This window comes from Cernens ardua (assembly GCF_051251085.1).
Taxonomy (GTDB): domain Bacteria; phylum Pseudomonadota; class Gammaproteobacteria; order Pseudomonadales; family Halomonadaceae; genus Cernens; species Cernens ardua.
This window is the reverse complement of the sequence record NZ_JBPCZH010000001.1, coordinates 748,031-805,701: the sequence shown is the minus strand read 5'-3', so window position 1 is coordinate 805,701 and position 57,671 is coordinate 748,031. Positions and strand designations below refer to the sequence as shown.

The window sequence follows — 57,671 nt, the reverse complement described above, 5'->3', positions numbered from 1 at the left end:
GTGAATCGGATGTCTCGAATCTCATGGTGCATGCTACAGGTATCATTCGTTTACTGGATTACGACAGTGCGGCACGTTCAGACCGATTCGAGGATGTAGGGCTGTTTCTGTTTGAAGCCTTTGAACATGAAGACGGGGCGCGTGAAGGGTTTGAGCAATGGCTCGGTTATTTTGATGAAGGGGAATATCAGCGGTCATGGCTTTATGGTGTACTGGATAACCTGCGTTGGGGGCTGATTGCCTCACTCAGGTCGGCTTATTCGCCGCATTCATCTCTCGAATTTGCAAAGTATGCCGGTTGGCGTTTTTTTCGTGCTCAGCAGACTTTGCAGGCGCCATGGAAGCAGCGTTTGTCTTGCGTACGTTAAAGGATCAGGGATATATCAAGACTGGGGCTTGCGATGAAAAACGGTGTTAATGCGCTTCAAGCATTGAAAGAAAAACTTCCTCGCTGGGCGTGCTCTCAGGAGTGGTTAATCACTCCGGTAGTGGGTGGTTTGAGCAATCAGAACTGGAAACTTTTCAATGGTCAGAAGGCTTATTTCGTGAAGCAATTCGCCGTAGGCTCTGAAGCCTTTATTGACCGCGAAGCATCGGCTGAGGCACAACGTCGGGCTGAAATGTTGGACTTGGCACCACACCTTGTGCAGCAGGATCGCGAGACAGGTATCGAAATCAGCGTGTATCTGGAGGGGTATCGTCCTTCACGTTCTGTCGATTTTCTGCGGGATGATTTTCTCTCTGCCGCCGTAGAGTGGTACCGACGTTTTAATACGTCCCCCCCGTTACGCAATACCAAGCATATCTTTGCGATGACAGATGAACATTTGGTGCAAAGTAACGGCTTGAGGCCCATATTACCGGCCGCCTTTGATTTCCTCCTTTCTAAATATGAACAGGCCAAAGCCGCTTTCATGGCCTCTGGCCTTGATCTTGCTCCCTGTCATAATGATCCCATGCCGGGCAACTTCATGGTATATCTGAGCGATCAGGATCATCGCTTGCTTGATATGAAAATGGTGGATTACGAGTTTGCCTCCAACAACGAAAGGGCCTATGAACTGGGTGTGTTTTTGGGCGAAGTTTTTGTGGATGAAATGCATAGTCAGGCATTGATCGAAGCGTACTATGGCGTGTACCGGGACGCGTTGTTTGCACGTGTTCAGGTAGCGCGGGCAGTGGCTGATTTCAAATGGGGATGCTGGGCGGTCCAGCAACGCCAGCGTACCTCCTGGGATTTTGACTATCAGAAGTATGGTATTTGGAAATTTGCCCGTGCCCGCGCTCTTTTTGAAGATGACCGGTGGGAGGGGTGGTTGTCACGGCTATAGGGGATAAGGCCATGCTTACAGTGTCTGACGCCTTCCCGTATCGATATCTTCTGGACATATGTTGTCTTCTTCCCGAATCAATACTTGCTATCTGAATCAGGTCCTGTTCTGACTCAACGCCTGTTCCTAACCAGTGTAAACACAGAGAGCAAAACGTGGATAAAACAGTAAAAACGCATACGGACAGTCCGCACACTTGTGTGCTTGAGATGGCTGTGGAGAACTTCGTATGCGTCAGTTGAAATTGATTGGTATTGGGGCAGGTGATCCAAGGCAGCTCACGTTGGAAGCTGTGGATGCATTAAAACAATTGGATGTGGTGCTGATATTGGAAAAGCGCCCCGAAACACACGATTTAAGTGTGATTCGACAGCATTTATTGACGCAATACGGCAAGCAGGCGCTGATACGGCATTACGTGCAGGACCCTGAGCGTGCCAGTAAGGGTGATTATCTGGAAAACGTGAAACGATGGCACCGGGAGCGTGTTGATCGTCTTGAACACGCACTCCTGGAACATCTGCCTGACGATGGTGTCGCTGGGCTGTTGGTATGGGGGGATCCTTCCCTCTATGACAGCGCGCTGCGGATGGCCCACGAGCTTCAGGCGCGTAATACCTTGCCGTTAGCGGTATCTGTGATCCCCGGCGTGTCCTGTATTCAGTTGTTGTGTGCACGTTTTCAACGTCCCATGAACCGGCTGAATGCACCCGTCTTTATTACTACTGGGCGAAGGCTGCGTGATGAAGGCTTTCCAGCTGACCTGAACGAGATTTTCGTTATGTTGGATGGTGAGTGTAGTTTCGGACAGATAGAGGAAAAGGGAGTATGGATTCAATGGGGCGCATACCTTGGTTTGCCCGAAGAGGTATTGATAGAAGGACCTTTGACAGAAGTAGCGCCTACTATTCGTCAGAAACGTCAGGCATTGCGTGATGAACGAGGGTGGATAATGGATACCTATGCATTGCAACGTAAACGCTCCTGATGTGAGTAAGCGCGCCTGAAACTTACAACCATGCCATGCCTTGGATACTGGCGGTACAATCGGTTAAATGATGTCGTGCCGTCGTGCCGTCCGTATAGATATAGATGTTATGGATAAGTTGTTAAGGATAAGGTGTTATGGATATGAGTTTTATGGGTATGGATTTCATAAGTACAGAGAGGGAAAGTACGTACTAGCGCTTACTCTTGGGCAATCAGTTCTGCCTTGCGTTTTTCCTGTTCAGCCAGCGCCCATTGGACATGTTCTTTCACCATCTCACTGGGGTAGGACAGCCGTTCTTCCAACGCCGTAATCACCTCAGCCGAATACGGCTGATTGCCCAGACCTACCGCCAGATTGCGCAGCCAGCGTTCATGGCCGATACGACGGATGGCACTGCCTTCGGTATTGCGCAGGAAGGTCGCTTCGTCCCATAGGAAAAGATCAACGATGCGGGCTCGATCCAACGCATGCCGAGGCGCGAAATCTGCCTCTTTGCTGACGCGAGTGAAACGCGTGAAGGGGCAGACCAACTGGCAGTCATCACACCCGTACACTCTATTGCCCATTGCTCGGCGAAATTCGACTGGAATACTCCCTTTCAGCTCAATAGTCAGATAGGAAATACAGCGCCGTGCATCGACGACTTTATCGTCCACGATGGCGCCGGTCGGACAGGCCGTTTGGCAACGGTTACATTTTCCGCAGTGTTCGCTTTCAAATGGTTCATCTATCGGTAGCGGGATATCAGTGAAAATTTCACCCAGAAAGAAGAGTGAACCGGCCTTAGGATTGAGCAACATGGAATTCTTGCCGAACCAGCCCAGGCCACTGCGTTGGGCCAGCGCGCGTTCCAGTACCGGGGCGGAGTCGACGAAGGCGCGATAACCTGTTTCGCCGACTTCCTGTTCGATCCGCTTGGCGAGGGTTGTCAGCCGCTTTCGAATTAGCTTGTGGTAATCACGCCCTAGAGCATAACGCGAGATATAGGCGCGTTCAGGCTGGCCGAGCACTTTGGTTGTTTCGACCTCTGGAGGAAGATAATCCATGCGCGCGGTAATAACTCTTCGCGTTCCGGGCACCAGTTCTTCCGGTTTCCACCGTTTGCTGCCATGTTCCGCCATATACTGCATCTCACCCTGCATGCCTTTATCGAGCCATGACTGTAGATGCTCACGATGCTCTCCAAGATCAATATCGGCTACGGCCAATTGCTGAAAGCCCAATTCACGGCCCCATATCATGATCTTCTCCTTCAAGGCAGAGAGATCCGGTTGATCAGCATGTAAGGGTGTTTCTGTTGGTGTCATGGTCAGACAACGTATTGAGGTCAGTTGTATGTATGTAAATTATATGGATGTAAACTGTATGGATGTAGATGCAGCCTGTTGCCTTGGGCCAAATACTGACTTGTAAGCCATTACCTTCGTCGCTGAAGAGGGAATGATACCTATTGAACTGAATGAGTGAAATGGCAGTCCAATCGATGCATCTGAGATGGAAGTTCCGTATCGGTAATCATTAATTCAGGTCGAGTAAGTGATACGAGCCTTGGTGAATGAAATCAGCTCCTGCTCCAGCGTTTAGTATACCTTCTTCAGTCAGTTTGAGTGCAAGGTGAGCTTTTGATCGATATTGCAGCTCTTGCAATGTGTGATGTCATGGTGACAAGTGCTTATAAACTTTTTGCTTCTAAATCTTTATGTATTCAGGGATTCTGATTCTGTTCACTCCTATATAAAACAAGTTGTTCGAAATGACTCGGTGGCTTGTGTAGCTGTAGGATGAATGTTTCTATCATGTGTAATGAAGAAATTCAGCTTGTGTAAGAAATGCTCTGTACTCCCGCCAAAGCACAATGTTCAACAGGATTGAGTGCGACCAAACCGAGAACGCGATAGGTTTGCCCTTCGCATGAGAATCGGTTGTTTTTATTTGTCAGCAGTTTTTACCGATAAGGCCTGAATATGAGTTATCCGCGTCATAGCCGTTTTTCCAAGGGAGCGTTGAAAAACGGAGCATTGAACAATGGGATGTCTAAAAACGGCATATTGCAAACAGAGCCTGTGGCTCCCTCAGTGGCAGCAACTTACGTATCGTCCAAACAGCGAGTGCGTGAGGAAATTTCTGGATTGTCCGCTGAGGTGGATATTTCTCAGACTCCTTTAGCGATGCCATTATGGCTGTATACGGCTGAACAATCACGGGAGTTGGATCAGGCAGCGATTGCATCCGGCATGTCAGGTTTTTCCTTGATGCAGCGGGCAGGCGCATCGGCCTTTTCGCTCATTCAATCGCTTTGGCCGCATAGTCGGCATCTTTTGATTTTCTGTGGCGGTGGTAACAACGGTGGGGATGGTTATGTCGTCGCAGCGCTGGCTCGCATGGCTGGACTCGATGTCACGGCCGTGGCTATGAAAGCCCCTGAACATTTGAAGAATGAGGCCGCTGAAGCCTATCAGATGGCTCGTAAGGCAGGGGTTGAGGTATCGATCGGGTTTGAAACGCCGCCAGTTATCGAGACGGTTGATCTGATCGTCGATGCTTTATTGGGAACCGGCATTACAGGGGCACCCAGTGGCGAATATGGGGCTGCTGTTGAATGGATAAATACGCAGGATCTTCCTGTATTGGCGCTCGATATTCCCTCTGGCATAAATACCGATACCGGTGCGGTAGCGTTGGCGGTTGAAGCATCTGCCACACTCTCTTTTATCGGTCGGAAGGTGGGGCTTTATACGGGGCTTTCGGCAGATTATTGTGGGCAGCGCTATCTGGATAATCTCGGCGTACCCGAGGAGATAATGTGCGCCAAATCGGCAGTGGCCAAGCTTCTGTCACCCTGTATGTTGGAGACTGGCCTGCCGCCGAGATTGCCCACGTCGCATAAAGGACATACTGGTCACCTGTTAGTGGTTGGCGGCCGTCAGGGCTATGGTGGTTCCTGTATCATGCTGAGTGAAAGCGCTGTACGTGTCGGGGCTGGACTTGTAAGTCTGGCGACCGATCCGGTACACATAGCTCCTGCGCTAACACGTTGCCCTGAATTGATGGTGCGTGGTGTTCAGAGTGGTTTGGAACTGGCTGATTTAGTGGCGCAGGCTCGTGCAATCGCTATCGGCCCGGGGTTGGGGCAGGAGGCGTGGGGGCAAGGTTTGTTGAAAGCTGTGCTGGAGGCTGAAAAACCAACCGTTATGGATGCCGATGCGCTGCATTTGTTACACGCTCAATATCCTGAAATGAAACGTGACAACTGGGTGCTTACTCCCCATCCGGGTGAAGCTGCCATGTTGTTGGGAATTACGGCGGCTGAAGTTCAAGCCGATCGTTTGGCTGCAGGCCGCGCCTTGTGGCAGCGCTTCGGCGGGGTGATTGTGCTTAAAGGCAATGGCACGTTGATTGTCAACGGATTGGATGAATCCGCCACCTGTCTCTGTCCTTATGGTAATCCCGGTATGGCGTCGGGTGGGATGGGTGACGTTTTGGGTGGTATGATTGCAGGTTTATTGACCCAAGGGTTGCCCCCTGTGGAGGCGGCCCGTCTGGGTGTACTGGTTCACGCCCTTTCAGCGGATTTGGCTGCCCATCATGCAGGAGAACGTGGCCTTGCCGCCTCGGATCTGGCATCATTTGCACATTATCTGGTTAATTTGTCAGGCCGATGAGTCCTGGTCTGCACCCTACATTCTTCAGGAAAGGAAATCTCTAGACGAATCCTATGCGTGATACTGCCTCTGATACAGTGAGCGATGCCTTTGTCGAGCGAATATTAACCGCTCAAGCCCAACGTCATACGCTGAATTTCGAACTTGCTGATGAGGCTGCTCAAGTCGCTATGGGTGGGCAATTGGCAAAAGCGCTGGACTATAGAGGGTTGATGTTTCTTGTCGGTGATCTGGGGGCTGGAAAAACAACGCTTTCCCGCGGTGTTCTTCACTCAATGGGATATGAAGGGGCGGTAAAAAGCCCCACCTATACCTTGCTTGAGCCCTATGACCTGGAGCGGCACAAGGTGTTTCATTACGATCTGTACCGTTTGGGAGACCCGGAAGAGCTTGAATTTATCGGGGGACGTGATCTCTTTTCCGATCAGGCATTGCACCTGGTGGAATGGCCGTCGATGGGGGAGGGATGGTTACCCTTACCGGATCTGATCGTGCAGCTTGCTCACGCCGACACAGGGCGAACAGCTCGCGTAAACGCCTGTACGGACCGCGGTATACAGGCATTGAATTTCCTTGAACGTGAGGCAATGGAGCTTTAGTGAAAAAATCAGTTTTATCCTCGGCTCTTGCCTTTTGCGATGTGGGTATGAGTTATATGCGTGCGAGCCATGTGCGTATTCTGCTCTGTTTTGCTCTTTTTCTTTTGCAGGGGTGGCATGCCGCTTTCGCAGTTGAACTTCAGCATATACGTACCTGGAGTCAAAGTGGTACCACGAGGGTTGTATTTGATCTTGATCATGATGTGGATTATCAGGTCTTTACGCTTTCGAATCCGATGCGATTAGTAGTGGATTTCTCTTCTACCAGCGCGGAAGCCAATTTCAGAAAGTCCATGAACAATGAGCCGCTGATCAAGGATGTACGTTACGGTATACAGAAAGGCCACGACTTGCGTGTCGTGCTCGATCTGAATAGCCCTGTGGTTTATAGCCAGTTCCCCTTGGGGCCCGCGCCGGGGCATACCGGAAGTCGGTTAGTGGTAGATATGCAGCAGGGGAATGGACAACGCGTGAATGATGATGCCGTGGCGGCTGCTGCGTTGGCTCAGTCAAGCAATGCTCCTAAACATACTGACCCAATTGCATCCCTCATCGCGCGCCAGCAGGCAAATAACGCGCAGCGTCAGGCACAGACACCCCCGGCATCGCCGCAGGTAGCCCAAGCGGTTAGCCCCAGTGCCAATCAGGGGCGTGGGCGTAATATTGTGGTTGTGATTGACCCCGGGCATGGGGGCAAGGATCCGGGGACAACAGGGCCCGATGGTACGCATGAGAAAAATCTGACGTTACCCATTGCCCGTCGAGTTCAGGCGCTCTTTAACAAGACGCCGGGCTTTACAGCCAAATTGACGCGTGATGGTGACTATTTTATTCCTCTGCGTGGCCGTACCGAGATCGCACGCAAGGATCATGCTGACTTCTTTGTGTCCATTCACGTGGATGCTGCAAGCTCTCGAGAAGCACGGGGTGTTTCGGTTTATGCGTTGTCGGAACATGGCGCAACATCGGAAACAGCACGTTGGCTGGCTCAGTCGGAAAATAGTGCCGACCTGATGGGTGGGGATGATACGGAGCTGAATCTGACCGACAAGGATAAAATGCTGCGCGGCATGCTGTTGGACTTGAGCATGACTGCCACTATTAATGCCTCCCTGGCCGCAGGGCACCAGGTCATTCGTCAGGTAAGTAAAATCAGCCAACTTCATACAGGCCGTGTGGATCAGGCCGGGTTTGTGGTGCTCAAATCACCGGATATTCCCTCGCTATTGGTGGAAACAGGCTATATCACCAATCCGACAGAAGAGGCTATGCTGAAGACGGCGGCACACCAGGAGCGTTTGGCTCAAGCGATCGAAGGGGGAATTATTCATTATTTCCATCAGCATCCACCGCCCGGAACCTATCTGGCCCGGCAGGAAGGGGAACATCTGGCGACAAACCAGTACCGTGTAAAAGCGGGGGATTCGATGGAGAGCATCGCTCAGACGCAACATGTTGCATTAGCGAATTTGCGTAAGGTCAACCATATGACAGCGCAGAGCACACTCCATGTAAATGAAATCCTGACCATTCCCTGAGCCTGGTGTGGAGTGGCAAGGCGTGTATACCGGCTACAGCTCAGGATTTATAGGTTCAAGGTTTATAGATTCGTGATTTATAGTGCAAGGTTTGTAGCTCAAAGGCTGTTGCTCAACGTAAAAGCACACGAAAGTCATCACTGGCATTGTTATCGTTGCTTTGCCTCTTTGCCTCTTTGCCTGTGAACATGTAGTGAGCGAACCGCCGATTGTGATATATCCCGTATTGTATGGAACCGGTCCAATGCACAAAGATAACCGGATTGAGGAGGATCAGGCGTTATGACGAAAATGAATGATACCCACCTGAGCGACTCTTCAACCGAGCATCAGATTCATATTCTGCCTCCGCGCCTGGCCAACCAGATTGCTGCCGGCGAAGTGGTTGAGCGACCTTCCTCAGTATTGAAAGAGATTGTCGAAAATGCGATTGATGCGCATGCAACGCGCATCGATGTCGAAATTGAATCCGGTGGAGCGCGTTTGATTCAGGTGCGCGACAACGGCAAGGGAATTGGTGAAAACGATTTACCCCTGGCGCTATCGCGCCACGCCACCAGCAAGATTGGCTCTTTGGACGACCTTGAAGGTGTCGCGAGTCTGGGGTTTAGGGGCGAGGCACTCGCATCTATCAGCTCAGTCGCACGGCTTGAGCTTTTTTCCAATATTACGGATGATCCCACTCATGGATGGCGTGTGGTCGCTGAGGGGCGCGACATGAATTCGCGTGTATCGCCTGCTCCTCACCCACGTGGCACAACCGTGACAGTACGGGATCTCTTCTTCAATACGCCGGCACGGCGAAAGTTCCTGCGTACCGAAAAGACAGAATTTGGTCATCTGGAGGAAACTTTCCGCCGTTTGGCGCTCTCTCGCTACGAAATTGCCTGGACGTTACGCCATAACCATAAGGTCATTCATCAACTTAAAGCCGCACACACCATGCCTGAACAACGTGCCCGAGTAGGCGCATTGTTAGGCAATGGGCTGATTGAAAAATCCATTGAAGTTGATGTACAGGCTACAGGGCTGCGGTTATGGGGTTGGGTTGGTTTGCCCACTTATAACCGTTCCCAGGCTGATCAACAGTATTTTTTCGTGAATGGGCGGGTGATTCGTGATCGACTGGTAGCGCATGCAGTCAAACAGGCCTATCGCGATGTGCTGTTCCACGGGCGGCAGCCGGTTTTCGTTCTGTATCTGGAACTTGATCCACATGTAGTGGATGTCAATGTGCATCCCACCAAACACGAAGTCCGCTTCCGTGATTCCCGCTTGGTACATGATTTTCTATTCAGCAGCCTGCACCGGACATTGTCCGAAACGCGCGCTGGTGCTGCGGGTGAATCGAGAGACGACGAAGGCACAACTTCAGAGTCTTCCTCTTTAAAATCAGGTGGTTCGAGTGATGATTTTCAGGTAGACCCCAAAACCGGTGAGGTGCTCTCTGGCGCGAATCAGCCGCAGTGGTCGCAGCAGAGTATGCAACTTGCCCAACCGCATCGGCATTATGCGCCAGAGGGCGATGAAAAGGCATCACACTCAACGTCGGTCCATCAGGGTAACTACGCTGGAGGTGATCCCTATCGTGGACAATCGGCGCCGGGTAAAGACCGCGTCCGTGCGTTCCTTGACGGTTATCGTGCACTTCATCCACAGGCACAGGAAGCCGCCTTGTTGGGCAATAGGCAGACGCATTACGAGGACCGTCCAATTTCGCAGGAAGGCGCAGATGGACAAAAGGTGCCCTCGTCAGATGACGAGAGGGCAGCATTAGGCTCTCAGCACCCATCTTATTCTGTCCCTGTAGAGAAACATGCCGAACAGTATGCGCATAATGATGTCCCTCCTTTGGGGTATGCTGTGGCGCAATTACATGGCGTGTATATCCTTTCCCAAACTGCCAACGGTATGGTGATAGTGGATATGCATGCGGCTCATGAGCGCATCACTTATGAACGCTTGAAAAATCAGTTTGGGGAAGGTGGCGTTGAGGCTCAGCCCTTATTGGTGCCTGTGTCCATTTCGGCATCTCAGGCTGAAGTGGAGCTGGCACAAGAGGAAAGTGCATGTTTCTCACGACTGGGGGTAGAAGTGGATGCTGCTGGCCCGGAAACATTGCTGGTGCGGCAAATCCCGACGGTATTGATGCGTCCCAAGGGGCAGGAGAACGTTGAGCCGCTGATTCGACAGATGCTCGAAGATATTGGCCACTATGGGCAAAGCGATGCATTAAGCGGGCGAATCGACGAGATCCTCTCCACCATGGCGTGTCACGGGAGTGTGCGTGCAAATCGCCGATTAACCATTGAAGAGATGAATGCCTTGCTGCGGAGTATGGAAGTGACCGAACGCAGTGGGCAATGCAATCATGGTCGGCCTACCTGGACTGAATTGAGTATGCGTGATCTTGATCGCTTATTCCTGCGCGGGCAGTAAGATTTGTCATTCAGGAAAAACGTCTGTCATACCCAGGTACGCTCGCAGGAATACACGGATAAGAAAGCGTTTTGGCAAACGACAATGTAGCGACAAGCAAATGCGTCTATATGGCGGGCATCTGCGGGTTTATGTGGATTTATAAAGAGGAAAGAGTGTATTTGTGAATGAGCAATATGGTGATCATGCTTTTCGATCAATGAGTCATGATTCTCGTCCCCCGGCACTCTTCCTGATGGGCCCGACTGCTTCGGGCAAGACAGAGGCTGCCATTACGCTTCATCAAGCGCTTGGGTGTGAAATCATCAGTGTGGATTCCGCCATGGTTTACCGTGGCATGGATATTGGCACTGCCAAGCCTGATGCTGACGAATTGGCGCGGGCACCTCATGCGTTGATTGATATTCGTGAGCCTGAAACGCCTTATTCAGCCGCCGATTTCCGGGATGACGCGTTGAAAAAAATGCAGGAGATTACGGCGCGCGGTAATGTACCCCTGCTTGTGGGGGGTACCATGCTCTATTTCAAGACTCTGTTGGAGGGAAATGATGGACTGCCCTCAAGTCAGCCTGAACTGCGGGCTGCCTTGCAATCGGAGGCCGATATGTATGGTTTGCAGGCGCTGCATGATGAATTGAAACGCGTAGATCCTGCCTCTGCCGAGCGTATTCACCCAAATGATCCGCAGCGGTTATTACGGGCTCTTGAAGTCTATCGGCAGACAGGGCGTTCCCTGACATCCCATTGGCAGCAACAACAGCGCGAACCCTTTGGTTGGCGCGTCTTGCAGATGGCATTGATTCCTGAGGAACGTAGTCTGTTACACCAGCGGATAGCCCAGCGCTTTGATGCCATGCTGGATCAGGGATTTGTGGAGGAGGTTCGCACGCTTTTCGAGCGGGGCGACCTTTCTGATGAGCTTCCGTCCATCAAGAGTGTCGGGTATCGTCAGGCCTGGCGTTATCTTGAAGGGAAATGTAACTACGATACCTTTAGAGATCAGGGGATTATTGCTACACGCCAGCTTGCAAAGCGCCAGTTGACCTGGCTCAGGCGTTGGCCTGATCTACATGTTTTTAATATTCCTGATGACACAATTAACGACCAGCTCTTGAAATTTGTGCGTAAAGGCATCAGTTAGCGTAGACTGATATTTTTTGCGAACGAATTTGCAAATGACCGTTCTAAGTCGATGACAGCGATCCCTGATTACCCTTGTTTGCGAGCCTGGTTCCCTCTACTCGTCCAAAATGTCAGTGTTGTGGCTTGTCTGGCCTATCTTTATGGCTTGACACGCGTGTGGCCATTAAACAGCACGGCTAAAAAACAGGATGGGAATGCGCTGATACGGAATGTAATAATACTAATGTATTGATACATGAGTCAGCCTGTAGAAGCGGTGAGTTCATGCACGGGCACAAAGTCGAATCCACACGTGCCTTTTAGCCTGAATTTGATCCATGAAAATGGATATTATTCATGTACGTGTAATGAATAATATCCTGAGTGTCAGGATGATCTACAGTTTATTTGCTTAATCTTGACTTATGATGGGTGTGAGATTTATAGAAGGCGGTATTCAAAGGGAGAAACAATCGGCTACATTAGTTCTCCCTGCCGAGGCTTATATCTTTATCAGAGCCTTCCTTGTGGCGGCTCAAGATGCCTGGGCAAGATAACCTATGGTAGAAGAGCACTGTTTGTGAGCCTGTAGCCCTTGAGACTCTCTAGGCCATAGGACTCTCTTAACCATGGGACCCTATAGTGCATGGTTGGATGTCGTGCTATCAGGGGTGATCTGTTTAGGGGGAATATGTTGGATTGTGAGTTGCCAAATGGCGTATTGCCGACTGGCAAAACGCTGAAATTCATGATTAGGCCCCTTGAATGCCTTGCATAGTCAGAGAGTTACAGTTGGGCTATGCAACATGAAAGAAGTGTAAAAGAAGGACTCTGCAATGACTGGTCAACGTTTCTGGCGCTTACCGAAACGCCCATTCGAAGGGTCCCAATAAAACAAGTAGCTTATTTATTTTGGAGAACGTCCATGTCTAAAGGACAGTCATTACAAGATCCCTACCTGAATGTTTTGCGTAAAGAGCGGATTCCGGTTTCCATCTTTCTGGTCAATGGTATCAAGCTGCAGGGCCAGATCGAATCTTTCGACCAATTCGTTATTCTGCTGCGTAATACCGTTAGTCAGATGGTATACAAACATGCTATTTCTACGGTAGTTCCTTCTCGTAACGTGCGCTTGCCTTCTCCTGAAGCAGGTACTGACGAGCAGGAATAATCCTCGGATGTAGTGTGTCGCTGACCATTATGGTTGATCTTCAACGTTATTGATCATCATTATTGTTGGTTACCATGGTCAATGATCTGCCCTTGGTACGACACACTATTACGACACACTATGTCGAAGCAGGTGATTTCCGATAATTAAAAAGGTGAGGTACTGATTGTTCTTCGAACGACCCGATACAGGTGAAACAGCCATTCTGGTACATATTGATTTTCAGGATGGACGGGAAGCCGAGGATCCCGGTGAGCTCCTCGAATTGGCTCGCTCGGCGGGCGCGCTTCCTGCTGCTCTTATTGAGGGAAGTAGGCGCTATCCTGATGCGCGTCTGTTTGTAGGGGAAGGCAAGCTGGATGAAATCCGCGAAGCATTGAAGGTACATGATGCAGAACTGGTGATTTTCAACCATGCGCTGAAACCTTCACAGGAACGTAACATTGAGCGTGAGCTTCAGTGCCGTGTATTGGATAGAACAGGGCTCATACTGGATATCTTCGCTCAACGCGCCCGTACGCATGAAGGTAAGCTTCAGGTTGAACTGGCGCAGTTGGAGTATATGTCAACCCGACTGGTGCGGGGTTGGACTCACCTTGAACGTCAGAAAGGGGGGATCGGTCTTCGTGGCCCGGGGGAAACCCAGCTCGAAACCGACCGCCGCCTGCTGCGTGCGCGCATTCGCCAGATCAACAAGCGGCTGGAGAAAGTACGTACGCAACGAGAACAAAACAGACGTGCCCGTGCGCGTGCCGATATCTCATCCGTGTCACTGGTGGGGTATACCAATGCGGGCAAGTCCACTCTTTTCAATGCATTGACCGAATCCGAGGTGTATGCAGCCAACCAGCTTTTCGCCACGCTGGACCCAACCCTGCGGCGTCTTGATGTCAAGGATGCGGGAACAGTGGTGCTGGCGGATACGGTGGGCTTTATCCGTCACCTGCCACACAAGCTGGTACAGGCCTTCAAGGCCACGCTTGAAGAGGCCGCCGAGGCGGATTTGCTGGTGCATGTGATTGATTGTGCTGATCCTGAGCGGGAACTCAATATTGCGCAGGTGGACTCTGTACTTGCTGAAATCGGCGCTGAGACTGTTCCCCGCTTGTTGGTAATGAACAAGATTGACCTTCTGGATGCCCAGCCGCGTCTTGAGCGTGATCCAACAGGTCGCCCAGTGTGTGTTTGGCTCTCCGCCCAGCAGAAAGTAGGCCTTGAGCTTTTGAATGAGGCATTGGGTGAATTGCTGGCTGAAAACGTGATTGAACTGTCGCTGCGGCTTCCACCCAGGAAAGGGTGGTTAAGAGCGCAATTGCATGAAGCAGGGGCAGTCGAACACGAATCCTACGACGAGGAAGGTAATACGTGTCTGGATATTCGTCTACCTCGACATGAATTGCTACGATTGCTTTCCAAAGCGGATGAAGACCCTCGGGATTATCTTCCCGCTTCTGAATTTGCCGATGAGTTCTGATGTTGGTGTTTCATGATGTTAGTGATACACGGCCATGATTTTGCATGATGGCTGTGTCATGATTTGCTTTTCAGCACCCCCTGAAGCCGGAGACTGAAGTATGGCCTGGAATGAGCCAGGTAATGGCAATAAAGGCCGCGACCCATGGGGAAGCGGTAATGACAGTGATCGCAAGGATAGCGATCCAAAGGATGATGAACGCGCCAAGGGCTCATCCGACCCTAAACCCTCCGACCCCTGGGGCAAGGAACGGAAACCGGGCGGGCAGCAGAAGGGTGGCAATGCGGATTTTGATGAGACTATCCGTAAGCTCAAGAAGGCGGGGCAGCAGCTGCTTGATAACCTCAAGGGCAAGCCTTCGTCTCCTTCCTCACAACCCCCGCGGAATTCATTGTGGATACCTGCGGGTGCCGTCGTGGCCGCAGTGGTTGTCTGGGCCGGGTCCGGTTTTTATTCTGTAGGTCAATCGCAGGAGGCTGTTGTTCAACGGTTGGGCAAGTATCTTGAAACCAATGAACCGGGCTTGCACTGGAATCCTACATTGGTTGACCGCATCAATCTTGTCAATGTCGCTGCGATTAGAAATTATGCAGATAACACGCGCCTGCTGACGGCGGATAACAACCTGATTGATGTACGTGTGGTTGTGCAATATCAGATTGGAGATGCACGTCATTACGTCTTTAATGTCCATGATCCGGAACAGACGTTACGTGATGCGTTGAATGCCTCATTGAATCATGCCGTTGGCGACAGCGGTTTGGTGAATGTCTTGTCTCCTGCCTCTGAAGTCAGTCGCTTCAAACAGGCGTCTGCTGCCAATAGTGCAGTCAGGAAAGGGAGCGTCGGAGCTGATGGACTGCCACTGATTAGTGCAACGCCTCTGGTGTCTGACTCTCTTCTCAATGGGCGTGAGGCTCTCGCACCATTGGTTAAAAAAGAGCTACAGGCTTCGCTTGATCGCTATAATGCGGGATTGACCATTCAATCAGTAAATATTGAGCGCATTTCTTTGCCTTCTGATGTTCAGGAAAGTGCCCAAGATGTTGCAGAAGCACGGCAGGAACGTCAGCAAGCTATTGAAAATGCACGTGCCTATGGTAATACCATGCAGCCTTTGGCCAACGGGCAGGCTCAGCAGATTATCGATATGGCCAAAGTGTATCAGAATACAGTGGTGGCTCGTGCGCATGGGGAGACAGCCCAGTTTCTCGCGCAGCTCCAGGCCTATAAGGTTGCTCCCGAAGTGACCCGCGAACGCTTGTATCTGGATACGATGAGTGAAATTTATCACGACCATCCCAAAGCATTCGTATCGCTTGATCCTCACGGGCATTCTATCGTTAATTTGCCTCTTGATCAGTTGATTGGGCTGGCATCATTACAAGGCAACGGTTCTGTAAATCAGGGCAATACTGGCGACCATAAGGGTAGCTCGGAGCAACAAGCCAACTCTGTTAACGGGAACAGTGACTCTGATGCTGCTTCCTCCAATACTGATACGGCTCCGTCTGATACTTCCAATAGTTCGAATGGTGCTGCTGGTACAAGTAATGCTGCCGCGGAAGGCAATGACGATTCCGGCTATGTCAATGTGGGTAGCGACAGTGATAGCGGAAGCGACAATGGGCCAGCGAGCGGCAGCGATGACACGCCTTCGCAGTCATCGGATGATTCAAGTGGTGGCAATTCGAGCGATGCGGCATCCGATAATGACGCCTCGGATAACGGTTCTTCAACCGGTGAGAGCTCATCCAATGCCGTCTCTTCGGGTACCCAATCAAATCCGAGTAGCTCAAATGGTTCTGCGCAAGGAGAGCACTCATGATCAACAATAGATCTCTGGTCATCATTGCCATTCTTGCTATCGTTGCCTGGATTGCCAGTGCCTGTTTCTTTGTTGTTAGCGAAACACAGAAAGCCGTCGAATTACGTTTTGGCAAGGTGGTTGAAAACAATATTGCACCCGGTTTGCACGTGAAGTGGCCTGTTATCAATACCGTCAGGTTATTCGATGGTCGTGTTCAAACCATGGAGAACAATGGCAACACCTACGAGACCTCTGATGGCAATGTGTTGGAGATTGACTCCAACATAAAGTGGCGTATAGCTGATCCGAACCGGCTTTTCAATGTCACCAATGGCAATCAGACACGAGCCGAGTCATTGATGAGTTCGATGGTGAACGATCGTCTCCGTGATGTATTCAATAATGAAACAGTCGCCGGGATTGTTCGTGGACATTTCCAGAACGCTCTATCAGATACGATGCATCAGTTGAATGATCGTCTGGTAAGAGAAGTGGGTATTTCACTGTTGGACATTCAGGTTGAACATGTGGGTGTGTCCAGTCAGGTGAGTGATGCCATTTATCAGCGAATGAACGATGCGCGGATAGCCGAAGCTCGCCAGTATCGTTCACAGGCCAAGGAAGAAGCGCGTAGCATTCGCTCTTCTGCGGATCTTGAGCGGCAGGTCACCCTGGCGAATGCACAACAGCAGGCTGATGAACTCCGTGCCAGTGGTGATGCCAGGGCTGCGGCGATTTATGCTTCAGCCTACCAACAAAATCCAGAGTTCTTCCGGTTCTACGGTTCATTGCAGGCCTATAAGAAAAGTTTTGCAGACAATCACTCTGTGATGGTGCTTGGACCCTCAAGCAGTTTCTTCCAATATTTGATGAATCCCAACGGTTTGGGGAATTCAACACCGCATTGAGTACGGAACCTTCCAAGTGCACCCTGAATATCAGTAAAGGTGCACTTGGATTGATTTGGTAGGGCAACTTGTTTGTCGACCTTTCGTAGATTTAACATGCGTAGCCTGAGCATTGTGATATCACCATACTTATCGCGCTAACGTGTTGATATTCAGCTACCAGGGTTTGCATCAAAAAGTGAGCAAGCAAACTCGTTGGCTAGTTGGCTAGTTGGCTAGTTGGCTAGTCAAAAGTGCCAAGTGGCCGTGTATATGACACGAACGAAGATTCAGGGGCGGTATAAATCCCTGAAGAACGCATAAAATTGCGCTTTGGCACAGTGTATTGAGTAGGCTATGTTACATCCACTTGAGCATGGTAGAATACGTCAAACTGGGGCGACCCGGTTTTTTTGTGGGCGAATGAAAATATCTTTTGGCCGTTGCAAATGGCTCTTTGTACAAAATAGTACTTCATTGCGCCAACGAATTCTGGCTGCGTGTGATCCTTTTCCTTTCGTTGCAGGTACTCTTGACTGTGAGTACTCCAACGGTATGTGTTGCAGGATTTCAGCGTTGGCCTTCAACTGCTAAAGGCGGGATAAGTATCGTAATTCGATACTCACGTGGTGGTTGACGTTATATGGGCTATCGTTTGTATCGTCTTCAGAGTCGGTATAGGCGTTGTCAATATCGCCGCAATCGGCGTACTTGAAGACATAGTAGTTAACACTATAGTAGTTAACACTATAGTAGTTAACACTATCGTAGTTAAAGATACAGTCGTTATAGATATAACTGTTATGGAAGTTATAGCCACATGTTGGCTATTAAACACACACCGTATCCGTTCACGGGTGTCTATTAGGATTTTCAGACATGACCATGGCCGATCGTTGGCTACTGCCTGATGGCATTGATGAAGTGTTGCCGCCTCAAGCGGCGCGCGTCGAGTTTCTTCGCAGAGCCTTGCTGGATCTTTATTACCGCTGGGGATATGAGCTGGTTGTTCCTCCCCCGGTCGAATTTCTGGATTCCCTACTGACAGGTGTTGGAGGGGATCTGGAGCTTCAGACATTTAAACTGACGGATCCATTGAGTGGACGTACTTTGGGGATTTCTGCGGATGCTACACCGCAGATTGCCCGTATGGATGCGCATTCACTTCACGGTGCAGGTCCTTCACGTCTTTGCTATTGCGTTAATGCCTTGCGTTCTACAGCTGACCAATATCAGGGGGGGCGTAACCCGATGCAGGTCGGGTTGGAAGTATATGGCCATAGCGGTATTGATGCGGACCTTGAGATTGTGCGTCTGGCACTGGAAAGCCTTCACCTTGCCGGGGCGAAAGATGTCCACTTCGCTTTTGGTCATATCGGTATCTATCGTGTACTGATCGAACAGGCTCATTTGAATACCTCTGATGAGCGGGCGTTGTTTGAGGCCATAGAGCGTAAAGCCTACAGCGAGATAGATGAGTTACTTGCGCAGTCGGGTATTGATCCAGACGTAGCGAATATCCTTTCTCGCCTGCCACACCTTCATGGTGACATCAATGTACTTCAGGAAGCGCGTGATGCTTTCCCGAATCTACCTGATGAGATCTCCCAGCAGTTGGACCAGCTTGATTATCTGGCCCGACGGATCAATGACGAGTATCCACAGGTAACGCTGTACTTCGATTTGGCTGAGCTGCGTGGCTATGAGTATCACACGGGAATAGTTTTTGCCGCGTATGTGTCCGGTTATGGTCAAGCACTAGCCAAGGGGGGGCGTTATGACTACACCGGCAAGGATTTTGGTCGTTCACGCCCTGCTACGGGTTGTACACTGGAGCTGAAACTGCTCGCTGGTCTGGAAGAAAAAGCGTCCGTCAAACCAGCCATCTGGGTAGCGGAGCCCGCCGGGAATGCTGCTTTGGATAGTGCCATCAAAGCGCTTCGTGATCAGGGTGAGCGTGTCATCCAGCTCTTGCCCGGTCAGACGACAGGGCCTCGCGATCACCAATGTGATCGACAATTGATACAGAAAGAGGGCGAGTGGCAGGTTGAGTCACTCGACTAGAGGGTGCTTGCGTTTCCCCAGTTCCTGAGCCAAAGAATCCCTGAGCCGGGAGCGCTCATGTGGCGATAGGGATGAAGCGGGCAACGCAGTGAGGATGTGTGCGTCCAGTCCGGATCGATTGGCTGTATGAATCAATCCTCTAGAAAAGTGGCTTGCGGGTAATCCAGGGCCACTCAGCGATTTTGGTGCCTTCTGTCGTATGCAGAAGGCAGGTGTGAGTTTGCCACCTATTGTTTTCAGCTATGTTGTTTTAAAGAGGCGCAAATCCATGGGCAAGAACGTCGTTGTGCTCGGCACCCAGTGGGGTGACGAAGGGAAAGGAAAGGTGGTTGACCTATTGACCCAATCCGTAGCGGCAGTAGTGCGTTATCAGGGCGGTCACAATGCAGGTCATACATTGGTGATAGATGGTAAAAAAACCATCCTCCGCCTGATCCCTTCCGGTATTTTGCATCCTGATGTGACATGCATCATTGGCAATGGTGTTGTACTTTCTCCTGAAGCGCTATTGAGCGAAATGGCGGAGCTGGAAGAGAGCGGTGTACCCGTTCGCGAACGTCTCAAACTGTCTTTGGCATGCCCACTGATCCTGCCTTACCACGTTGCCCTTGATCAGGCGCGCGAAAAGGCACGCGGTGTGACGAAAATCGGTACGACGGGAAGGGGTATCGGCCCTGCTTATGAAGATAAAGTGGCACGCCGTAGTCTTCGTTTGGGTGATATTTTCCACCGTGAGCGTTTTGCCAGCAAACTGGGTGAATTGCTGGATTACCATAACTTTGTCCTGACGCACTACCATAATGAGCCACCGATCGATTTCCAGAAGGTGCTCGACGATACCATGCGCATGGCTGAAGAACTCAAGCCGATGGTGTGTGACACAGTGAGCCTGGTGCACAAAATTCATCAGGAAGGGAAAAATATTCTTTTCGAGGGCGCTCAGGGTTCCCTATTGGATATCGACCACGGTACCTATCCCTACGTGACCAGCTCAAATACAACGGCGGGTGGTGTAGCAACAGGTTCGGGTGTGGGACCGCTGTATCTGGATTATGTTCTGGGGATAACCAAGGCCTACACGACTCGTGTTGGGTCAGGTCCATTCCCTACTGAGCTGTTCGATGATTTCGGCCGCCATCTGGCTGAACGTGGTCACGAATTCGGCTCCAATACCGGGCGTGCGCGTCGTTGTGGTTGGTTTGATGCTGTTGCCTTGCGTCATTCTGTACTGATCAACTCTATTTCCGGCCTGTGCTTGACCAAGCTTGATGTGCTTGATGGGTTGGAAAACATACGTGTATGTGTGGGCTATCGCTCGAAAGAGGGTGAAATGATTGATAGCCCTATTGATGCCGAGGGCTATGAAGCGATCGAACCGATCTATCATGATCTGCCGGGTTGGCGTGAGTCGACTGTAGGCGCAAGAAGCCTTGATGAGTTACCGAAAAACGCGCGAGCTTATATCAAGTATCTGGAAGAAGAAGTGGGTGTTCCCATTGCGATTGTGTCTACTGGGCCAGACCGCACGGAAACCATTATTCTTCAGGATCCTTTCAAGGCTTGAAATAGCCCTGGTCGCCTATAAGCCAACATGTCTGAATTGGGCGTGTAAATACGCCCACATGGTCAGCTTACCTGTTACCCCCTCTGTGTTATGCCTAGAGGGGGTTCTTTTTATCGCATGTCGAAGGTGGCGCCGCCATCCACCCGCATATCATGCAACGTGATATGTTTTGCCTGTTCAGACAGCAAAAAGGTAATGGCATCGGCCACGTCATCCGGTGAAGCGATTCGCCCCAGGGGAATGCCTGTTCGGAAGGCTCTGTTATCACCCTGAATAACAGCAGTGGCATCGTGAGCATTTTGCCAGAAAGAGTGTTGCATGGGAGTATCGGTTGAGCCGGGGGAAACCACATTCACGCGAATACCGAATCGTGCCAGCTCCAACCCGAGGCAACGTGCCATTTGAGTGGTTGCCGCCTTGGATGCGGCATAGGCCCCCATTTTAATGCGCGGTGTACTGGAGGCATTCGAGCTGACAAAAACCATGTTGCCCTGTTTTCGGTCTATCATCAGACGGCTGATACATCGGGCCATTTTGAACGCACCGAATGTGTTGACGGCGAAAACGCGCTCCCATTGTTCATCGCTGGTATCTACCAGATAATCTGTTTCAAGGATGCCCGCCACATTCACGAAATGATCGACATGGTCATAGTTCTCAATAATGATATCCAACACATTTTCAATCTGTTCCGTATGTTTAATATCCACACAATGTGTTTCCAACATGACGGTATGAATCATTTCCTGCTGCAACAGCGCAAGTTTTTCTGCAGATTCATCCAATGCCAGTACTTGTGCCCCCCGTTCTATCATGCGTGTTACCAGGGCTTTTCCAATACCTGAAGCAGCACCTGTGATGAGAACAATTTTGTTATCGAACTCTGACATGGCGGTTTTCTCATGTACGTTCAAATGGACATACTCCCTGTGATTGTTTAGGCATTTACAGCCGTATTATGCTGTGTAACAAGCTGCCGCCAGTGCATCAACGTGGGAGTTTCAGCCAAGTCAGCAAAGGTAATGTGATAACCTTGTTGTGAAAGATGATCTGCCAGCATCATCAGACGAATGGAATCCATTCCCAGCCAACTCAGGTTTTCGTTTTCGGGAATTTCACTGACGGGGTGCCCGAATAATTCCGCTACCTTTTGTTCCATTTCCGCGATCGCTCGTGTGTTCGTATCCCTTTTTTCTTTCTTGTCGACAGAGAAATTTGTCAGGGCATCGATTACCTGTGTGGTTGACAGGCATACCCCACAGCGATTCGCTACATGCTCAAGTGCCATGTCATGATCCTTGCGGGAAAAGTCAGCCAATGCATCGGCGATGAAAAAGGGCTGAATATCCTGCATAAACGCATCGAGTGCGGTCGCCATGCAGCCGATATGCGCAAAGATGCCGGTGATCAATAGCTGGTCTCGGCCCATACGCTTGAGTTGTTCCTCAAAATCTGAACGTTTGAATGCGCTATAGCGCCATTTCTTCAATACATGATCACCACTTTGTGGGGTCAGTGGTTCGCAAATAGTGGCCTGTTCCGGGTAGTGGTTAATACCGGCTCCCCACATATCATTCAATAACCCGCGTTCCGCCGCGGTTTGTTGAGGAGGCTGAGCAGTGTAGAACACGGGTATCTGGAGCGAATGCGCCAGTGTCAGAATCATCCGCGTATGATCAATCAGTTGGGGAATAGGGGCTTGTTGTTGATCATATTTGTTGAGGAAGAAGAGCTGCATGTCGTGAATGAGTAACGCACAGCGGGAAGGCGATGGTATCCACTTAACACGACTGGTTGGAATGTGTTCCTGTGATGGCATCGGGTAAGCTGCAATGGCAGTAATACCTGTTGATTCATAGGGTGTCTTGGCGCAATGGGAAGATGTTGGCATGGTGGTTCCTGGAAGAAAATGTTGAAAAGTGAGTAACAGAATGTCGAATAATGGGGCCATTACCTTCTGAAATATCGTCACATGGTTCTTTCAAGTCCTTACTTGATGAGTAATATCAACAGGAAAAACGCTAGGCAGTAATATTCGATCGACATTCATTCATGAACAGCCAGATTAACGAGCAACCGGTGATTTTGAGGCTGCTTCTATTAGTCGTTCACGTAATACCTTGCGGCTGTTTTTACCTATTCCACTGAGTGGGAATTCTTTGACGAAGTGAAACTTGTCGGGAATCTTGAAGGCCGCTACGTGTTGACGCAGATATAGCATGAGCTTCTGTACGTGTTGGGCATGTGCTGCTGGTGAAAGTAACAGCGGTTCAACTGTACCTGCTGTATTAGCCAGAATGACAAAGGCGACTGCGCGTTCTCCCAGTAACGCATCGGCGATACCTACCACGACCGCATCATGGACATCCGGATGTGCGGATAGAATATTCTCGATTTCATCCATGGAGATCTTTTCACCGCCACGGTTGATTTGTTCTTTCTTGCGCCCTTTAACGACCAGATTGCCTTCTTCGTTGATGAGTACCAGATCGCCGGTTCGATAAAAGCCATCGGCTGTAAATGAGCCCTCATTGGCTTTGGGATGATTAAAATAGCCGCGTATGGTGTAGGGACCACGCGTCAATAATTCACCGACTTCACCTTCCGGTACGGGGATATCACGCTCATCGACAATTTTGATTTCATCATGAGCGGGATACATGGGTTGCCCCTGGGTGGTGTGGATTTGATGGAGTGACTCATCCTGCCGTGTGAAATTGACCAGCCCTTCAGCCATTCCAAAGACTTGCTGTAATGGGCAGTCCAGCTGCGTTGTAATGCGTTGAGCTGTCTCTTCGGCCAGGCGGGCGCCTCCGATTTGCAACAAGCCGAGTGAGGCCAGACTCTCTTTTGGCGAAAGGCTCTCTGTACTACGTAGTGATGAAGTACTTTCATGTGCAGAAACCGGATTTGATCGTTCGGCAAATTTCAACCAGGCCAGGGCCAGAGGAGGGACTAACGACGTTAGCGTAATCTGATGTTGTTGGATCATCCTGAAACAGTCCTCGGGTAAGGAAGACGTGCTCATGACGACAGTTCCCCCGGCATGTAAAACACCCAGGATACCCGGCGAGCTAAGGACGAAGTTGTGTGATGCTGGAAGCACCACGAGGTAACGGGTATCGCGGGCGATGTCACACACCCGATTGCTACCCCTGACACTGCAAAGATAGCTGTCGTGTCGTCGTGGAATAAGTTTGGAGACGCCAGTGGTACCGCCGGAGAGCTGGAAAAGTGCGAGATCCCTTGCACAGGGCATGGGCGGAAGGCACATTGCATCACTGTATGGCATATCAAGCGCGTCAAAGGGGATGGAGTGTTGAGACGTGAGTGAGTGTCGTGACTCCGGTGCTGCAGTGTCACAGATAACAACATGCTCAATCGTGGGAACGGATTCCGCTATTGAGTGGGCCATGGCTTCAAAATCAAATCCATCCGCATTTTTTAGGGTGATGATGGCCTTGGCACGCGTGAATTCGCAGAAGTGGTGTATTTCATGATAACGGTGAGCGGGTAGTGCCATGATGGGCAAGACATTGATGCGCAACAGGGCGAAAAGGGCAACAATGAATTCACCGCAATTGGGCAGTTGCAAAACGACTCTGTCGTAACGTTTTAGGCCTAATTGCTTGAAGCCCTGTGCATATCTTTCCACTTGTGCCTGCAGCTGGGTATAACTCCACTGGTGGTTGTTGGCGATCAAGGCAATGGCATCAGGTGTAAGACGTGCATTTCTTTCCAACATGTCTGACAGGGTATCGGTTTGCCAAAGCCCAGATGCCTGATAGTGATCTATATAGGATGTGGGCCAGTCCGGGCACAGGGCGCTTAGTTCCGCTTCAGTCCAGTTATTGATCGATGATGGTGAGTGTTTGAAGGTCATTTTAGGCCTCCATTTGCGGGAGCTGGCTCCACGACGTATCGAGGTAGGCCATTGCACTCTCCACACCCAGCGCCGGCAATAGTGTCGTGAGCTTGGTACCCGTCTCATTGAATTCCGACAAGGGGTCCGAACCGGCAATCACGCCAGCACCGGCAAAGAGGGTGACACGTTGGCCGGCTATATCCGCACAACGTAGGGAAATTGCCCATTCACCATCTCCGTTTTCTTTCATCCAGCCGATCAGCCCGCAGAATAGACCACGTTCGAAAGGTTCCAGTTGATGAATAGCCTTCCGGGCCGCTTCACGTGGCTCACCACAAATCGCTGGGGTAGGGTGGAGGCTGCGTGCGATTTGCAGGGAGCTTGTTTTTTCATCACGCAGCGTCCCCTTGATTTCGGTAGATAAATGCCAGAGTTTGCTGGTAGCCAGCAGCTCAGGTGCTGCAGGAATATTCAGTTCAGTGCAGAAAGGCGCCAATGCGCGGCGAATGGCCTCAACGACGATGGCGTGCTCCTGATGATCCTTTCTGGATGTGAGGAGTGCTGCTGCTGCGGCCTGATCCGCTTGCTGAGTAGAGTGTCTTGCTGTTGAACCTGCCAGTGGATTCAGTGTGACATGGCGCCCTTCCTTCCGTATCAGAAGTTCTGGGCTGGCACCACAAAATACGTGAGGTTCGTCGTTATCGTGAAGGGGCATCGCAAAGATAAAGGCGTTAGGTTCCTGTTGCTGCCAATAGCGAAGTAATGCGCCTGGATCAGGCATATGGGTAAAAGTGAGCGCCATAGCGCGTGCCAATACCACTTTCTCGACTTCTCCCCGAGCGAACATCGCTAGAAGTTTTTCTACCTGATGAAGATAATCGGCTTTTTCGGGCAGGGGCTGGACGCTGATGAGCGCGTTGGGGCATGTCGCCATCAATGGTTTTTTGTCTGCCCTGTTTTGAGTGGGTCTTTTGGCAATATCTTCAGCCTTCTTGTATTCAGACACCAATAACGTGCCGGCAACGTCCTGATCAAAAGGAAATGCACCGGCAATCATCAACTCTTTATGGCCCTGTTTATGGTGGGTGGTGATGAGCTCTTCAATAGTTTGATCAACCTGAGACAAGGGACTATTCACCTTGCCGAGATGCTGTTGAGTCAGAATCGTCTGCGAAGGGGAACTGAAATAAAATGAGTCGGTGGTGTAGTGGTCCAGCAAAATATTCGACATGGTACATTCCTGATAATCGACAATAGGGTGCCACTGTTGTGAGGCGTATATGGGGCATACACAACATGGGGGGAAGTCAGGTTTAAAAAGTATTGGGCGAAAATTATCCCGATGGATCAGGCAGTGAGTGATCGCACGCTGATGCCCGATAGCTACCCGGAATACGGATTACGGCATCACATAATTCTTCGATGCGGGTAGGCGAACCTCCCCACGGGGCGACCCTTTTGCAGTCAATGCCTTCACGGAAGTTGATCCACTCCAATTGATGAATGGGGGGAGGCCTCAGGTAAAAACGCGGTGGCATTTCAGGCCATAAAATTCGGATTGATCGCCCCCGGCGGATCAACTCGTATGCCAATGTGGTTCGCCCATTGACAGGTATTCGTGCTAGATGGCGCATGCCAAAAATTAATACGATTTTTCCTTTCTCCTGTGCTATCAATCGTTCAATCAAGGAGACAAAGGCGTGAGTCCGCATTGCCTGCCGTATGGATGGACTTTGCTCGGTACCTGATGCTGAAGTGCCATGGGCAAAGGAAGACAGCTCACTTTTGTCAGAGCTCGAGTCAGATGGGCACGGTTCTGCCAACCAGACATGAAGATGCTGGTGTGGAGGGCGTGTCAGATTGATCTCCCTAATGGTATGGAAGAACATCCTGTAGCAGTCATAAGCCCATAGCGCTTGTAATGGGGAATCACGCCAAATGGGGGCCAGCTCATCCATGGTGATGGGTGAGCCTGCAAGGTAACGATCCAAAAGCGCCTGGTGCTTCTGAACGCCGAATTCGACCACGATATGTCGGCATTGGGAAAAGCCGTTACTCAACATCAGTTGCGAATAACAGTCCACAACGGTGGGCACATGATGTGCCTCACCCAGGCCGATAATATCGACTTCCTCTTGCCATCGGCGCAGGGCAGAGAAGATGGTATCGGGACAGCTCATCTTTCATACCACTGATTAATATGGCGGGCGATTTCCATCAGCATGTCGGGCCTTACGATACCTGCATGGTCAGTAGGTAAATCGATGCAGTGAATCTTGCCATCTACATAGGGTTGCCAGGCCTCGGGTGTAAAGGCACTCGATTGTTGCTCTTGCGTTGCTCGGAAAAAAAGAACATCGCCCTTGTATGTCAAATGATGTGCTTCCCTGACGATTCGGCTCGAATTGACCACAATATCGATGACCCTGTCGATGGTCTGCGGCGATAGCGTCGCAAGCGCATGCTGCCTTTTTGCCAACAAGCGAATGATGTTATGTCGTTCGAGTGCTTCTCCCTCCGGAAGCGTCATTCCCGCGATACGAAGCAACGCAATAAGAGATGTGGCTTCATCCGGGATCGGGGTATCTTTCCAGACATCGCCGGGGTAGGTGTCCAGCATGGCAATAAGCTCTATAGTTGCGCCTTGTCGTTGGAGTAGCGCAGCAATCTGATGCGTCAGCATGCCTCCCAAAGACCAACCCATAAGCCTGTATGGCCCCTTGGGTTGGCGGGCACAAAGGGTGTTGACATAATCCTCAGCCATGGCTTCAAAGCTTGTGGGAAGATGTTCGCCGTCATGTAGCCCTCTGGCCTGAATACCGATGATGTTATGTGCTTCATTCAGCCATTGGGCAATATGCGCATAACACCAGGAAAGGCCACCGGCGGGATGGAAACAATAAAGTGAAGGGCTGGTATCTTCTTCATCGTTTGATGATTCACCTCCGCTTCTACCAAGCGTCAGCGTATGATCCAGTGCGCCTTCAAAGGTGTCACGGGAAAGCTCTTTCATCATGCTTGCAGGTGTTGATGCAGCAAAGACGGTAGCAATGGACACCTCTTTTTCCATGTTCTGGCGAATGCTCATGGCCAACTTGACGGCGCTTAATGAGTCACCGCCTCGCATAAAGAAGTCTTCATCGGGTGAAAAGGGTGATTGATTCAGTGATTCCCCAAAGAGTGTGCACAGCGTTGTTAACACAATTGGATCTGTGCTGTTGTTTTCGCTGGTTTCCTGACGAACAGGTACCACGGGTAACGGAAGCGCTTTACGATCCAGCTTCCCGTTTGGGCTGAGGGGAAGTGTTTCAAGGGCAACCCAGAGTGAAGGTACCATGAAGGGAGGCAACCATTGCTTCAGATAATCAGCCAGCAAGTGTTGCCATTCAGTCCCCATGGAAGAATCGATCTGTACGTAGCCTACCAACCGGTTGTCATGAACGATGACAGTGGCATGCATGACCTTGGGATGTGCCACCAACACCGCTTCAATTTCACCCGGTTCCAGACGCTGGCCATTCAGTTTTATCTGATGGTCCACGCGCCCCAGATATTCGATCTCCCCTTCGGTGTTCCAGCGGGCCATGTCGCCGGTGCGATACCAGCGCGAACCATCGCTATCGATTAAAAAGGATTTTTCGGTCAGTTCCGGGCGGTTGATATAACCCCGGGCAAGGTTCTTGCCATGAATATAGAGTTCCCCCGTAATACCGATCGGTTGGGAAAGCCCTTGAGGACTGCGAATGTCGATGCGGGTATTCCAGATAGGAGAACCGATCGGAATGGAGCGGCTCTCCTCTTCTATTTTGCAGGGCCAAGAGGTGACATCGACTGCCGCTTCAGTAGGACCATAGAGGTTGATCAGCGTGCTGTGATGCCCTAATTGGGTAACGAAACGTTTGACGGTTTCGTGATTCAGTGCTTCACCGCTGGCGAAGACATGTTTCAATTGCGGTAGTTTTTTGCGCGTAAGAACCAACTCGTCCAAAAACAGGCTGAGCATGGAGGGTACAAAATGAAGGGTTGTGATTCGCTCCGACAGGATCAGGTTGGCGAGTTGATTCGGATCCCGATGAATATCAGGGGCGGCCATAACGAGGGTTGCGCCACTAATCAACGGCCAGAAGAATTCCCACACGGAGACATCGAAACCATAAGGGGTTTTTTGCAATACGCGATCCCCTGCACCGATTGGGAACGTATCCTGCATCCACAAGAGTCTATTGACGATAGCACCATGCTCAATCATGACACCCTTGGGTTCCCCCGTGGAACCAGACGTAAATAGAACGTAGGCCAGTGCTTTTTCAAGTAAACGGCCGTGGCTGTAGGAGGGCGCTTCAGTAGCACGATCATCCACGCATGTTGCCAGCAGGGCGTCATCATCCAGAGGTAGTGAAATGATATTCGCGGGTAGTGCATCATGATATGCCGGGCAAACAATCGCATAACGTGCATCCGCGACTTCCAGCATACGTTTCCAGCGTCCCGCTGGCTGATCCATGGGCAGAGGTAAATAGGCGGCACCACAGTGTTGAATGGCCAGCATGGCGATTGGCAACGCGAGGGAGCGGGGCATTGCCACGGCAACCACACAGGGTTGCGTTTCGTCATGGTCAGCTAGCATGCCTTCAAGTAAATGTGACAGCGCATTGACATGACGATATAGCGCCGAATAAGTCAGTGAATGCTCTCCAAACACTAGTGCTTCTGCATTGGGTGTCGCTTTTACTTGTTGGTGGAAGAGGGTGACTAGGTCCGTTGATGCGATAAAGTGCGAAGTATCATTCCACTGTGCAATTCTCTCTGCCTCCTCTCGCGTTGCCAAAGGCAGGAGTGAAATGGGGGTGTCCGGCTGAGCAGAGAGTGTCGCAATCCAAGCCTGCAGGCGTTGTGTATGGAGCTCTACCTCCAGAGGAGAATAGAGATCAGGGTTGGCTTCGACCATGACACGCAAGGGCTGCCTTTCTCCCATCCAGTAGATATTAAACGTCAAATCATTAACGGGCCCGGGAGACAAATGGTGTATCTCTGTCTCGATACCGTCAGGCAGCATACCGGGAGGTTGTAGGACAATATTGACCTGAACCGAGGCCAATGGGGATTCACCCGGCAGCCGCTGAAGTTCACGGGATAGCCACTCATGACGGTAACGCTGGTGCTGTTTTATGTCCTTTATTCCTTCCTGGGTAAGGCGGAGCCAATCATTGAAGGATGCGTCTTCAGATCCTTTCAAACGCAAGGGGAGGGTATTGACCATCGATACGGGCGTGCGTAAGCCTGCGCCGCTGCGGCCCATCATGGGCACATTCAGCAGGATGTCATGTTGCTGCACACAGCGTGAAAGATAACTTCCAATCGTAGCCAATAGCTGTTCAGGTAAATGGGCCCATATCGCCCAAGGGGTTTGAGGATTGGAGGGGAATGCGACATTTAATTGAGCGTGATGACGTATCGGCGCGCATTTTGCCTTGGCAAAACGTGATGCCAATGTCGTCGCATTCGGCGCGTCCAGCAGGTAGCTGTGCCAGAAAAAACGATCTTCTTCTTGGCCGACAGAATCAAGATAGGCCTGCTCATGGATCACTACTTCACTGATATTCCCAAAACACGGGTTGGGTAATGCGTCTTCTGATATCAGCGCATGATATTGACGCCACATATACTCCACCAACAGGGTATAGCTATAGGCATCCAACTGAAGATGATGGGCACTGAGATACCACAGCCATTCACGGGCGTTAGGCGTTACATTGTCTGCACCACTCGTCAGATGACTCGTTGGGCTGTCACTTCCGGTTTGCAGCGCGAGTAGTGCTGACTCAGCCAATGCAGGTGACGCAATATCCAGTGGGCGCAGTAGCCTCTGTTGCATCCATTGCCATGGGGCGAGTGCTTCCTGGGTTGTCTTGCATAGCCACGAGGTTGACGGTGTTTTACGAGTAAACGTCAGTACCTGTAAATGTGGTGTCGGTAGGGCTTCTGCTCCCTGAGAAGGGGCATTGGTGTTTTGATAAGGGCCATTGGCGTCACTCTCGAAACGGGTATGTAAAATGGGAGCGTCGTTCAGCGTCTTTTGAATGGCCTGTTTCAGACAGTCCTCATTCAATGTTCCCCCATGGGTGGGCTTTTCCTTGATATGGATAGCCTGTGCGGTCAGGTACGCCCGCGGATAATCACTTAATTGTAGGCCGTACCAAATACCTGACTGACTTTCGGTAAGGGGCAAACGGATCGCCCTGTGGGCGATGGAATTATGTGACGACGTTTCAACTGCACATGGTGAAGTGTCTGACATTTGGAAAAGCTCTGACCCAGGGCGTGTCCATGTGTTTCATTGAAACCAGCATCCACGAAAGCAAGGCAAAAAACCTGATTTCATGGCTGACAGCCGTTTTACAGGGCCGCACAGCAGTATCGTCGAAAACAGAGGAACAAGCGTGTTAACAAGAATAATTGATACTAGCACTCTATTCTCATTCATATATTTACATGAGAATAGTTCGCATTAAGGTGCGATTTAGGTTATGATCCCCCGCACTTTGATGTCTGAAGAGTTGCCTCCTCATGATTCATCAAGGTGTCTGATACCGGAAAGCGCCGCTGCATCATCCAAGTCTCGTAAGCGTTTATTGGAAAAATTCCTTTTCTTTCAAAACGTTTAATGAAAGTTGATCAATGCCTGAAGGTGACTCCGCTCGCATCAATCGTACTGATCCCCGTCGCTCCACTTCCGTTTCATGGAGATTGCCGACAGGATTTATTGGCACGTTGTCTATATCGGCAGCGTGCCAACATTTTGAAATATCATTTGTATTTATTAAGGCTGAATTCAGTCTTTGCTTACTTTTGGCAGGTTTTTCATGTTTACCCGGTGTTTCATGTTTGGATTGAGCACGTTGCGACCTCTTCCTTTTCGTCTGGTGATTAATGCCAATCTCATTCAGCGTTGCCTGAAAGAGCCAATGGCTCTGGTGGGGATGGGAAGCTTATTATTGGCTTCTCCCCAAGTGTTAGCCGATACGGCAAAGGGGGCTTATCGCCCTGTTCCTGTTGCTGAAGAGGCAACGAAAACCGACGCGCCCGTAGTACCTGCTGCACCCGCAGCGCCTGCCAGCACGTCACCGCAAAAATTACAGTCGATCTCCGTGATCGGGCATCGCTTCGAGTCGGGTGGCAATCAGTTGGTGCCCGCTTATGCGGGCGGCACGGTGGCTGCAGGCGGGCGTATGGGCGTATTGGGTGAGCAACAATCCTTTGATGTGCCCTTCAATGTGATTGGCTATACCGCCAAAGGGATTCAGCAACAACAAATGCAGTCTGTGGGAAGTGTGGTGCAGCAAGATCCTTCTGTTGTAGTAGGAGAGGGTTACGGCAACTACGCACAAACCTACAATATTCGTGGCTTCAACCTGACCGGCGATGACATTTCACTGGGCGGCCTTTACGGCATTTTGCCAAGGCAGTCAGTGAATCCTATCGGTATTGAGCGTGTTGAAGTCTTTAAAGGGGCGAGTGCGTTCCTGAATGGAGTATCGCCGACGGGGACGGGTGCCGGAGGCACGATCAATCTGGAACCGAAACGCGCAGGCAATAAGCCCATGCTGGAAACCACCGTGGGGTATGACTCACAGTCTCATGCCTATACCTCCTTGGATGCTGGCCGCCGGTTTGGCAGTGACGATCAATGGGGCGTGAGAGTCAACGCGTTGCGCGGTCAGGGCAATGGGGCGACAAAAGGGCGAAACGAAGGGCGTAACAATGCCTTTGCGCTCGGGTTGGATTACCACGGTGACAAACTGCGTAGCTCGTTGGATATCGGTTACGAAAAAGATATTTATCATGGGGTACGAGGAGGCGTGTACACCAGCCTGTTAGGCGATAATGCAATGCCAAAGGCCCCCAGTGCACGCACCAACTATACGCCCAAGTGGAATTTCTCACGTTTGGAAACCACCTATGGCATGTGGCGTGGCGAGTATGATTTTGCCCCGCACTGGACTGCCTATGCGGCACTTGGTGCGAGCAAAACACATGAATATGGCGTGTATGGTTCCCCCTATGTGCTGGATTCACAGGGAACCACCAGCTTTACCAGCCGCATGAATAGCGTCTATGACCGCAAGAGCTTTGCCTCACAGGCGGGGGTTCGAGGTAATGTGCATACCGGTTTTATTTCCCATGATATCAATCTGGGGTACTCCGGTGAGCTGACGCGCAGTTATTCAGCCTACAAGATGGCATTTGGTAACTTGGGTACGAGTAGCCTGTACACACCCGGCCCGATCACCGCCTCCAATGTATATAATTACCCGGGTGGGAACATGGGCTCCCCGGCCATTACATCGCGCACGCGCGCGAATGGTGTTTCCCTGTCCGACATGGCATCCATGTTCGATAACAAGGTACGCTTGTTGGCGGGTGTTCGTTATCAACAATTGACAGTACGTAACTGGGATTCTGCCACTCGAGCGCCATCTTCCTTTAGTAAGAATGGTGCGACGCCCGTTTTCGGTATCACTTACCAACCGACGACATTTGCGTCTGTCTATGCGAACTATATCCAGTCGCTGGCCCCCGGGGAGAGCGTTCCTACCGGGATGGGATACACCAATCAGGGGCAGACGCTTGGCATTATCCGCAGCAAACAGGCCGAAGCAGGGCTGAAGCTTGATTTTGGCACTGTGGGAGGTTCCCTGAGTGTCTTCCGTATTCGTCAACCTTCTGCGGCAGCGCATGGTACCGTCTATGCACTGGATGGTCAGCAGGAGAACAAGGGCATCGAATTGATGACCTACGGTACACCGGTGGATGGCTGGAATATGTCGGGCGGGGTGACCTATATTGATTCCAAACTTTCCGGTCTGACAACGGCCAGTAATAACGGAAACCGTGCCATTGGGGTACCCAAGTACAAGGCGACATTGAATAACACGTGGGCGGTGCCTGGTGTTACAGGGCTCTCCCTAATGGGGAATGTGATCTATACCTCTGCGCAATATGCGGATCAGGCGAATCGGTACCGTCTCAAACCCTGGGCTACCTTTAATGTCGGAGCGCTTTATACCACCAAGTTGGGGACTGTGCCGGTGACTTGGCGCGCCGAAGTGGATAACGTGACCAACAAAGGTTACTGGTCAAGCGCCAGCTCTTATGGATACGTGAATATGGGGGATCCCAGAACCCTTAAACTGTCGATGACAACACGTTTCTAAACCATCTTCCTATTCAGCAGCATTATTTTACGGCAGTCGGCATGCTCCGCCTGCCGTTTTTTATGTTGCTACCCCTTAAGCGCATTCTGCATAGTCCTTGATTCTCCCTGCACTTTTTTGGGGCATTTTAGTGTGAAATCATACCCTCGATAGCTGTTCATCTAATCACATAGGCAGATGGTCTGCTTTGTTGGGTACATGGAAGTGTGATTTTTTCTGTATTGAAGACATCATGTAGAAAAAAATGTCTCCTCCCGACACATTTGCGCATGTTTTTTGCATTTACATATTCAGTTGTCTGATAAGGCGTGGTAAATACGTATCTATAGGCGACACTGAACGGCGTGATAATGCTTGTTCGCTATCTCCTATAGTCATGTATTTTACTGATTGAGTATGAATGCAGGACTGAACATGGTATTCCATGGAGGTATGGCATGCGTGAATCCAATAAAGAATCTACCGCTCATGTAAAGAAGCAGATCAAACGTATTGGTATCCTTTTGTTGGATGATTTCACCCTGATCTCAATGGCGTCGGCCATTGAACCCTTGCGTATGGCCAATCAGCTTTCGGGTAACGAACTCTACAACTGGAGCACGTTGAGTTATCAGGGAGCCCCGGTTTCTGCCAGTGACGGTGTTCGTGTTACGCCGGATAGTGCGATGGAACAGGCTGTGGACCTGGATATGGTGATTGTCTGTGGAGGGGTAGACATTCGCGCACGCGTCGAACCAGAACACATCTCCTGGTTGCAATCCCAGGCCAGAAAGGGCTGTATCATGGCGGCTGTCTGTACCGGTAGTTGGGTATTGGCCAGTGCCGGACTCTTGGATAATCATGAATGCAGTGTGCACTGGGAGTTTCTGGCTTCCATGCAGGAAGCCTTCCCCCGCGTAGCGATGACAACGCGCCTCTTCTCCTACGATGATAATCGTTGGACTTCCTCCGGTGGTACTGCACCCATGGACATGATGCTGAAAATGATTCAGCAACATCATGGCAATGCGTTGGCGGTTGCCATTTCCGATATGTTTATTTGTGACCGCGTGCGTAGTGAACAGGATCATCAGCGCGTACCCCTCAAGCATATGTTGGGCACTCAGCAGCCTAAATTGCAAGAGATCGTGGCACTGATGGAGGCCAACCTGGAGGAGCCCATTGAGCTCAATGATCTGGCGGGTTATGTCAATGTTTCCCGCCGGCAGCTGGAGCGACTTTTCCAGAAATACCTGCAATGCTCACCCTCCCGTTACTACCTCAAATTACGCTTGATTCGGTCACGGCAATTATTGAAACAAACCTCGATGTCGATTATCGAAATTGCGGCGGTATGCGGCTTCGTCTCTACGCCGCATTTCTCAAAATGCTTCCGCGAATATTTTGGTATTCCCCCGCGAGATGAACGAGCCGGTAGTTTTTCAGCTCGTGTGCTCAACATGCCTCTTTCTGTGGAGACAGTGGAAACCGTTCCCAGCTTACCTTCCGAGGCAACACGGGCATTACTTCGGGCACGTAATGAATCAACGTTTGCCAGCGTCTCATTGTAATGCACAGGGGGCTGTGCTCGGCGTGATTTAACGCTATAAGCATCGGCGGGAAGAGGGGGATTAGAGAAACAGTTAATTCAGAGAAACAGATAAAGAAACCCACTCGATACGGTGCAATTATCACGTATATCGGAGGAAGCCTGCTTTCCCTGAAGGCAGGCGTTCTGCCTTTTGACCTGTTCTTGGATAGCCCTGCCTGTTCACACTGCCTACTCACAATATTCCAGTCGCCCGCATAATGAGGCATAGAGGTGCCTGGCATCAGGCCGATTTATGCCATGCCTGAATCAATGTTAGGGGATAGAAAGCCATGACGGCGTGCAATGTACTTTAATACGGAAAGGCTATGATAGAGGTAGAAGGAGAATGAGGGGAGGAATGTACTAGCTACGTGAGTGATAGCTTTGATATACAGAGGAATGCCAGGCCAGTTCAGGCATTCCTCCTCAGAGAGTAATGCGGGCTTATCCCGAAACCTGCCTTAACGAGACCGGTGGTTTGTCTCCCAATGCTTTCTGTGTTTCTTCACAATACCAGTCTACAAAATCGATGACACCAAACTCATAGGTTTTCGAGTAGGGCCCGGGTTGATACGCCATGGAATTGATCCCCCGCTGATTCTCTTCTGCCAGACGCCTGTCCTGATCATTCGTGGCATCCCAGACATAACGAAGTTTTTCGACATCATAATCGACGCCTTCCACCGCATCCTTATGCACAATCCATTTGGTCACTACCTTGGTTTCCTGCGCGGAAATGGGCCAAACCGTAAAGTTGAGGATGTGATCTCCCATACAATGATTCCACGAGTGGGGAAGGTGGAGAATCCGAAGGCTGCCAAGATCCGGGTCTTTGACACGCCCCAATAGTTTCTTGCAGCCCAGGGAGCCATCAGCGGTCATCGAGAGCGCACCCTGAATCAGTGGCATGCGAACCAGTCGATTCCGGCGTCCAAAATTAACATGATGATAGGGGATTTTGTCTGCCTCCCAGCGTACAGCACACTCACCCACATACTGTTTGAAGTCATCACTGGCACGTGGATCGGTGACGTCATCCCATTCGAGTAGCGTATTGAGTAATTCGGGATGAGCGCCGTCGCAGTGGTAACACTCGCGGTTATTTTCAATCACCAGTTTCCAGTTGGCCTGCTCGATGATTTCACTGGTGACCGCGACCTTGGTGTTTTCCATGTCGTAGGGGGCCATATAAAAGGCTACGGTTTTGAAGAAAGGCTCTATATTTTCCGGATGTTCGGCCAGTGAAATAAAAATGAATCCGCCTGCTTCACGAATATGTACCGGTTTCAGACCATACTCGGCCATATTGAAGTCACTGCCCATCTCTGTGCCAGCGAATAATAACCGGCCATCCAGCTCATAGGTCCATTGATGATAGGGGCATACCAACTTTGCTACCTTGCCGTGATCCTTTACACAGAGGCGTGAGCCACGATGTCGGCAAACATTGTAGAACGCATGTATGGAACCGTTGTCACCGCGCACCACGATAATGGAATTCTTGCCAATGTCGACGGTGAGATAATTGCCCTTGGCGGGTACCTCGCTCGACATCCCGGCAATTAACCATTCACGATAAAACAGGTTCTCCATATCGAGTTGATAAACGCGCTCATCACAATAGAAGGGCTGTTCCAGCGAATATCCGGAGCGTCGCTCGGCCAAAAGGGCACTGACTGCACGACGTGCGGGTTCCAGAGGATCATCAAATAAAGTCAACGGCTGTGGCATAACAGGCTCCTGAGACGGAACTCGATGTGAAATTGGGCTTTAACAGGTTATGTGCGTCTACCGCTGTGAGTGACTGTGCCGAGGGCTGATTCGGTAGAAGGATATCTCACAACGACAATCGTTGATTCGAGTGTGTGCCTTGCTTTCCCCCCGGAGTTATATCCTTGCGACCCGATCCATCACAAATCCGACCTCCAGACGTTAAAACTGCCCCGTTGGTCGCTATAAGCACGGAAATGTCGCGAAGAGACAAGTCATTTCAATCGAAGGCAGTGCACAATGAAATGGCAGATGGGAATAATAAAAGGAAAAAAGGCTATATCTGCCTAATCAGGTGATAAAAAAGTCTCTCTTTTTTTATGCGGGATACAAAGTGGATCAATTATACGCTGCCAAAACGGTGCCCTTGATACCTATCACCGTTCGATATTCGGAGGCCTGAATGACAAATAGCAACGAGTCCACTCCTTATGTTCCCGAAGGGATGAACCCCATTAATACCCAAACATGGGTGAATGGGCGGCATTGGGTACGCTGCGTCAAAGTGATTCAGGAAACATGGGATGTTAAAACCTTCTGTTTCATGGCCGACCAACCGATCATGTTCTTTTTCAAACCGGGCCAGTTTGTGACGCTGGAGCTATTGATCGAAGAAGAGCTGGTGATGCGTTCCTATACCATTTCCAGCTCTGCGGCCGTGCCTTACAGCTTTTCCATTACCGTAAAGCGTGTTGCTGGTGGACTGGTCTCGAACTGGCTTCACGATCATCTTGCCAAAGGCGATCAGATTGCAGTGCATGGCCCGGTCGGGCTGTTCAACATCATTGATTACCCGGCTGATAAAGTGCTTTTTCTTTCCGGTGGGGTGGGCATTACACCGGTAATGTCGATGTCTCGTTGGCTGCTGGATACCAATACAGACGTAGATATTGATTTCGTCCATAGCGCGAAGACACCTCACGATGTCATTTATCAGCGCGAGCTGGAGGCGATGGCTGCGCGGCTGGACAATTTTTCACTCCATCTGATTAGTGAACATCATGGATTGGGCGATGCCTGGTCCGGTTATCGTGGATTGTTCAATGCTGCAATGTTGCAGTTGATGTCACCTGATTTCATTGAGCGAGAGATTTTCTGCTGTGGCCCTGCACCCTATATGGCGGCGGTGCGGGAGCTTTTGCATCAGCAAGGCTTCGACATGTCGCATTATCACGAGGAGTCTTTTGGTGAAACACCGGTAAACGTGCAGGAAGATGTCATAGAACAAACACTGGAGGCCGCAGAGACTTCGGAGTGCGATGACGCTGATACGTTTGTGATCGATTTCATCGGCAGTGGCAAGGAGACGTCCACTTCACGTGATGAAACAGTCCATACGGCGGCTGCACGGATGGGCATGCATATTCCCAAGGCGTGTGGTATGGGGATCTGTGGTACCTGCAAAGTGAAGAAAGTCGCAGGGAGCGTTGAAATGAATCACAACGGGGGGATTACTGAAGAGGAAGAAGCCGAGGGGTATATTCTTTCCTGCTGTTCACGACCGCTCAGTGATGTTTCGATTGATTTTTAAGAATAATGATTCGGAAATGGCGTGGTCTGCGTAAAGGTTGGATCTGCCTGGCTGTTGAATCTGATTTATCCAGCTCGGCTATGCGAAATAGTGCCATGGCAGTTTTCTCTGGCCATGGCCTTTTGAAAAGGTGGTATGGTGACTGACATTACTGCTCAATCGTCACCGGTAACGTGCTCTGCCTTCCTTTCTGGTGATAGCTCTTCAAATCCTCTTCCGTAATACAGGCGTAGGGGTGAAATGCGGGCATGATCATTGCCAGGTTATCCTGAATGTCCTTGAGTTTTCGTATATGGGTGCCGACGAGCTGGTCCACATTCGGCATGATCTGAGCCTCTACATGGGCTCCAATATCATCATCAAATGCCTGATAGCCCTTTTTCTGTCTGAATGCCTGAAATACATTGAAAAGCACTTTGAACACGAGCCCAACGGCCTTGAATGCGATCAATACGCCGTGCCCAGCAATTTTCATGGATTGGCGATAATACTGCTGAAGCAGGTTTCTTTGTTCGGGTGTCACTGAGACGGACGTTTCACCTATCCAGAAATCTCCTGCAGCAGAAATACGCGCTTTTGGAAGAGACGTGTCACGGGCGCCCAGCGTTACAAAACCATGGGGCTTGCGTGTAGAAAGAGCGCTGTTGCTTTTGGAATTCGTGTTGCTTTTGGAAATAGAGGGGGAGGGCATTCGTACTTTCTCCTGTTATCAAGCCACTCATTGGGTGACCAGTTTCATTGTCATCGAGAAAAACGTAGCTGCAGATTAAGTAAACCCCTTTTTCCAGAGAATGGCAATGGGTACAGAAGGGCGAATCCAATATGGAGTGCCGTGCTGACGGCCGAACTCTTCTAGCTGAAAGAACCTGACTATGTCATGGCTTCGAGTGTAGGAAGAAATAGCTGTGCATCGGCTTGTGTCAGAGATGCAGCGGAAGTTCCTTTGTGTTCTTTCAAATAGTTGAAAACAAGGGTGCTGCCGAGCGTATATCCTGTCCATCGGGGGATATTTCCGGCCCCCAAAAACCATTCGGCATGGTTGTAGTGGGGCGCATTCCATGCCTTGAGTGCCGGGGCAATAAAGGGTGCTATGGTCTCTGCGGTCAATTGTTCCCAGGGCGCCGGTTCACTATGGCACAGTTCTCGCGCGAACATGCAGGCAAGCCCTTCCGAAACCAGCTGTTCTCCCAAGTGAAAACCCAGCCCTGGATGATTAAACCGTGCAGCATGATTCAGCTCATGTGCAACAAGTTTGGCAATAGCGTGTTCGAGATGATGTTTATAGGCGGTATGCTGAAGATCAATGGCTAACGTGATAAAACCGGGATAACAGACGCCAAAGTCGCCTGATTCGGGAATTACATAGTCGGTCGCTCGGACAGCGATATCGATGGAATCAAGCGGAATAACATCGCTTGCTTTCTTGTAAGTGGATTCGATACTGGAAGCGAGTCTGTCCTTCAGTCCGTGCAGATGCCCATGTACATCCATGAAGTGCACGATTACGTCACCCATATTATCCTCTTCTTCTTGATAGTCGTTATTATAGGGGGCGATGCATTACACATTGAGAGCATAGCTCAGCTCATATGACGTAATTAGCAGAAAGAGTGTAACCTCGTGGTGGCGCTTAACCGAGTAAGGCGGATCGATAGGCATCCAATAAAGTTATCCAGGTCCAGTTGTGGTATTCCCATTCATTGTGAAAACTGTTCACCTGTAGTTCACCTATAGTTGAAACACTAGAGCAGGATGCACTTGGTATATAATTTTTAAGATATCAATCACTCCTGAATCAACTATTTTTGCCGAATAGCTGGTTACCTATTCATCAATCCCTCAAACCATGCCTTTAGCCCTGGCTCATCGGGAAATTTTTGGGCAAATGTTTGAGACAGGTTAAGTGCTTCATCCCATGTTTCCTGCTGACGTTTATGTTGAGATAACCCACCATACGCACGTGAAAGCTCTAAAAGTAAACATGCACGATCAACCACTTCATCGCCATTTTTATCGATAATTTCAATACCTTTTTGCGCCATATCCTTAGCCATTTCCCACCGGAATAAATGATTGGCGACCAGTGCACGCAAATAATAGGCACGTTCAGCATTCATCCAATTACCACCACCTACCACCCACAATGATTGAGCTTGAGCAGCAGCAGCCTCCATGACATTATCAATGGGTGAGGAAGGTTGAATAGGCTGTTCGACCCAATGAGATACAATATTGTTGAATGCAGATGCCATTGTGGTTGCCATCTGGGGTGGCCCGTTCCAGTCTCTTGTTTTTTCCAATACGTCCTTAAAAACAGCCAAAAAACTGTCACTTTTCGATTCTTTGGTGGAGCTGTACTGTAGAGTCATCAATTCAACCAGAAGCGCAACATCCTCCACTGTAGACTGGGTGATTTCTCTATATCGTGACTGGGATTCCATTGCTTGCAGTGGATGTCCTGAGTACAACGCTGATATGGCATGATTCAGATAAATACCCTTGGGTATGTCATTGCCGAAAACGATTTTACGATGACGCTCAAATGCAGCTTGCCAATCTCCCATCAACTCTCCAAGAACGTGATTGAGTAACCAGCTGTAGGACGAAAGATGATGAGGGTCAATACTTGCAGGGTCGAGCTCTTTTAGTAAAGTGGCCGTACCTGTCGTATCAGTATCGTGAGTTTCGATAAGTTGATTGATAATTTCCACGTAAATTTCCTTTAACGGATTGAAAAGCAGGTTATTCCATTAATCACACAGTTTTAGCTGCTACATAACCGCTGAGTGAGCTAACTTTCCTGATACGCAAACAATTAACAGATTTGGCTATTAAAGCATATGCGCTATCAGGTGCTGATAAAAAGAGCTGAATCCCTCTTCATATAAATACTTCATCCCCCCAATAGCTTCACACTGAGGTGAAAGAGGACTAAAATAGTCTCATATTCAGTGTGAAGGTGATTCGGTGCTTAAACTCTCTAAACTCAGCGATTATTCAGCGGTGGTCATGGCGCAGATAGCACGTCAGCCAGATCAACCCCTGTCTGCGCCCGAGTTGGCCGAGAAGGTGAATCTGCCACGCCCTACGGTGAGCAAAACCTTGAAGTTGCTGCACAAAGCCAATCTGGTGATTTCCCGCCGTGGAGTGCAGGGCGGTTATTTACTGTCCAGGGCGCCGGCCGATATTCGTGTTAGCGATATCATTGCGGCCATTGAAGGCCCTGTCGCGATGACAGCCTGCAGTCAGGAGCACAACGACTGCGATCTCGCTGAAGTGTGCGGGGTCGCGGATAACTGGCAGCGTGTTTCAGAAGCCATTCGTTTTTTGCTCGATAGTGTCACGCTGGAACAACTCGCTCAACGAGAGCCTCTGTACATACGCCCACCGCGAGCAGTCTCGCCTACAGCCACAAAGCCGTTGGCTGGGATATTGGCTACAGACGCCTAGGTGATCGCTGCATCGTGTGTTCACTACCCGTGTCCCGGCGCTGTATTTTCCGCAGGGCCCATGCGGTGTATCCAGGGTGGCTAAATGTGCTTGGCAAAGAGCGCTTACGGATGGCTTTTTTACAGGCGGGGTGAGGCGCTGGACGCTGATCACAGCATTTTGGAAATATCTGCAAGTTAAAAAATCTGTAATTTGAAAGGGTAGTCGACGAGACATAGGGCTGTCGGGTATCCGATGTTGATAGACCACTGGCTTGAAGAGTGAACCCGGTTCATTCGCAAGGAGAAAATAATGGCAACCGAAGAGATGGAGAAGCTTGTACAGCGCGAGTACAAGCAAGGGTTCTTCACTGATATTGAGAGTGATACTCTGGCTCCCGGTTTGGATGAACAGAAAATAGCGTTCATCTCACAAAAGAAGGGCGAGCCCGAGTGGATGCTTGAGTGGCGTCTTAATGCATTCCGTCAATGGCAGCAGATGACCTCGCCTACCTGGGCGCATGTGCACTATCCGGCCATCGACTTTCAGGCGATCTCTTATTACAGCGAGCCAAAAAGTAAAAAAGATGCGCCTAAAAGTCTCGATGAAGTCGATCCAAAGCTCTTGGAAACCTACGAAAAGCTCGGTATTCCTCTGCATGAACGTGCTGCCCTGGCAGGCGTGGCAGTGGATGCAGTCTTTGATTCCGTCTCCGTTACCACGACCTTCAAGGAAAAGCTGGCTGAGGCCGGTGTTATCTTCTGTTCCATCTCGGAAGCGATTCGCGAATATCCGGATCTGGTAAAACGTTATCTGGGTAGCGTCGTCCCTGTGGGTGATAACTTCTACGCGGCACTCAACTCCGCGGTATTTACCGATGGCTCGTTTGTATATGTGCCTGAAAACGTGAAATGCCCCATGGAGCTTTCCACCTATTTCCGCATCAACGCAGCGAATACTGGGCAGTTCGAACGTACGCTGATTGTTTGTGAAAGTGGTGCTCAGGTTTCCTATCTGGAAGGCTGTACTGCCCCCATGCGCGATGAAAACCAGCTGCATGCGGCGGTCGTCGAACTGGTGGCACTGGATGATGCCTACATCAAGTACTCCACGGTACAGAACTGGTATCCGGGCGATGAAGACGGTAAGGGCGGCATCTATAACTTCGTCACCAAACGTGGTGATTGCCGTGGTGCTCGTTCGCGCATCAGCTGGACGCAGGTCGAAACCGGTTCAGCCATTACCTGGAAATATCCTTCCTGTGTCCTTACGGGGGATGGTTCCCAGGGTGAGTTCTACTCGGTTGCAGTCACCACAGGTCGTCAGCAGACAGATACCGGGACCAAGATGATCCACGTGGGCAAGAACACGCGCTCCACCATCATCGCCAAAACCATTTCGGCAGGCCGTTCCGATCAGTCCTACCGTGGTTTGGTCAAGGTAGCACCACGAGCTTTGGGATCGCGTAACTACACACAGTGTGACTCCCTGCTGATTGGTGATCGCTGTGGTGCGCATACCTTCCCGTATCAGGAGATCGGTAACTCCCGGTCTACGGTAGAACACGAGGCGACGACCTCCAAAATTGCGGATGATCAGCTGTTCTATTGCCGCTCGCGCGGTATGAGTGAGGAAGATGCGGTCAGCATGATCGTTAACGGTTTCTGCAAGGACGTTTTCCAGGAACTCCCGATGGAGTTTGCTGTTGAAGCGGAAGCCCTGCTGAACGTAACGCTGGAAGGATCGGTTGGCTAAGTGCCGAATAACCAAGTGTCCATAGTTTCGACTTACTCTTTCTGCTGTTAGCCGTTTGTCGCTAATTGTTCTAGCGAGTAGCCGGTTTGAATTTACCGGTTCCAAAGGAGTCCTGATTCACAGAGTCGGGCTCCTCGGCTCCCATTTTTACCCTCCGCTGGTCATTATTGAAGCCAGCGGACGAAAGCAAGTTAAAGGTTGTCATATCATGCTTGAGATCAAGGATCTGCACGTTTCGGTTGAAGATAAGCCCATCCTTAAAGGGCTGAACCTGTCGATTCCTGATGGTGAGGTGCATGCCATCATGGGCCCCAATGGTGCAGGTAAATCGACCCTGTCGTCTGTTATCGCCGGCAAGGACGGCTATGAAGTTACCTCGGGCTCTATCCTTTACAAAGGTGAAGACCTTTTGGAAATGGAAGTGGAAGAGCGTGCTCAGGCCGGAGTGCTCATGGGCTTCCAGTATCCGGTTGAAATTCCCGGTGTAAAAAATATTTACCTGTTGCGTGCGGCGCTGAATGCCAAGCGTGAAGCTCAAGGGCTGGGCGAAATTCCTGCCGGTGATTTCATGCGCCTGATCAAGGAAAAAGCGGCCTTCATGAAAATGGACCCCGCTTTCCTGCAACGTGCAGTGAATGAAGGTTTCTCTGGTGGTGAGAAAAAACGCAATGAAATCCTGCAGATGCTGGTTCTTGAGCCGCAATTGGCGCTGCTGGACGAAATCGATTCCGGGCTGGATATCGATGCAATGAAAATTGTCTCTCAGGGAGTAAACTCTCTGCGTGATCCTTCTCGTTCAATCCTGATTGTGACGCACTATCAGCGCCTGTTGGATTATATCGAGCCCGATGTTGTTCACGTCCTTATCGATGGCAAAATCGTGCACTCTGGTGACAAACAGCTGGCGCATGAGCTGGAAGCACGTGGTTATGACTGGTTGGAAGAAGGAGCACAGGCATGAGTGATACTGCCACTCGTCGCGATGCGTCGGGCAGTGAACCCACTCTCGGCGCCTTCCCGCAACAGTACGCGGATTCTCCCCGTTCCTCGAACGTCAATCTACAACCCTTGCGTGAGCAAGGCTGGGCTGCCTTTCAGCAGCTGGGATTTCCTTCCCGCAAGGTAGAAGCATGGAAGTACACTGATACCCGCGGAATTTCACGGGGTACTTTCGAACCGGTCACTCAGCTGTCATCTGTGGAAATTGGCGCTGAGAGCTCTCTGGATATTGATGCGTATCGTCTGGTCTTTGTGGATGGTGTCTTTGACCCTGCGGCTTCTGCATTGGGTGATCTGCCAGAAGGTGTACAGCTGGCGCCGTTGTCCCATCGGATTGAAGACAATGCCGCGTTGCCGGAAGGTTTCGCTGGCCTGTTGGGTGCTGATGCCGGTCCTTTCAGTGCACTGAATCTGGCTTTTGCCGGTGAAGGTGTGGTGTTGACGGTTGGACGTAATGTGGAGCTGGACAAGCCGGTTTACGTGCATTTCTACTCCACTGCGCAGGCCCAACCTGTCATGAGTCATCCGCGCCTGCTCATCAAGCTTGAAGATAATGCGCGTGCCAAAGTGATCGAACACTTTAATGGTGATTCAGATGCCAAAAACTTTACCAATGTGGTGGGTGAAGGGTATCTGGCCGCGGGAGCTCGCTTGGATGTGTATAAGCTGAACGAAGCCGCCGAGCAGGAATTCCACGTTGCCAACTTCAAGTTGGAACAGGATCGCGACAGCCATTTCGTTTCCCATAATCTGACATTGGGTGGTGGGTTGACGCGAAATGATCTGGATACTGAGCTTAATGGCACCAACGCGCAGACTGAGTACTGGGGGCTGTTCTTCGTGAATGGTCGCCAGCACGTGGATAACCACACCGTGGTGAATCATAACGTGGCTAAAACGTTCTCCAATGAGAACTACAAAGGCATCATGAATGATCGTGGTCACGGCGTATTCAATGGTCGCGTGTATATCAAGCAGGATGCTCAGGAAGTGCGCGGGTATCAAAACAACGCCAACCTGTTGCTTTCGGACAAGGCTGAAATTGATACCAAGCCCGAGCTTGAAATTTATGCCGATGATGTTCTTTGTTCACATGGCGCGACGACCGGGCAGTTGGATGAAGAGGCTGTCTTTGCCCTTCGAGCACGTGGCATTGACGAAGAGAAAGCGCGGGCACTGTTAACATTGGCCTTCGCAGGGGAAGTGCTTGAGGCCACCGAGATACCGGCGATTTCTCAGCGGGTGGAACGGCGAGTCGCAGGCATGTTGCCCGATCGTTTTGATCTTGAAGATCTGGTAGAGTTTGCGCAATAAGCAAACGGGCGGCGCTGTCTGACAGTGCCGCTTTTTTATTTGTACCTCACCAAAGAGGCTTTGGTGGGGCTTTTTTCCTGATGGGTTGGCGGCGATAATACCCAGATAATGATAACCTGCTTTTGATAATTGCTGATGTTGACCCGGGTAAGGATTAAGTGATGACACAGACTGCGACCGATACTTCTACCACATTCGATCCGACCAGGATCCGGGAAGAATTTCCCATTCTGGAACGTCGTGTGCATGAAGGGCGCCCATTGGTGTATTTCGATAATGCAGCGACCAGTCAGACGCCTGATACCGTGGTCAATGTATTCAATGACTATTACCATCGTCTGAACGCCAATATTCACCGCGGACTTCACTGCCTGGCCGATGAGGCGACAGCTGCTTTCGAGAGCAGTCGTGAGGCTGTGCAGCATTTCCTGAATGCGGCTGACAAGCGTGAAATTGTTTTCACCCGTGGGACGACCGAGGCCATTAATCTGGTGGCCCAAACCTATGGGCGCCAGTTTCTCCAACCCGGTGACGAGATCATTGTTTCGTTGATGGAACATCACTCCAATATCGTGCCGTGGCAGATGCTGGCCGCCGAGCGTGATCTGGTTCTCAAGGTCATTCCGGTAAAGGATAACGGTGAACTGGATATGGCTGCGTATCAGTCATTGTTATCAGAACGGACGGCGCTCGTGGCCGTGGCGCATGTGTCCAATACGTTGGGGACTGTCAATCCGGTTGCTGAAATTGCTCGTCTGGCCCATGCGCAGGGGGCAAAAATACTGGTTGATGCCGCACAAAGCACACCTCACCAAAAGGTGGATGTACAGGCGCTGGATATCGATTTTCTCGCCATGTCAGCGCACAAAGTGTATGGCCCAACGGGGATTGGTGCCTTGTATGGTCGTCTGGAATTATTGGAGGCCATGCCGCCATGGCAGGGCGGCGGCGAGATGATTCAGCAGGTCAGCTTTGACCATGGGACGACTTACGCCGAACCACCACACAAGTTCGAGGCGGGGACCCCTGCAATTGCTGAAGCGATTGCTTTCGGGGCGGCCCTACGCTGGTTTGAGCAGCTCCCCATTCAGCAGGTCGCCGCGTGGGAACATACTCTACTCACTCAAGCGACAGACGCGATCGAATCGATTGACGGTGCACGTATTATCGGGACAGCACCGGGCAAGACAGGGGTGGCTTCCTTTGTGATCGACGGTGTGCATTCGCAGGATATCGGTCTGTTAATCGACCAGTTTGGTGTGGCAATTCGTACGGGGCACCACTGTGCTCAACCGGTACTGAAACATTTTGGGCTTGAGGCGAGCTGTCGTGCCTCTTTTGCGCTTTATAATACGCTGGAAGAAGTCGAGGTGTTCGCAGAGGCTCTGAAACGCGTTGTGGCGATGGTGAGATCCTGACATGAGTGGCAGTGTCGATTCCCTGCGCAAGGGGCAAAAATTGGCGTTATCACGTGATGTGCCCGTCATTTCGGTGCCTTTCGGTAAAACAATCGAGCTTTCGGCGGGTGCGCCTGTGGAGATCATGCAGGCACGTGGCAGTTCGGTCAGTATTGCGGCGGAAGGGCGACTTTATCTGGTTGAAGGTGATCAACTGGATGCCCTTGGGCTTGATACAGTACCGCGCCAAATACTACCCGCCGGTTCCAGCCATGATGCGTTGGAGGCCTTCGTCTGGGACTGTCTACGTACCTGTTTTGATCCTGAAATTGCGGTCAATATTGTTGAACTTGGGCTCGTCTATGGTGTCCGACTGGATACACTGATCACGGGTGAAACGATGGTCAACGTCCGCATGACGCTTACCGCGCCGGGGTGTGGAATGGGGGATGTCATCGCCGCTGATGCAAAACACAAGATTCAAGGGGCAGAGCAGGTCTCGCGTGTTCATGTTGAAATCGTCTTTGATCCCCCCTGGTCACGCGATATGATGAGTGATGAAGCACGCCTTGAGTTGGGCATGTTCTAGCATTCTTGCACGTCTTTTCCCATGAAGCCGCTCTGCGCAGGAGTTGTTCCCAGCGATGCATAAAGTAACCCTGTCGGGTCTGAAAAGGGCGACTCTATGGTGTCTTGCCGGTATTCTGACGTTGACATTGGCATTCATGTTAACCTTCATAGGTGCCAATGTGTGGGTACTGCAAAGTACCAAAGGGCGTATTCATGACAATGCGGCCATGTGTCCGAGTACCAATATTGGTATTGTCTTCGGTACCTCATTCCGCCTCAGAAGTGGGGCAGCCAACCCTTATTACAATGCACGTATGGATACTGCGGCAGAGCTTTATCGGCTAGGGCGTGTCTCCAATCTCCTGCTTTCAGGGGATAACCGCACCATGTACTACAATGAGCCCATTACCATGTGGCGGGATCTCCAGGCACGCCATGTACCGAAGGACAGGCTGACACTGGATTATGCCGGCCTGAGCACACTGGATACACTTTATCGCGCTCGTCATATCTTTGGCATCACGCATGCGGCACTGGTAACACAGCGTTGGCACCTGCCGCGTGCCTTGTTTATTGCGCGTGCTGAAGGTATCGATGCCTATGGCTGTGCTGCCAATCCGCCCATTACCGGACGTGATCACGCCATGGATATGAGGGAATGGTTTGCCCGCGCGTTAGCAGTATTCGATCTTTATATTCGCCACAAGAAAGCGCGTATCATGGGTGAACCGGAACCCCTACCGGCGCACTCCAATATCACGCAATACCCGTGAGCCAGTCAAAAGCAGGATAATATTTTTTATACGCCATGCCATGTCCCAGCGTGTAGGGATGTGTGTGGAATGAGCTATTTACTAGCCTTTACCTGGCGCTGAGACGCGGTGAATTCACGTTGCGCTTCATAAAGTGAACGTAGCAAGCCATGAGATTGCTTAAAAAGGGTAATCAGCAAGCTATCAATCGCTTCAGGCAGCGGGTGGCTCATTCCTTTTGCCAAAGCGATCAGTACCGCGCGTTCCCTGTCATAAAGTCCGTTCAATACCCAACGATAGCTCCCTGATACCACCACTTTCAGGCGACTCCACAACCACCGGTAGTCGTCGCGTTCAATGTCCATGTCATGGGGCAGCATCTTGAGCTGTTCGCGACACAGCCGCTCAAGTTCGAAGACCTTCTCCCGTCGCTCTTCATAAAGGGGTGTTAGTTCTTCTCTGATGGAGGCTTGTAAGCGGCTTGTATTGTCGTAGAAAAAGTCGAGGCTCTCTGCCAGCGCTTTGAGGGCGCTGTCTATTGCCACTTGCCTATTATCCAGAAACATGGCACCTCCCTCCCAAACGTTCATGTATTTTCGTGCGAATTACTTCATTTGCTGCCCGGACTATTTATTAACTATCCGCCTTGTTTGCTACCAACACGTTTGCTACGAAAACCACGCGCATGCTCTCTTGTTTGCACATGTCTTCCTGTGTGTTGCCTTTAGCCCCATTGGAATATAAACGAGCGAACCACATTCATGCGCCATCAGCATTACTGACCAAGAGATGCCTGTAATCGATTTTTTAGTACACTCCCATCCGAAGCCTGTTGCAACATCATGATGACGGGCAAGCGTAGGCGTGCCAGTTGTGCAAGATCCTTGATGCAGGCAATGAAATCGATAGAAGGGGTTACTGCCAGCGCATTCAGGTATGCCGAGAGGCGCTCTTCATGTTCCAGTAATTGCCAGCCCTTTGCACTGATGACAGCGAGCTCTTCTACCGAAAGCGTCTCATTCAACAGGTGATCCAAAGTGTTAGCGGCTATCTCACTTTGTCCAGACAGTATGGCACGTAGCACATTGATGCGTTGGTGTTCTTCATGTTTACCGCGGGCCAACAGTGCTTTTTGCAAAGGTTCATTGTTAGTGGGGAAGTGTTCCAACATGCGGCACAGGGCTTCCAGGGGAGCATCAGGTAGCATTGGCAGTTGTTTGGCGATTCGCTCTTCAAGCGCAGGCGTGAGCGCCAGACACAGGTCGGCCACGCTTTGATAATCCAGCGAAGCCCAGTCAATGGGCTGTCCATTGGTATTTCCGTCACCTGAATAATAGGCACGCGCCATTGCCATCCCTTTGCTCTCAGGCAGGCCGTTGTCACGTGAGGCAAGCGCATGAAGGGCCGCAAGGGCATAGTTGTCAGGCCTGAAGGCAAGCGGATTATCCTTCAAGGGATCTTGCAAGGCCTCCCCCTGCGGACGTGTACCAAGCTGTTCCAGCAGGCGGTGGAGGAAGGTGTCCCGGGCATTGGGAATCAGTAACCCCTGTTCATCAAGAGGCAGTGCAATACACCAAATTACCGCTTCTTCGGCCGGCTGAGCTTTTGCACGCAACATGAGTGCCAACCGAGCTGTCGCTTTTACTGGTGTTGCCCACGGGCTTTTGATCTCTTCGAAAGTACGGAAGTCATGCTTGCTTACGGCGGCAACACGGCGCCCGATATTATAAATACTGTAATCAAGCTGAGCCTGTTCGAAGAAATCGCTTAACGTGCCGGGGATCGACGTTTGGATCGAGGTAGACGTTGAAGGGGAGTCATTCATACCGCTTGCCTGTTCATGACGTGTAAGTTATCAGAGCCCGTGGGGCCGGAGCCTGTCGTGTGGAAAGAGACAAGTGTGACGATAAAACCGGAGAGAGGCAATCAACGATGTTGGCTGATTTTTGACCAGTCTACGTGACGCCTCTATTTATGCGGGTTTTCGCCGGTTATCCCAATCTTGTCCACAATACTTTCCCGTGTTTTTGTGAATGCTTGCAAAGATGTCCACATCACAGTCACTCTTTTTCAGGTGGATGCCTTTATATAGGTGCATCACAGTGCCGGGTGCTTGGAAGCGCTGATACACCAGTCATCGGTGGCCTATGCACCTGTCATTATGTCTAGACCTATACTTATGTCTCTCCCTATGCCAGTGTGCGTATGAAAGCATAGCGGCGGCATTTACCGTTACGAGGACACCTTTGTAACCACGCTCGGCTTTGTTACCATAACGGGTCTATTTATCGCTTGCCTATCATTCGAGTTGCTTTGTCATGTTGAGTGAATAACAGCCAGAAGTAACCGTATAGTTCTGTATTGAGCAGATTCCACGATTGTCCAATTCTCATTGTAGCCAGCGTGTTACGCCCTCAGGCTGTTTCAGCCATGAATGTTTATCGGCAGGTGAGTCCGTTTTTTTAATTGTTTTTAGCCAAAGGGCTGAAATCCGTAAGGAGCGTTTTATGTCACAACAGACAGAACTCAGCGATGCCCTCAGTCGTCTTGAGGCGGCGATGCGAGCAGCAGGGATATGGAGCCTTCCACGCCCTGATGACAAGGCCTTCGAAAGTCTTGAGCCTTTTGCACTGGACTCGATGAATATGGCTGAATGGTTGCGTTACATTTTTGTGCCACAGCTTCGCACCCTATTGGGTGAAAACAGGCCGTTACCATCAAACTGCAGTGTGACGCCTGCTGCCCAGGTCTATTTGCCTGATATGTCAGAAGGGGCGAAATTGCCTGTATTGATGGTACTTCAGGAAATAGATGAATTGCTCAGTACTGAGGGTGGTCAACAGCAGGATCCGAAAGCGTTACACTGATCCTTGTCGGCTTCCAGCAAGCAACGTCTGGATTGCTATCCACCAAGAGGAGGGCAACACTAGCCCTCTTCATTAAATCAGGCAGTATAGCAATATGAAGAAATAGCTGGCCACGGTGTCAGTGGCTTCCTGAGAGACTGCTGTTTGGTTCTTGCTTTGGTACAACCCTGCTCATTCACCTTTCGGAACATTGTGTTTTATGCGGCAACGCTCCCCTTCATCGTGTTAAAATCAGTTGTTCAGTACGGTTGTCATTTTATCGACAATATCCGTGAACACGCCAGTGCACCCCCACGAAAACAACTCTTTTGCCCGATCAATATCATTGACCGTCCACACATTGACACCATAACCGGCAGCGGATAATTTCGCGACAGTTTGGTGTGTCAGCCCATCATTCTCGACATGTGCAAAGGTCGCCCCGCAAAGCTCCAATACGGTCAACCAGTCACTTTGTAGTGTTGCCGTTTCAAAGAGGACGCCTATGGCATACGCAGGGGCTCTTTCATGAAATGCCATCAGAATGGGTTGCGAGAATGAGGAGACGATCACCTGGCACTGCGGTGAAAGGCGACCAAGTTCTTTAATGATTGTGTTGATCAACCGGATGGTTTGCCTGGCACCCTGCTCGTTTTGCTTGATCTCCAGATTAAGATTCAGCTCATGTTCGTTAATGAAGTCAATCAGCTGATGCAGGGTAGGGATACGTTCATCCGCAAATGTTTCGTCAAACCAGCGGCCTGCATCGATAGAGTCTAGATCGGCTTGCTGAAGGGGGTAGAAAGAACCTTTGCGATTCGTTGTACGGTCAAGCGTTGAGTCATGAATGATGATTGGTGTACCGTCGGCGATGATATCAACATCTGTTTCTATCCATTTACCGCCGGCTTGAACTGTTGACTGGAAGGCAGCTAATGTATTTTCAGGAGCGCGAGTAGGCAAACCGCGATGTGCGAAAACGGTTTGGTTCAAGGCGGGTATATTAAGAGTGGGTTCGTGTACCGACACAACACAGTCCTTTCATTGGAGGAGTGGGATACATTGATGCATAGGGATTGTGCCTCTCTAGCCTAGCAACAAAAAAGGCCTCGTGTTAGTGATTTTGTTGCAGAGTCAGGAAGAGTTTTTGCATGCTCTTCATGTTTGAGGGCTGTCGCAAGACTTCAATTCAAAAAGGGCAGAGCGGTTTCAACCTCTCTGCCCATATCCGATGAGTCATACGGTTCTGGAATGATGAATAACTATTATACGGTCAGTTTAGAAGCGCCAGGTCAGACCTGTCATGAAGACAATGGGGTTAACCTTCAGTCGTTTACTGGTCAAGGAGGCGCCATCCTGATTGACGCGCAGGTCCGGTTTGCTGTCCAGATACCAGATGGCTGCGTTAACCCCCAAGTGTTTGGTCAACATGTAATCCACCCCGGCTTGTGCTGCCCATCCCCATGTGTTTTTCAGATGTGCGCTATAGCCCCCGGCGAGGTGAGTGCTGGAATAGATGCTATAAGTGGCACCTGCACCCACGTATGGCTGTACCTGTGAATCAGTACCGCCTAACGGGTAATACTGTGCGGTGAGGGTCGGTGGAAGAACGCGAGTGCTGCCGTGCGTTACTTTAGTAGCGCCAATTTTTACGTTGTAATCGCTTTTGAAACTGCTGGGAGCGGCCAACAACTCGACGCCGATTTGGTTGGTCACTCGATAGCCCAGGGTAAAACCGAAGCCATGGTCGTTTTGAGGGCGCTGAATGCGTGCGCCGGTCAATTTACCATTCAGATTGGTATGACCACCCATGGGGTGAACATAGGTAAGACCGCCACGCACCCAAAAATCACCGGCGCCATAGGCAAAAGCATTAACGGAGGCCAGCGAGCAGGCAACGGTAGCGAGAGAAAGACCTAATGTTTTTAGTTTCATGACGAAATTGTCCGCTATTTTCGATCCAGTGTGATAGACGTCAGGCGTCGAGAAGCCTTCCCTTGAAAAACTTCATGGTATTAACCTTAAAGTATGTGTGGTTATTTGACGATGTGGCAGGTTGCCGCATTCTCCAAAAGTTGTATGCGAAAACAGGGTGAACCTCTTGTAATACACTCGAGGCATACAATGCTTTATGGTTTCCAAAAGCCTGATGAAAAGTGATAGGGGGTATCACGGAGATATCGAGAAAAGTTCAAGGGTGAGCGCAGTAAAAGATGACAGAGGGAAACGTTGGCGGTTGATTCGTTGCACGTTGAATATAGTACGTTGAATATAATTTCATGAGGGGGATAAAAGAAAACCCTATCCGAAGACAGGGTTTTCAAGTCAACTACTCGTTCATTTCAACGAGAATCAGCTGGTGATTTTGCGGTAGATGAACAGAACTACCAAAGCACCGATGATTGCGATGACGAAGCTACCGAAGTTGAAACCGGTTACAGAACCAAAACCGATCAAACGACCGATGAAACCACCGACAACAGCCCCTACGATACCGAGGATGATAGTCACGATAAAACCACCGCCGTCATTGCCAGGCATGATCCACTTGGCAATTACACCTGCGATGAGGCCGAAAATAATCCATGAAAGGATTCCCATGATGTGCTCCTTGACTCTTTAATTGAGTGATTCGTTATTACCCCTTGATTGTAGTATATTTTTGCCCAATGAAAGAATAGTCTTTATGGGTTATTTTATGCTATTGGGTAACCAACCGTAACAGAATCACGGTTTGTATGTGCCTTAAGCGCGTTAAGATAACTTTAACTTGTTGAAAGACAGCATGATTTATGGAACAAATGTGCGTGAACGCTCGCACTCGCTGGTTTAGGCCATGTACCTTCACATTTACAGGTTTATAATGAGTCGAAAAGAGGTGGCTCTCATTCCTGTGTAGGGTGATGATCTGTTTTAAAAATGAATAATTGCATGTATCAACCAAAAGAGCTGGCACCTTGACGCGATGAAGCGTATCCTCCACAAAGGATTACAGGGGGTCATGGGCTGTTTCTTCGATGATCGTTATTCGGAAGCGCCCACATCTATTGTATGGGCCCCATTTTATTGGCTACCTGTAGAGCCCAGTTGTGGCGGAGTGTCGGTTTTCTACTCTCATGCAATAGAAATGGCCTACCATGTATAATCAGTCGTATATGTATAGCGTGCTAATCTGAATGTTGTATATATTTGCCCTGAAGTTTAATTGGTATTGGTAAAAAGTATCTGTACATCGGATATGATGAGTTTGATAGCCAATCAGTTTTTTAGTTTTTCACATATATGTGATGAATAATATTGTGATGAATAGTATTATGATAAATAGTATTCTTCGTTGCCTTTGTTATGGACTGTCGTATGAGTCGCGCTGATCAGGTGAATCGGAACATGTTTTTCGTTCCTCTTCCTGTGTACTTTAGGCCAGTTAATGTCCAGCTTCATGGTAATGTATCAGCGTCAATGCCTGAGGATATACAACGTAGCCTTTGGCATCGTTAATACATGTGTCCTCAATGAATGTGTGAATGATCAAAGTTATAACCAGAAGTTGGCAACCAGTACCTGCTCGTATTCTTATGGTCTGGTATTCATTTCAGAGTCAATTATATGAATATTGTCTGGAAGTTTGGTAGCTTGTCTGAATGATCCTAAAGTAATAGCGTATAAATAGCGTTAGTAAGTAAATAGTCGTAATTAAATATAAGTAATATGAAATTTGGCTATTGAATAGCATGTCTGATTTCATAGTTATTCGTTACAAAAAAGTAAATAAATTTATTTGATGGAATAATAATGTATGCCTCGTGAAAGTTCTCTTTCGATCAAGGACAAATGGGCGCTTGAGGCCCAGTTGGGCGAGATGCTTCGTGGTTTGGATACTACTGCGTCATTAAAAAAGGATGAAGGCTTCAAAAAGCGGCTGGATATACTCATTAATGAGTATGGTCTGGAGCGACAGGATGTCGTGGACATTCTGCTCTGCATACAAAAATTTGCCAGTGATACTATGCTATCTGTGTAGCAAGTCGCGTAACAAGTATTGAATCTGCCTGTTCGAAGTGGGTTTAACGATTTATTTTTTGATGTGGGTACTTTCTAGCCCTGCGTTATTAATGCAGGACTTTCATTACTGAGTACTATTTTTTTTCGCCCCCATTACACCTCAGCGCTTGTCATGTGAATTTCCTTTAGGGCTTGTCGTTTTCCTCGGCTGGCGCTTCGTTGAGTTGGCATTGTTCTTCTCCTGCCTGTCCCCTGTGTCACCTGCCTGAACAGGTGACATATCGAGACTTCGCGCTGTTCCCCATAGTAAGGTTTCAAACGTAAAAAAGCCTGCTGGCGATCCATACAGGGAAGGGGCCAGAGGCTTTTTCTGTCCCCCCGGTTGTACAGGGGGGGGAGGCCAGCAAGCGTTCAATTGGCTTAGTGGGTATCTGAGCCTGAACTATTCGCTTCGTTTTGTGAGACCTGATTCTGGGCGGCAGTGAGTTGTGCATAATCGGCAAGGATTTGAGCACTCTCATCCACTTCAGCCTGATTAATAGGTGAATTGGCATCGTCAGACCCTATGCTGTCGAGGGCATCGAAGTCATTGGTGCCTTCTTTCAGCGGTTTCAGATGCAGTGCCTTGCGACGTGCATTCTCAAGTTGAAGTTGAGCATCATTTTGCTGACGCATCTCTTTGCGACGTTGATCAATATTCAGACTGACAGACGTATCCTGTTTATCCAGACGATTGATCAGCTCGACTTCCTGTGTCAGATAGAGGAAATTGGGCTCGCGATTGATACGTTGATTATGGAGTTTCTGCAATTCAGGCAAATAAGCCTTTGGATCACCGTACATGCGATGCTGGGCAGCAGGGATGGTATCCCAGGGCATTGCATTCGGAAGAGAACTTTCACCTATTTCCTTGTCATTATAGAAAGAGGGGTAGCTGATATCCGGTGTTACACCATGATCCTGTGTACTGCCGCCAGAGATACGGTAGAACTTGGCGCGTGTCAGGCGTAGTTCACCATGTGTCAGATCACTCACGGTTTGAACCGAGCCTTTACCGAAGGAGCGTGAGCCAAGAATCAGGCCGCGTCCATAATCCTGAATTGCGCCAGCAAAGATTTCAGAAGCGGAAGCGGAAAGGCGGTTGACCATTACTGCCAACGGACCGCTCCATACCATGCTGGGGTGATCATTACCGTAGATCGATACATGGCCGCGTGCATCTCTTACCTGTACCGCAGGGCCTTGATCGACGAACAGGCCAATCATGGAAATTGCTTCCTGAAGAGCACCCCCGCCATTGTTACGAATATCCAGAATTAGACCCTGAATATTCTGTTTTTTCAGCTTTTCAATCTGCTCTGCAACGTCACGGGTAGAACTACGATAGTTGGCTGCTCCTGATTCATAGCCAGCGAAGTCGAGGTAGAAGGCAGGAATGGTGATCACACCGACGCGTTCTTTCTGACCATTGTGATCAATGTCAACAACACGGCCCTTGGCAGCCTGATCTTCCAGTTTTACCTGTTCACGCGTAATCGTGATCGTGCGAGTCTGGCTCGGATCGACGGAATGAGCCGGGATGATTTGCAAGCGAACGTCGGTGCCTTTCTTGCCGCGTACGAATTTGACTACGTCATCAATTCGCATTCCGGCAATGCTTTTGAGGGGTCCGCTATCCCCCTGGCCGACAGCGATGATTTTGTCGCCCACGTGGATCTTGCCACTGCGGGCCGCAGGGCCGCCAGGTACGAGGGAGGCTACCTTGACGTATTCATCCTGTGCCTGTAGCACTGCACCGATGCCATCCAGCGACAAACGCATCTGGATATCGAAGGATTCACTGTCTTCGGGTGACATATAAGCTGTATGGGGATCAACCGCATTGGTTTCAGCGCCCATGATCAGGCTCAACACATCATCCGTGTTGGTTTGCTTCAGGAGATTGAGCTGTTCCTTGAAACGCTGGATCAGTCGGGTCTTGATCTCTTTGTCCGTCAGCTTGGG

The 57,671-nt window shown here is 50.2% G+C and carries 43 protein-coding genes (2 of these 43 running past the window's edge); 26 read left to right on the top strand and 17 right to left on the bottom strand.

Annotated features, from left to right (window positions below; genetic code table 11):
- From LMG33818_RS03510 to cobF, 3 genes are all read left to right on the top strand, one after another.
- Positions 1-368, top strand: partial view of a phosphotransferase family protein gene (locus LMG33818_RS03510; protein WP_442321958.1) — the final stretch only. It extends 652 nt beyond the left edge of the window; only the last 368 of its 1,020 coding nucleotides appear in the window; its start codon lies beyond the left edge, outside the window; the stop codon is at positions 366-368.
- 33 nt (positions 369-401) lie between these two features.
- Positions 402-1,331, top strand: coding sequence for a phosphotransferase (locus tag LMG33818_RS03505; protein WP_442321957.1), 930 nt, complete (start codon positions 402-404; stop codon positions 1,329-1,331).
- Positions 1,332-1,560: 229 nt separating this feature from the next.
- A complete protein-coding gene (gene cobF / locus LMG33818_RS03500) occupies positions 1,561-2,319 on the top strand; it encodes a precorrin-6A synthase (deacetylating) (protein ID WP_442321956.1) in 759 nt (252 codons plus the stop codon).
- Between the two features lie 200 nt (positions 2,320-2,519).
- On the opposite strand, the gene queG is transcribed toward cobF, so the two are convergent.
- Positions 2,520-3,629 carry a tRNA epoxyqueuosine(34) reductase QueG gene (queG, locus tag LMG33818_RS03495; RefSeq protein WP_442321955.1) on the bottom strand — a complete coding sequence of 370 codons (1,110 nt, stop codon included), beginning with the start codon at positions 3,627-3,629 and terminating at the stop codon, positions 2,520-2,522.
- Positions 3,630-4,286: 657 nt separating this feature from the next.
- On the opposite strand from queG, the gene LMG33818_RS03490 reads away from it, so the two are divergent.
- The 11 genes from LMG33818_RS03490 to LMG33818_RS03440 all read left to right on the top strand — a co-directional run bounded on the left by LMG33818_RS03490 (position 4,287) and on the right by LMG33818_RS03440 (position 20,652).
- On the top strand, positions 4,287-5,984 hold the full coding sequence (locus tag LMG33818_RS03490; RefSeq protein ID WP_442321954.1) for an NAD(P)H-hydrate dehydratase: 1,698 nt from the start codon (positions 4,287-4,289) through the stop codon (positions 5,982-5,984).
- Between the two features lie 53 nt (positions 5,985-6,037).
- Positions 6,038-6,583, top strand: coding sequence for a tRNA (adenosine(37)-N6)-threonylcarbamoyltransferase complex ATPase subunit type 1 TsaE (gene tsaE / locus LMG33818_RS03485; protein ID WP_442321953.1), 546 nt, complete (start codon positions 6,038-6,040; stop codon positions 6,581-6,583).
- Positions 6,583-8,121 (top strand): N-acetylmuramoyl-L-alanine amidase, encoded by a 1,539-nt coding sequence (locus LMG33818_RS03480; RefSeq protein WP_442321952.1) that lies wholly within the window; start codon positions 6,583-6,585, stop codon positions 8,119-8,121. Before tsaE ends, LMG33818_RS03480 begins: the two co-directional genes overlap by 1 nt.
- A gap of 282 nt (positions 8,122-8,403) precedes the next feature.
- A complete protein-coding gene (mutL, locus tag LMG33818_RS03475) occupies positions 8,404-10,560 on the top strand; it encodes a DNA mismatch repair endonuclease MutL (RefSeq protein WP_442321951.1) in 2,157 nt (718 codons plus the stop codon).
- 199 nt (positions 10,561-10,759) lie between these two features.
- Complete coding sequence (gene miaA, locus LMG33818_RS03470) at positions 10,760-11,701, top strand: tRNA (adenosine(37)-N6)-dimethylallyltransferase MiaA (protein WP_442322178.1); 942 nt, start codon at positions 10,760-10,762, stop codon at positions 11,699-11,701.
- 906 nt (positions 11,702-12,607) lie between these two features.
- Entirely contained in the window at positions 12,608-12,853 is a 246-nt protein-coding gene (hfq, locus tag LMG33818_RS03465; RefSeq protein ID WP_442321950.1) for an RNA chaperone Hfq, read from the top strand.
- Positions 12,854-13,019: 166 nt separating this feature from the next.
- The gene (hflX, locus tag LMG33818_RS03460) at positions 13,020-14,327 is read left to right on the top strand and encodes a ribosome rescue GTPase HflX (protein ID WP_442321949.1); all 1,308 of its coding nucleotides are present in this window, start codon (positions 13,020-13,022) and stop codon (positions 14,325-14,327) included.
- Positions 14,328-14,427: 100 nt separating this feature from the next.
- Entirely contained in the window at positions 14,428-16,155 is a 1,728-nt protein-coding gene (locus tag LMG33818_RS03455; RefSeq protein WP_442321948.1) for an SPFH domain-containing protein, read from the top strand.
- Positions 16,152-17,045, top strand: coding sequence for a protease modulator HflC (gene hflC / locus LMG33818_RS03450; RefSeq protein WP_442321947.1), 894 nt, complete (start codon positions 16,152-16,154; stop codon positions 17,043-17,045). Before LMG33818_RS03455 ends, hflC begins: the two co-directional genes overlap by 4 nt.
- An 858-nt stretch (positions 17,046-17,903) precedes the next feature.
- Positions 17,904-19,088: an ATP phosphoribosyltransferase regulatory subunit gene (locus LMG33818_RS03445; RefSeq protein WP_442321946.1), complete on the top strand. Its 1,185-nt coding sequence runs from the start codon at positions 17,904-17,906 to the stop codon at positions 19,086-19,088.
- Between the two features lie 268 nt (positions 19,089-19,356).
- Positions 19,357-20,652 carry an adenylosuccinate synthase gene (locus LMG33818_RS03440; protein WP_442321945.1) on the top strand — a complete coding sequence of 432 codons (1,296 nt, stop codon included), beginning with the start codon at positions 19,357-19,359 and terminating at the stop codon, positions 20,650-20,652.
- A gap of 110 nt (positions 20,653-20,762) precedes the next feature.
- Here LMG33818_RS03440 and LMG33818_RS03435 read toward each other — a convergent pair whose 3' ends face one another.
- The 6 genes from LMG33818_RS03435 to LMG33818_RS03410 form a co-directional block, all read right to left on the bottom strand.
- The gene (locus tag LMG33818_RS03435) at positions 20,763-21,542 is read right to left on the bottom strand and encodes a 2,3-dihydro-2,3-dihydroxybenzoate dehydrogenase (RefSeq protein WP_442321944.1); all 780 of its coding nucleotides are present in this window, start codon (positions 21,540-21,542) and stop codon (positions 20,763-20,765) included.
- 47 nt (positions 21,543-21,589) lie between these two features.
- Positions 21,590-22,543, bottom strand: a complete 954-nt coding sequence (locus LMG33818_RS03430; RefSeq protein ID WP_442321943.1) for an isochorismatase family protein — start codon at positions 22,541-22,543, stop codon at positions 21,590-21,592.
- 174 nt (positions 22,544-22,717) lie between these two features.
- Positions 22,718-24,535 carry a (2,3-dihydroxybenzoyl)adenylate synthase gene (locus LMG33818_RS03425; RefSeq protein ID WP_442321942.1) on the bottom strand — a complete coding sequence of 606 codons (1,818 nt, stop codon included), beginning with the start codon at positions 24,533-24,535 and terminating at the stop codon, positions 22,718-22,720.
- A gap of 1 nt (position 24,536) precedes the next feature.
- A complete protein-coding gene (locus tag LMG33818_RS03420) occupies positions 24,537-25,748 on the bottom strand; it encodes an isochorismate synthase (RefSeq protein WP_442321941.1) in 1,212 nt (403 codons plus the stop codon).
- A gap of 103 nt (positions 25,749-25,851) precedes the next feature.
- Positions 25,852-26,697: a hypothetical protein gene (locus tag LMG33818_RS03415; RefSeq protein WP_442321940.1), complete on the bottom strand. Its 846-nt coding sequence runs from the start codon at positions 26,695-26,697 to the stop codon at positions 25,852-25,854.
- The gene (locus tag LMG33818_RS03410) at positions 26,694-30,815 is read right to left on the bottom strand and encodes a non-ribosomal peptide synthetase (protein ID WP_442321939.1); all 4,122 of its coding nucleotides are present in this window, start codon (positions 30,813-30,815) and stop codon (positions 26,694-26,696) included. Before LMG33818_RS03410 ends, LMG33818_RS03415 begins: the two co-directional genes overlap by 4 nt.
- Before the next feature lie 583 nt (positions 30,816-31,398).
- Between LMG33818_RS03410 and LMG33818_RS03405 the strand changes: the two genes are divergently transcribed.
- Both LMG33818_RS03405 and gbdR read left to right on the top strand, forming a co-directional pair.
- Complete coding sequence (locus tag LMG33818_RS03405) at positions 31,399-33,732, top strand: TonB-dependent receptor (protein ID WP_442321938.1); 2,334 nt, start codon at positions 31,399-31,401, stop codon at positions 33,730-33,732.
- A 437-nt stretch (positions 33,733-34,169) separates the two neighbouring features.
- Positions 34,170-35,282, top strand: coding sequence for a choline metabolism transcriptional regulator GbdR (gene gbdR / locus LMG33818_RS03400; RefSeq protein WP_442321937.1), 1,113 nt, complete (start codon positions 34,170-34,172; stop codon positions 35,280-35,282).
- A gap of 464 nt (positions 35,283-35,746) precedes the next feature.
- Here gbdR and gbca read toward each other — a convergent pair whose 3' ends face one another.
- Positions 35,747-37,033, bottom strand: coding sequence for a glycine betaine monooxygenase oxygenase subunit (gene gbca, locus LMG33818_RS03395; RefSeq protein WP_442321936.1), 1,287 nt, complete (start codon positions 37,031-37,033; stop codon positions 35,747-35,749).
- A 484-nt stretch (positions 37,034-37,517) separates the two neighbouring features.
- On the opposite strand from gbca, the gene gbcB reads away from it, so the two are divergent.
- Positions 37,518-38,603, top strand: a complete 1,086-nt coding sequence (gene gbcB / locus LMG33818_RS03390) for a glycine betaine monooxygenase reductase subunit (RefSeq protein WP_442322177.1) — start codon at positions 37,518-37,520, stop codon at positions 38,601-38,603.
- Between the two features lie 148 nt (positions 38,604-38,751).
- Here the strand turns inward: gbcB and LMG33818_RS03385 are convergent, their stop codons facing one another.
- From LMG33818_RS03385 to LMG33818_RS03375, 3 genes are all read right to left on the bottom strand, one after another.
- Positions 38,752-39,294, bottom strand: a complete 543-nt coding sequence (locus tag LMG33818_RS03385) for a YggN family protein (RefSeq protein WP_442321935.1) — start codon at positions 39,292-39,294, stop codon at positions 38,752-38,754.
- A 179-nt stretch (positions 39,295-39,473) separates the two neighbouring features.
- Positions 39,474-40,118 (bottom strand): DUF2268 domain-containing putative Zn-dependent protease, encoded by a 645-nt coding sequence (locus LMG33818_RS03380; RefSeq protein ID WP_442321934.1) that lies wholly within the window; start codon positions 40,116-40,118, stop codon positions 39,474-39,476.
- Positions 40,119-40,423: 305 nt separating this feature from the next.
- Positions 40,424-41,314 (bottom strand): hypothetical protein, encoded by an 891-nt coding sequence (locus LMG33818_RS03375; RefSeq protein ID WP_442321933.1) that lies wholly within the window; start codon positions 41,312-41,314, stop codon positions 40,424-40,426.
- 256 nt (positions 41,315-41,570) lie between these two features.
- On the opposite strand from LMG33818_RS03375, the gene LMG33818_RS03370 reads away from it, so the two are divergent.
- From LMG33818_RS03370 to LMG33818_RS03340, 7 genes are all read left to right on the top strand, one after another.
- Positions 41,571-42,053, top strand: a complete 483-nt coding sequence (locus LMG33818_RS03370) for an SUF system Fe-S cluster assembly regulator (RefSeq protein ID WP_442321932.1) — start codon at positions 41,571-41,573, stop codon at positions 42,051-42,053.
- Positions 42,054-42,344: 291 nt separating this feature from the next.
- A complete protein-coding gene (gene sufB / locus LMG33818_RS03365) occupies positions 42,345-43,787 on the top strand; it encodes a Fe-S cluster assembly protein SufB (protein ID WP_442321931.1) in 1,443 nt (480 codons plus the stop codon).
- Between the two features lie 208 nt (positions 43,788-43,995).
- Complete coding sequence (sufC, locus tag LMG33818_RS03360; protein ID WP_442321930.1) at positions 43,996-44,748, top strand: Fe-S cluster assembly ATPase SufC; 753 nt, start codon at positions 43,996-43,998, stop codon at positions 44,746-44,748.
- Positions 44,745-46,100 (top strand): Fe-S cluster assembly protein SufD, encoded by a 1,356-nt coding sequence (gene sufD, locus LMG33818_RS03355; RefSeq protein WP_442321929.1) that lies wholly within the window; start codon positions 44,745-44,747, stop codon positions 46,098-46,100. Before sufC ends, sufD begins: the two co-directional genes overlap by 4 nt.
- A 161-nt stretch (positions 46,101-46,261) precedes the next feature.
- On the top strand, positions 46,262-47,518 hold the full coding sequence (locus LMG33818_RS03350) for an aminotransferase class V-fold PLP-dependent enzyme (protein WP_442321928.1): 1,257 nt from the start codon (positions 46,262-46,264) through the stop codon (positions 47,516-47,518).
- Position 47,519: 1 nt separating this feature from the next.
- A complete protein-coding gene (gene sufT / locus LMG33818_RS03345) occupies positions 47,520-48,086 on the top strand; it encodes a putative Fe-S cluster assembly protein SufT (RefSeq protein WP_442321927.1) in 567 nt (188 codons plus the stop codon).
- A gap of 55 nt (positions 48,087-48,141) precedes the next feature.
- The gene (locus LMG33818_RS03340; protein ID WP_442321926.1) at positions 48,142-48,840 is read left to right on the top strand and encodes a SanA/YdcF family protein; all 699 of its coding nucleotides are present in this window, start codon (positions 48,142-48,144) and stop codon (positions 48,838-48,840) included.
- Between the two features lie 74 nt (positions 48,841-48,914).
- Here LMG33818_RS03340 and LMG33818_RS03335 read toward each other — a convergent pair whose 3' ends face one another.
- Entirely contained in the window at positions 48,915-49,409 is a 495-nt protein-coding gene (locus LMG33818_RS03335) for a hypothetical protein (protein ID WP_442321925.1), read from the bottom strand.
- Positions 49,410-49,594: 185 nt separating this feature from the next.
- Positions 49,595-50,644 (bottom strand): DUF3549 family protein, encoded by a 1,050-nt coding sequence (locus LMG33818_RS03330; protein WP_442321924.1) that lies wholly within the window; start codon positions 50,642-50,644, stop codon positions 49,595-49,597.
- Between the two features lie 682 nt (positions 50,645-51,326).
- Here LMG33818_RS03330 and LMG33818_RS03325 point away from each other — a divergent pair.
- Positions 51,327-51,686 carry a YqcC family protein gene (locus LMG33818_RS03325; protein ID WP_442321923.1) on the top strand — a complete coding sequence of 120 codons (360 nt, stop codon included), beginning with the start codon at positions 51,327-51,329 and terminating at the stop codon, positions 51,684-51,686.
- Between the two features lie 231 nt (positions 51,687-51,917).
- On the opposite strand, the gene LMG33818_RS03320 is transcribed toward LMG33818_RS03325, so the two are convergent.
- The 3 genes from LMG33818_RS03320 to LMG33818_RS03310 form a co-directional block, all read right to left on the bottom strand.
- A complete protein-coding gene (locus LMG33818_RS03320) occupies positions 51,918-52,694 on the bottom strand; it encodes a glycerophosphoryl diester phosphodiesterase (protein WP_442321922.1) in 777 nt (258 codons plus the stop codon).
- Positions 52,695-52,943: 249 nt separating this feature from the next.
- Positions 52,944-53,600 (bottom strand): OmpW/AlkL family protein, encoded by a 657-nt coding sequence (locus LMG33818_RS03315; protein WP_442321921.1) that lies wholly within the window; start codon positions 53,598-53,600, stop codon positions 52,944-52,946.
- Between the two features lie 417 nt (positions 53,601-54,017).
- The gene (locus tag LMG33818_RS03310) at positions 54,018-54,266 is read right to left on the bottom strand and encodes a GlsB/YeaQ/YmgE family stress response membrane protein (protein ID WP_442321920.1); all 249 of its coding nucleotides are present in this window, start codon (positions 54,264-54,266) and stop codon (positions 54,018-54,020) included.
- A gap of 1,195 nt (positions 54,267-55,461) precedes the next feature.
- Here LMG33818_RS03310 and LMG33818_RS03305 point away from each other — a divergent pair.
- Positions 55,462-55,686, top strand: a complete 225-nt coding sequence (locus LMG33818_RS03305; protein WP_442321919.1) for a hypothetical protein — start codon at positions 55,462-55,464, stop codon at positions 55,684-55,686.
- A 401-nt stretch (positions 55,687-56,087) separates the two neighbouring features.
- On the opposite strand, the gene LMG33818_RS03300 is transcribed toward LMG33818_RS03305, so the two are convergent.
- On the bottom strand, positions 56,088-57,671 hold the 3' portion of the coding sequence (locus tag LMG33818_RS03300; RefSeq protein WP_442321918.1) for a carboxy terminal-processing peptidase. Its footprint extends 525 nt past the window's final position; the window shows 1,584 of its 2,109 coding nt (coding positions 526-2,109); its start codon lies beyond the right edge, outside the window; its stop codon occupies positions 56,088-56,090.

Bases quoted from the DNA above. Each gene is read 5' to 3' on its own strand.
- LMG33818_RS03505 (WP_442321957.1), top strand. From the start codon at position 402: ATGAAAAACGGTGTTAATGCGCTTCAAGCATTGAAAGAAAAACTTCCT.
- cobF (WP_442321956.1), top strand. From the start codon at position 1,561: ATGCGTCAGTTGAAATTGATTGGTATTGGGGCAGGTGATCCAAGGCAG.
- queG (WP_442321955.1), bottom strand. From the start codon at position 3,629: ATGACACCAACAGAAACACCCTTACATGCTGATCAACCGGATCTCTCT.
- LMG33818_RS03490 (WP_442321954.1), top strand. From the start codon at position 4,287: ATGAGTTATCCGCGTCATAGCCGTTTTTCCAAGGGAGCGTTGAAAAAC.
- tsaE (WP_442321953.1), top strand. From the start codon at position 6,038: ATGCGTGATACTGCCTCTGATACAGTGAGCGATGCCTTTGTCGAGCGA.
- mutL (WP_442321951.1), top strand. From the start codon at position 8,404: ATGACGAAAATGAATGATACCCACCTGAGCGACTCTTCAACCGAGCAT.
- miaA (WP_442322178.1), top strand. From the start codon at position 10,760: ATGAGTCATGATTCTCGTCCCCCGGCACTCTTCCTGATGGGCCCGACT.
- hfq (WP_442321950.1), top strand. From the start codon at position 12,608: ATGTCTAAAGGACAGTCATTACAAGATCCCTACCTGAATGTTTTGCGT.
- LMG33818_RS03455 (WP_442321948.1), top strand. From the start codon at position 14,428: ATGGCCTGGAATGAGCCAGGTAATGGCAATAAAGGCCGCGACCCATGG.
- hflC (WP_442321947.1), top strand. From the start codon at position 16,152: ATGATCAACAATAGATCTCTGGTCATCATTGCCATTCTTGCTATCGTT.
- LMG33818_RS03445 (WP_442321946.1), top strand. From the start codon at position 17,904: ATGACCATGGCCGATCGTTGGCTACTGCCTGATGGCATTGATGAAGTG.
- LMG33818_RS03440 (WP_442321945.1), top strand. From the start codon at position 19,357: ATGGGCAAGAACGTCGTTGTGCTCGGCACCCAGTGGGGTGACGAAGGG.
- LMG33818_RS03435 (WP_442321944.1), bottom strand. From the start codon at position 21,542: ATGTCAGAGTTCGATAACAAAATTGTTCTCATCACAGGTGCTGCTTCA.
- LMG33818_RS03430 (WP_442321943.1), bottom strand. From the start codon at position 22,543: ATGCCAACATCTTCCCATTGCGCCAAGACACCCTATGAATCAACAGGT.
- LMG33818_RS03425 (WP_442321942.1), bottom strand. From the start codon at position 24,535: ATGACCTTCAAACACTCACCATCATCGATCAATAACTGGACTGAAGCG.
- LMG33818_RS03420 (WP_442321941.1), bottom strand. From the start codon at position 25,748: ATGTCGAATATTTTGCTGGACCACTACACCACCGACTCATTTTATTTC.
- LMG33818_RS03415 (WP_442321940.1), bottom strand. From the start codon at position 26,697: ATGAGCTGTCCCGATACCATCTTCTCTGCCCTGCGCCGATGGCAAGAG.
- LMG33818_RS03410 (WP_442321939.1), bottom strand. From the start codon at position 30,815: ATGTCAGACACTTCACCATGTGCAGTTGAAACGTCGTCACATAATTCC.
- LMG33818_RS03405 (WP_442321938.1), top strand. From the start codon at position 31,399: ATGTTTGGATTGAGCACGTTGCGACCTCTTCCTTTTCGTCTGGTGATT.
- gbdR (WP_442321937.1), top strand. From the start codon at position 34,170: ATGCGTGAATCCAATAAAGAATCTACCGCTCATGTAAAGAAGCAGATC.
- gbca (WP_442321936.1), bottom strand. From the start codon at position 37,033: ATGCCACAGCCGTTGACTTTATTTGATGATCCTCTGGAACCCGCACGT.
- gbcB (WP_442322177.1), top strand. From the start codon at position 37,518: ATGAACCCCATTAATACCCAAACATGGGTGAATGGGCGGCATTGGGTA.
- LMG33818_RS03385 (WP_442321935.1), bottom strand. From the start codon at position 39,294: ATGCCCTCCCCCTCTATTTCCAAAAGCAACACGAATTCCAAAAGCAAC.
- LMG33818_RS03380 (WP_442321934.1), bottom strand. From the start codon at position 40,118: ATGGGTGACGTAATCGTGCACTTCATGGATGTACATGGGCATCTGCAC.
- sufB (WP_442321931.1), top strand. From the start codon at position 42,345: ATGGCAACCGAAGAGATGGAGAAGCTTGTACAGCGCGAGTACAAGCAA.
- sufC (WP_442321930.1), top strand. From the start codon at position 43,996: ATGCTTGAGATCAAGGATCTGCACGTTTCGGTTGAAGATAAGCCCATC.
- sufD (WP_442321929.1), top strand. From the start codon at position 44,745: ATGAGTGATACTGCCACTCGTCGCGATGCGTCGGGCAGTGAACCCACT.
- LMG33818_RS03350 (WP_442321928.1), top strand. From the start codon at position 46,262: ATGACACAGACTGCGACCGATACTTCTACCACATTCGATCCGACCAGG.
- sufT (WP_442321927.1), top strand. From the start codon at position 47,520: ATGAGTGGCAGTGTCGATTCCCTGCGCAAGGGGCAAAAATTGGCGTTA.
- LMG33818_RS03340 (WP_442321926.1), top strand. From the start codon at position 48,142: ATGCATAAAGTAACCCTGTCGGGTCTGAAAAGGGCGACTCTATGGTGT.
- LMG33818_RS03335 (WP_442321925.1), bottom strand. From the start codon at position 49,409: ATGAACGTTTGGGAGGGAGGTGCCATGTTTCTGGATAATAGGCAAGTG.
- LMG33818_RS03330 (WP_442321924.1), bottom strand. From the start codon at position 50,644: ATGAATGACTCCCCTTCAACGTCTACCTCGATCCAAACGTCGATCCCC.
- LMG33818_RS03325 (WP_442321923.1), top strand. From the start codon at position 51,327: ATGTCACAACAGACAGAACTCAGCGATGCCCTCAGTCGTCTTGAGGCG.
- LMG33818_RS03315 (WP_442321921.1), bottom strand. From the start codon at position 53,600: ATGAAACTAAAAACATTAGGTCTTTCTCTCGCTACCGTTGCCTGCTCG.
- LMG33818_RS03310 (WP_442321920.1), bottom strand. From the start codon at position 54,266: ATGGGAATCCTTTCATGGATTATTTTCGGCCTCATCGCAGGTGTAATT.
- LMG33818_RS03305 (WP_442321919.1), top strand. From the start codon at position 55,462: ATGCCTCGTGAAAGTTCTCTTTCGATCAAGGACAAATGGGCGCTTGAG.